The sequence below is a fragment of the Flavobacterium sp. B167r genome (genome assembly GCF_056824315.1).
Genome location: NZ_CP124859.1, coordinates 512,501 through 570,171 on the forward strand (window position 1 = coordinate 512,501; position 57,671 = coordinate 570,171).

Annotated in this window: 46 protein-coding genes, 2 tRNA genes and 2 rRNA genes (2 of these 50 running past the window's edge); 10 read left to right on the forward strand and 40 right to left on the reverse strand. The window is 33.9% G+C overall.

The window, feature by feature from the left end; all coding sequences use genetic code 11:
• The 6 genes from QLQ96_RS02500 to QLQ96_RS02525 form a co-directional block, all read right to left on the reverse strand.
• Positions 1-289: ribosomal RNA gene (locus QLQ96_RS02500) — 23S ribosomal RNA — on the reverse strand; it reaches 2,594 nt to the left of the window's first position.
• A 187-nt stretch (positions 290-476) separates the two neighbouring features.
• Positions 477-553, reverse strand: a tRNA-Ala gene (locus QLQ96_RS02505).
• A gap of 86 nt (positions 554-639) precedes the next feature.
• Positions 640-713, reverse strand: a tRNA-Ile gene (locus QLQ96_RS02510).
• Positions 714-836: 123 nt separating this feature from the next.
• Positions 837-2,350: ribosomal RNA gene (locus tag QLQ96_RS02515) — 16S ribosomal RNA — on the reverse strand.
• Together the 16S and 23S rRNA genes with 2 tRNA genes alongside form the textbook arrangement of a ribosomal RNA operon.
• Before the next feature lie 921 nt (positions 2,351-3,271).
• Positions 3,272-4,507, reverse strand: a complete 1,236-nt coding sequence (locus tag QLQ96_RS02520) for an ABC transporter permease (protein ID WP_482494402.1) — start codon at positions 4,505-4,507, stop codon at positions 3,272-3,274.
• 99 nt (positions 4,508-4,606) lie between these two features.
• The gene (locus tag QLQ96_RS02525) at positions 4,607-5,101 is read right to left on the reverse strand and encodes a YkgJ family cysteine cluster protein (protein ID WP_482494404.1); all 495 of its coding nucleotides are present in this window, start codon (positions 5,099-5,101) and stop codon (positions 4,607-4,609) included.
• 72 nt (positions 5,102-5,173) lie between these two features.
• Here QLQ96_RS02525 and QLQ96_RS02530 point away from each other — a divergent pair, with 72 nt between their 5' ends.
• Both QLQ96_RS02530 and QLQ96_RS02535 read left to right on the forward strand, forming a co-directional pair.
• Positions 5,174-5,881, forward strand: a complete 708-nt coding sequence (locus QLQ96_RS02530; protein WP_482494405.1) for a class I SAM-dependent methyltransferase — start codon at positions 5,174-5,176, stop codon at positions 5,879-5,881.
• A 19-nt stretch (positions 5,882-5,900) separates the two neighbouring features.
• Positions 5,901-6,446 carry a YfiT family bacillithiol transferase gene (locus tag QLQ96_RS02535; protein ID WP_482494406.1) on the forward strand — a complete coding sequence of 182 codons (546 nt, stop codon included), beginning with the start codon at positions 5,901-5,903 and terminating at the stop codon, positions 6,444-6,446.
• 76 nt (positions 6,447-6,522) lie between these two features.
• Here the strand turns inward: QLQ96_RS02535 and QLQ96_RS02540 are convergent, their stop codons facing one another.
• The 8 genes from QLQ96_RS02540 to QLQ96_RS02575 form a co-directional block, all read right to left on the reverse strand.
• On the reverse strand, positions 6,523-7,155 hold the full coding sequence (locus QLQ96_RS02540) for a 7-carboxy-7-deazaguanine synthase QueE (RefSeq protein WP_482494408.1): 633 nt from the start codon (positions 7,153-7,155) through the stop codon (positions 6,523-6,525).
• A gap of 100 nt (positions 7,156-7,255) precedes the next feature.
• Positions 7,256-8,923 carry a tetratricopeptide repeat protein gene (locus QLQ96_RS02545; RefSeq protein ID WP_482494410.1) on the reverse strand — a complete coding sequence of 556 codons (1,668 nt, stop codon included), beginning with the start codon at positions 8,921-8,923 and terminating at the stop codon, positions 7,256-7,258.
• Positions 8,924-8,939: 16 nt separating this feature from the next.
• Entirely contained in the window at positions 8,940-9,863 is a 924-nt protein-coding gene (locus tag QLQ96_RS02550; RefSeq protein ID WP_482494411.1) for a PstS family phosphate ABC transporter substrate-binding protein, read from the reverse strand.
• A gap of 2 nt (positions 9,864-9,865) precedes the next feature.
• Positions 9,866-10,096, reverse strand: a complete 231-nt coding sequence (locus QLQ96_RS02555; RefSeq protein ID WP_111286913.1) for a hypothetical protein — start codon at positions 10,094-10,096, stop codon at positions 9,866-9,868.
• On the reverse strand, positions 10,096-10,896 hold the full coding sequence (locus QLQ96_RS02560) for an energy transducer TonB (RefSeq protein ID WP_482494414.1): 801 nt from the start codon (positions 10,894-10,896) through the stop codon (positions 10,096-10,098). The genes QLQ96_RS02555 and QLQ96_RS02560 overlap by 1 nt, the downstream gene beginning before the upstream one ends.
• Positions 10,897-10,935: 39 nt before the next feature.
• Positions 10,936-11,496, reverse strand: a complete 561-nt coding sequence (locus tag QLQ96_RS02565; protein WP_482494416.1) for an ExbD/TolR family protein — start codon at positions 11,494-11,496, stop codon at positions 10,936-10,938.
• 19 nt (positions 11,497-11,515) lie between these two features.
• On the reverse strand, positions 11,516-12,127 hold the full coding sequence (locus QLQ96_RS02570) for a biopolymer transporter ExbD (protein ID WP_482494418.1): 612 nt from the start codon (positions 12,125-12,127) through the stop codon (positions 11,516-11,518).
• A gap of 42 nt (positions 12,128-12,169) precedes the next feature.
• On the reverse strand, positions 12,170-12,994 hold the full coding sequence (locus QLQ96_RS02575) for a MotA/TolQ/ExbB proton channel family protein (RefSeq protein ID WP_294785438.1): 825 nt from the start codon (positions 12,992-12,994) through the stop codon (positions 12,170-12,172).
• Between the two features lie 381 nt (positions 12,995-13,375).
• Between QLQ96_RS02575 and QLQ96_RS02580 the strand changes: the two genes are divergently transcribed.
• Positions 13,376-14,893, forward strand: a complete 1,518-nt coding sequence (locus QLQ96_RS02580) for a helicase HerA-like domain-containing protein (RefSeq protein ID WP_482494419.1) — start codon at positions 13,376-13,378, stop codon at positions 14,891-14,893.
• A gap of 148 nt (positions 14,894-15,041) precedes the next feature.
• Here QLQ96_RS02580 and QLQ96_RS02585 read toward each other — a convergent pair whose 3' ends face one another.
• Positions 15,042-16,385 carry an FAD-dependent oxidoreductase gene (locus QLQ96_RS02585; protein WP_482494421.1) on the reverse strand — a complete coding sequence of 448 codons (1,344 nt, stop codon included), beginning with the start codon at positions 16,383-16,385 and terminating at the stop codon, positions 15,042-15,044.
• Between the two features lie 214 nt (positions 16,386-16,599).
• Here QLQ96_RS02585 and QLQ96_RS02590 point away from each other — a divergent pair, with 214 nt between their 5' ends.
• A complete protein-coding gene (locus tag QLQ96_RS02590) occupies positions 16,600-17,193 on the forward strand; it encodes a GNAT family N-acetyltransferase (protein WP_482494423.1) in 594 nt (197 codons plus the stop codon).
• Between the two features lie 37 nt (positions 17,194-17,230).
• Here the strand turns inward: QLQ96_RS02590 and QLQ96_RS02595 are convergent, their stop codons facing one another.
• Complete coding sequence (locus tag QLQ96_RS02595) at positions 17,231-17,614, reverse strand: DUF1214 domain-containing protein (RefSeq protein ID WP_482496910.1); 384 nt, start codon at positions 17,612-17,614, stop codon at positions 17,231-17,233.
• Between the two features lie 10 nt (positions 17,615-17,624).
• Positions 17,625-18,680 (reverse strand): DUF1254 domain-containing protein, encoded by a 1,056-nt coding sequence (locus QLQ96_RS02600; RefSeq protein ID WP_482494425.1) that lies wholly within the window; start codon positions 18,678-18,680, stop codon positions 17,625-17,627.
• Positions 18,681-19,046: 366 nt separating this feature from the next.
• Between QLQ96_RS02600 and QLQ96_RS02605 the strand changes: the two genes are divergently transcribed.
• Together QLQ96_RS02605 and QLQ96_RS02610 are read left to right on the forward strand one after the other, a co-directional pair.
• The gene (locus QLQ96_RS02605; protein ID WP_482494426.1) at positions 19,047-20,495 is read left to right on the forward strand and encodes a serine hydrolase; all 1,449 of its coding nucleotides are present in this window, start codon (positions 19,047-19,049) and stop codon (positions 20,493-20,495) included.
• A gap of 160 nt (positions 20,496-20,655) precedes the next feature.
• Complete coding sequence (locus QLQ96_RS02610) at positions 20,656-21,099, forward strand: hypothetical protein (protein WP_482494428.1); 444 nt, start codon at positions 20,656-20,658, stop codon at positions 21,097-21,099.
• Between the two features lie 112 nt (positions 21,100-21,211).
• Here QLQ96_RS02610 and QLQ96_RS02615 read toward each other — a convergent pair whose 3' ends face one another.
• Positions 21,212-23,602, reverse strand: coding sequence for a penicillin acylase family protein (locus tag QLQ96_RS02615; RefSeq protein ID WP_482494430.1), 2,391 nt, complete (start codon positions 23,600-23,602; stop codon positions 21,212-21,214).
• Positions 23,603-23,710: 108 nt separating this feature from the next.
• On the opposite strand from QLQ96_RS02615, the gene QLQ96_RS02620 reads away from it, so the two are divergent.
• Complete coding sequence (locus QLQ96_RS02620; RefSeq protein ID WP_482494432.1) at positions 23,711-25,267, forward strand: hypothetical protein; 1,557 nt, start codon at positions 23,711-23,713, stop codon at positions 25,265-25,267.
• A 172-nt stretch (positions 25,268-25,439) separates the two neighbouring features.
• Positions 25,440-27,236 (forward strand): hypothetical protein, encoded by a 1,797-nt coding sequence (locus QLQ96_RS02625; RefSeq protein WP_482494434.1) that lies wholly within the window; start codon positions 25,440-25,442, stop codon positions 27,234-27,236.
• 54 nt (positions 27,237-27,290) lie between these two features.
• Here QLQ96_RS02625 and QLQ96_RS02630 read toward each other — a convergent pair whose 3' ends face one another.
• From QLQ96_RS02630 to QLQ96_RS02735, 22 genes are all read right to left on the reverse strand, one after another.
• Complete coding sequence (locus QLQ96_RS02630) at positions 27,291-27,734, reverse strand: YMGG-like glycine zipper-containing protein (protein WP_482494435.1); 444 nt, start codon at positions 27,732-27,734, stop codon at positions 27,291-27,293.
• Between the two features lie 293 nt (positions 27,735-28,027).
• Positions 28,028-29,302: a kynureninase gene (gene kynU / locus QLQ96_RS02635; protein WP_482494437.1), complete on the reverse strand. Its 1,275-nt coding sequence runs from the start codon at positions 29,300-29,302 to the stop codon at positions 28,028-28,030.
• A gap of 182 nt (positions 29,303-29,484) precedes the next feature.
• Positions 29,485-30,534, reverse strand: coding sequence for a tRNA preQ1(34) S-adenosylmethionine ribosyltransferase-isomerase QueA (gene queA, locus QLQ96_RS02640; RefSeq protein ID WP_482494438.1), 1,050 nt, complete (start codon positions 30,532-30,534; stop codon positions 29,485-29,487).
• A gap of 424 nt (positions 30,535-30,958) precedes the next feature.
• Positions 30,959-32,188: a 3-phosphoshikimate 1-carboxyvinyltransferase gene (locus QLQ96_RS02645; protein ID WP_482494440.1), complete on the reverse strand. Its 1,230-nt coding sequence runs from the start codon at positions 32,186-32,188 to the stop codon at positions 30,959-30,961.
• A 133-nt stretch (positions 32,189-32,321) separates the two neighbouring features.
• Entirely contained in the window at positions 32,322-32,648 is a 327-nt protein-coding gene (locus QLQ96_RS02650) for a nucleotide pyrophosphohydrolase (RefSeq protein ID WP_482494442.1), read from the reverse strand.
• Positions 32,649-32,651: 3 nt separating this feature from the next.
• Positions 32,652-34,640: a DUF3857 domain-containing protein gene (locus QLQ96_RS02655; protein WP_482494444.1), complete on the reverse strand. Its 1,989-nt coding sequence runs from the start codon at positions 34,638-34,640 to the stop codon at positions 32,652-32,654.
• A 2-nt stretch (positions 34,641-34,642) separates the two neighbouring features.
• Positions 34,643-36,658: a DUF3857 domain-containing protein gene (locus tag QLQ96_RS02660; protein WP_482494445.1), complete on the reverse strand. Its 2,016-nt coding sequence runs from the start codon at positions 36,656-36,658 to the stop codon at positions 34,643-34,645.
• 24 nt (positions 36,659-36,682) lie between these two features.
• The gene (locus tag QLQ96_RS02665) at positions 36,683-38,590 is read right to left on the reverse strand and encodes a DUF3857 domain-containing protein (RefSeq protein WP_482494447.1); all 1,908 of its coding nucleotides are present in this window, start codon (positions 38,588-38,590) and stop codon (positions 36,683-36,685) included.
• A 64-nt stretch (positions 38,591-38,654) separates the two neighbouring features.
• Positions 38,655-39,107, reverse strand: coding sequence for a D-aminoacyl-tRNA deacylase (gene dtd / locus QLQ96_RS02670; RefSeq protein WP_482494449.1), 453 nt, complete (start codon positions 39,105-39,107; stop codon positions 38,655-38,657).
• 96 nt (positions 39,108-39,203) lie between these two features.
• Complete coding sequence (gene rsgA / locus QLQ96_RS02675; RefSeq protein WP_482494450.1) at positions 39,204-40,181, reverse strand: ribosome small subunit-dependent GTPase A; 978 nt, start codon at positions 40,179-40,181, stop codon at positions 39,204-39,206.
• 138 nt (positions 40,182-40,319) lie between these two features.
• The gene (locus QLQ96_RS02680; RefSeq protein WP_482494452.1) at positions 40,320-43,514 is read right to left on the reverse strand and encodes a VIT domain-containing protein; all 3,195 of its coding nucleotides are present in this window, start codon (positions 43,512-43,514) and stop codon (positions 40,320-40,322) included.
• Between the two features lie 347 nt (positions 43,515-43,861).
• On the reverse strand, positions 43,862-44,944 hold the full coding sequence (locus tag QLQ96_RS02685) for a chorismate mutase (protein ID WP_482494454.1): 1,083 nt from the start codon (positions 44,942-44,944) through the stop codon (positions 43,862-43,864).
• Between the two features lie 13 nt (positions 44,945-44,957).
• Positions 44,958-45,818, reverse strand: a complete 861-nt coding sequence (locus tag QLQ96_RS02690) for a prephenate dehydrogenase (RefSeq protein WP_482494456.1) — start codon at positions 45,816-45,818, stop codon at positions 44,958-44,960.
• A 118-nt stretch (positions 45,819-45,936) separates the two neighbouring features.
• On the reverse strand, positions 45,937-47,082 hold the full coding sequence (locus QLQ96_RS02695; RefSeq protein ID WP_482494457.1) for a pyridoxal phosphate-dependent aminotransferase: 1,146 nt from the start codon (positions 47,080-47,082) through the stop codon (positions 45,937-45,939).
• 94 nt (positions 47,083-47,176) lie between these two features.
• Complete coding sequence (locus QLQ96_RS02700) at positions 47,177-48,004, reverse strand: prephenate dehydratase (RefSeq protein WP_482494459.1); 828 nt, start codon at positions 48,002-48,004, stop codon at positions 47,177-47,179.
• Between the two features lie 464 nt (positions 48,005-48,468).
• A complete protein-coding gene (locus QLQ96_RS02705; protein WP_482494461.1) occupies positions 48,469-49,632 on the reverse strand; it encodes a DUF1501 domain-containing protein in 1,164 nt (387 codons plus the stop codon).
• A gap of 12 nt (positions 49,633-49,644) precedes the next feature.
• A complete protein-coding gene (locus QLQ96_RS02710; RefSeq protein ID WP_482494462.1) occupies positions 49,645-51,042 on the reverse strand; it encodes a DUF1800 domain-containing protein in 1,398 nt (465 codons plus the stop codon).
• 251 nt (positions 51,043-51,293) lie between these two features.
• On the reverse strand, positions 51,294-51,494 hold the full coding sequence (locus QLQ96_RS02715) for a hypothetical protein (protein WP_482494464.1): 201 nt from the start codon (positions 51,492-51,494) through the stop codon (positions 51,294-51,296).
• A 68-nt stretch (positions 51,495-51,562) separates the two neighbouring features.
• The gene (locus QLQ96_RS02720) at positions 51,563-51,910 is read right to left on the reverse strand and encodes a hypothetical protein (protein WP_482494465.1); all 348 of its coding nucleotides are present in this window, start codon (positions 51,908-51,910) and stop codon (positions 51,563-51,565) included.
• A gap of 159 nt (positions 51,911-52,069) precedes the next feature.
• Positions 52,070-54,463 carry a ribonucleoside-diphosphate reductase subunit alpha gene (locus QLQ96_RS02725; RefSeq protein WP_482494467.1) on the reverse strand — a complete coding sequence of 798 codons (2,394 nt, stop codon included), beginning with the start codon at positions 54,461-54,463 and terminating at the stop codon, positions 52,070-52,072.
• 261 nt (positions 54,464-54,724) lie between these two features.
• A complete protein-coding gene (locus tag QLQ96_RS02730; RefSeq protein WP_482494468.1) occupies positions 54,725-55,702 on the reverse strand; it encodes a ribonucleotide-diphosphate reductase subunit beta in 978 nt (325 codons plus the stop codon).
• A gap of 336 nt (positions 55,703-56,038) precedes the next feature.
• Positions 56,039-56,608 (reverse strand): DUF3109 family protein, encoded by a 570-nt coding sequence (locus QLQ96_RS02735; RefSeq protein ID WP_482494470.1) that lies wholly within the window; start codon positions 56,606-56,608, stop codon positions 56,039-56,041.
• Positions 56,609-56,940: 332 nt separating this feature from the next.
• On the opposite strand from QLQ96_RS02735, the gene QLQ96_RS02740 reads away from it, so the two are divergent.
• Positions 56,941-57,519, forward strand: coding sequence for a MarC family protein (locus QLQ96_RS02740; protein ID WP_482494472.1), 579 nt, complete (start codon positions 56,941-56,943; stop codon positions 57,517-57,519).
• A 106-nt stretch (positions 57,520-57,625) separates the two neighbouring features.
• Positions 57,626-57,671, forward strand: partial view of a hypothetical protein gene (locus QLQ96_RS02745; RefSeq protein ID WP_482494474.1) — the 5' portion only. It continues 158 nt past the right edge of the window; the window shows 46 of its 204 coding nt (coding positions 1-46); its start codon is at positions 57,626-57,628; the stop codon falls past the right edge of the window.

Below are 57,671 nucleotides of genomic sequence, written 5' to 3' on the forward strand. Positions count from 1 at the left end.
ACAACCCCAGCACTGCCGTAACAGCACTGGTTTGGGCTAATCCGCGTTCGCTCGCCACTACTTACGGAATCACTTTTGTTTTCTTCTCCTCCGCCTACTTAGATGTTTCAGTTCAGCGGGTTTGCCCACCTATCGGTGTGCTATGTCTTCAACATAGCGGGTTGCCCCATTCAGGTATCTGCGGATCAGTCGGTGTGTGCCCGTCCCCGCAGCTTTTCGCAGCTTATCACGCCTTTCATCGCCTCTGAGAGCCTAGGCATTCCCCATGCGCCCTTATTTTGCTTATTGCACCAGTCTTGTAAATTAAAACAAGACCGTTTTTTTTTGTTTTTTGCAATAAATTGCAAAAAACGCTTTCTACTTTCTTATTATTTTCTTATCCCAATATGTCAATGAACTTTATTTCGCTTTAGGCTTTAAGCAATACGCTTTAAGCTTTCTCAGCTTACGGCATACAGCTTACAGCTTATAGCCCTTGGTGGAGAATAACGGAGTCGAACCGTTGACCTCCTGCGTGCAAGGCAGGCGCTCTAGCCAGCTGAGCTAATCCCCCATTTTTAAATGATGAGTTATGAATTATGAGTTATGAATGCTCATAAACGCTCAACTTCTAAAATTTCCTTTTTTTAAGTCAAATAGTAGTCCCGGGCAGACTCGAACTGCCGACCCCTACATTATCAGTGTAGTACTCTAACCAGCTGAGCTACGAGACTCTGTTTTTCTTAATTTTTCATTTTTTTTAAATTAACAGCAAGAGCAATACAATTTTAAAGATCCAAAAACCCTATCGGGCATCTTATTTCCCAAGCGTGCTTGCGCTAACACTCGGGCTCTAGAAAGGAGGTGTTCCAGCCGCACCTTCCGGTACGGCTACCTTGTTACGACTTAGCCCTAGTTACCAGTTTTACCCTAGGCAGCTCCTTGCGGTCACCGACTTCAGGCACCCCCAGCTTCCATGGCTTGACGGGCGGTGTGTACAAGGCCCGGGAACGTATTCACCGGATCATGGCTGATATCCGATTACTAGCGATTCCAGCTTCACGGAGTCGAGTTGCAGACTCCGATCCGAACTGTGACCGGCTTTGTAGATTCGCTCCTGGTCGCCCAGTGGCTGCTCTCTGTACCGGCCATTGTAGCACGTGTGTAGCCCAAGGCGTAAGGGCCGTGATGATTTGACGTCATCCCCACCTTCCTCACAGTTTGCACTGGCAGTCTTGTTAGAGTTCCCGACTTGACTCGCTGGCAACTAACAACAGGGGTTGCGCTCGTTATAGGACTTAACCTGACACCTCACGGCACGAGCTGACGACAACCATGCAGCACCTTGTAAATTGTCTTGCGAAAGGTCTGTTTCCAAACCGGTCAATCTACATTTAAGCCTTGGTAAGGTTCCTCGCGTATCATCGAATTAAACCACATGCTCCACCGCTTGTGCGGGCCCCCGTCAATTCCTTTGAGTTTCATTCTTGCGAACGTACTCCCCAGGTGGGATACTTATCACTTTCGCTTAGCCACTGAACTTGCGCCCAACAGCTAGTATCCATCGTTTACGGCGTGGACTACCAGGGTATCTAATCCTGTTCGCTACCCACGCTTTCGTCCATCAGCGTCAATCAATTGGTAGTAACCTGCCTTCGCAATTGGTATTCCATGTAATCTCTAAGCATTTCACCGCTACACTACATATTCTAGTTACTTCCCAATAATTCAAGTCCTGCAGTATCAATGGCCGTTCCACCGTTGAGCGATGGGCTTTCACCACTGACTTACAAGACCGCCTACGGACCCTTTAAACCCAATGATTCCGGATAACGCTTGGATCCTCCGTATTACCGCGGCTGCTGGCACGGAGTTAGCCGATCCTTATTCTCACAGTACCGTCAAGCTTGCTCACGAGCAAGTGTTTCTTCCTGTGCAAAAGCAGTTTACAATCCATAGGACCGTCATCCTGCACGCGGCATGGCTGGTTCAGGCTTGCGCCCATTGACCAATATTCCTCACTGCTGCCTCCCGTAGGAGTCTGGTCCGTGTCTCAGTACCAGTGTGGGGGATCTCCCTCTCAGGACCCCTACCCATCGTAGCCTTGGTAAGCCGTTACCTTACCAACTAGCTAATGGGACGCATGCTCATCTTTCACCGTTGTGACTTTAATTATAAAATGATGCCATCCTATAATGCTATGAGGTATTAATCCAAATTTCTCTGGGCTATCCCTCTGTGAAAGGCAGATTGCATACGCGTTACGCACCCGTGCGCCGGTCTCTACATCCGAAGACATATACCCCTCGACTTGCATGTGTTAAGCCTGCCGCTAGCGTTCATCCTGAGCCAGGATCAAACTCTTCATCGTATATTTTAATATTATATCTCGATGCCTTATTCAGGTTCTTTTAAAATCTTCCGATTCTACTGCTCTTATTTCTTTTGTTCCGATTTTCATCGGAACGGCTGTCAATTCAATATGTCTACGAACGTGTATTTCTGTCTTTTCGCCTGTATCTCAAAGCGGGTGCAAAACTAAAAATTCTTTTTGTTTCTCGCAAGAAAAATTTGAAAAAATTTTGAAGCTTTTTTTTCGCCTCCTTCTTCCATTTTCTATGCCAGTATCTCAATGAGCTTTACGCGTTTTGCGGGGTGCAAATGTAAAAAGCTTTTTCTTTTCCCGCAAGCTTTTCCGAATCTTTTTTCTGAAAATTTATTTCCTTTACGATTCTTCTTTCCTGCCTGAATTTCTAAGAGCGTTTTCGCTGTTGCGGGTGCAAAAGTAGAACCTTTTTCCGCTTTTCCAAGCTTTTCCGCCCCGTTTTTTTCATGTTTTTCCGATCTTTTTCCTAACTGTCTGGCAACGGATCGTTTACGCTTTCATGTTTTTTCTTATTTCGTAAGGTTTTTCTTTGTTACGATATGCTTTTGCTGTTTTTCGGGGGGTTCGTGTCTCCATTTTTATTGGATTTTTAGCCTTTGGTCCTGTTTTTGATGATTTCTTATGCCTTCGAAATCTTCTTTCCCCCGAAAATGCCCTTCCGAAGACAGCTCCCCTAGCCCCGATAGGAGCGGAAATCCTTTTTATGGCGGGGTTCGCCATGAAAAGATTGCAGCGCATAGCGGGAATAAGCTCCTAATTCAAAATTGCAATCCTTCAAATGCCGAATTCCAAAACTCGAAGGGCTTCGCTCGAGCGTACATTTTTATACTTATACATTATATATGTAAAAATAAACCCGACAGCTTTTGGAAAACTGTCGGGCTTGATTATGATTTTATTTTTTTCTTAGTCGAAGCGAATTGCTTTTACTGGGGATATTTTGGTTATTATATAAGATGGGATTAATAACACCAAGAAACAAACACTAACAGTGAGCAGGTTTAGCAGAAGTATATAAGCCCAATTGAGATAAACTGGCGCTTGATTGACATAATAGTTTTCAGGATTTAACTGAATTACGCCAAATTGTTGCTGGATTAACAGAATTGAAATTCCTATCAAATTCCCCCAAAATAATCCGCGCAGAATTAGGTAAAAGGCATTATATAAAAATATTTTACGAACTGACCAGTTATTTGCTCCCATAGATTTTAAAATTCCGATCATTTGGGTTCTTTCTAAGATGAGAACTAAAAGAGCCACTACCATATTGATTGTAGCAACTAAAATCATAACTCCTAAAATGATTATAATATTAAAATCGAATAACTTAAGCCAGTCAAAAATATAGCTGTATTTTTCTATAATAGTTTTTGTATCAAGATTAGACGATGTTTCTTCGTAAATTTTATTTCCAACTGATTTAATTTCGTTAAAATCCTTCACAAAAATCTCAAATGCGCCCACCTGATTTTCATCCCACTTATTAATTCTCTGGATATGTCGAATGTCACCAATTATATAAGTTGCATCAAAATCTTGAAATCCTGAATTGAAAATGGCAGCAATTTTAAATCGTCGACTGTTTGGAAGTTTACCTTGTTCCTCTTTTATAAAAAAAGTATTGAATTCATCTCCAACTTTCAAATTTAAACGATCCGCAAGGAATCTTGAAATAATAACATCTTCGTTTAGTGCTTTTTTAAAATCTGGCATTTTTCCTTCTACAATATATTCTTTTATATTGTTCCAATCATAATCTGCCCCTACTCCTTTGAATATAATTCCTTCAAAAGCATTTTCCGTTCTAATTATTCCAGCTTTGGTTGCCACTGCTTGAATATGACTTACTTCTGGAACAGATTTAAAATTAGGATAAAAATCTTGTTTTTTTGAAATTGGAACCGTCGTAACTTCTGAATTGTTATTGTCATAATTAGAGATTACAATTTGTCCGTTAAAAGCAGAAACTTTTTCACGAATTTTTTTCTGTAAGCCTATTCCGGTTGCTACAGAAACCATCATCATGATAATTCCGATTGCGATTGCCGAAATGGCAATTTTTATAATAGGCGCCGAAATACTGCTTTTATAATCTTTTGCAGTAATAAGTCTTTTGGCTATGAAATATTCTAAATTCAAATTTTGAGGCTTCTTTATGTTGTTTAATTATTCCTTTCTCAAAAATACATCTTAAAAAAGGAAATCCAGATATTCTTAGAAACAATTACCAGTTTTAATTTATAGTGGTAATTTCTTTTTCATTTCTTCTACGATATTAAATGCTGCTGGACAAATTTCGACATTTTTCAAAGTTAAGTTTGAAATCTGATAAAACTTGTTTCGATCGGTATGCGGAAATTCTCTACAGGCTTTTGGACGAACATCATAAATCATACAGTAGTTTTCATTATCCAAAAATGTGCAGGGAACGCTTTGCAAAACATAATCTTTTTCCTCATCAATTCGTAAATACTGATCAATGAATTGCTGTGGCTTCTGTCTGAAATGTTTTGAAATTCGCTCGATATCTGCCAAAGTAAATAACGGTCCCGTTGTTTTACAGCAATTAGCACACTTCAAGCAATCCGTCCTTTTAAATTCAGCATCGTGCAAATCTTGCATAATGTAATCTAAATTCTTTGGCGGTTTCTTTTTAAGCTTATCGAAATACTTTTTATTCTCGTTATGCTTATCTTTGGCTAACTTACTTAAGTTATTTAAAATCTGTTTCAAGTTTACTCTTTAAAATTTATTTGCAAAATTAAACAACTTTGAACTTGAAACCTTAAACTTTGAACTAAAACAATGAAAGATCTTTTTGGGAAAGCGATATTTGATTTTTACACCAAAAATTCACCTGAAGACATTATTACCGAAACTTCAATTTCTGAAGAAGACGAAATGAGTGTTGAATATCTTTTTCGAACTTATAATGAAATGCCAAAAATTGAGCAAAAAGCTTTGCAATTGGCGAAAGGAAAAATACTAGACGTAGGTTGCGGGGCTGGGAGTCATGCTTTATCTCTTCAAAACGAAAAAAATTTAGAGATAACAGCTATAGATATTTCAGAAAAAGCAATTGAAACTTGTCGCCTTCGCGGAATTAAAAATGCTAAAGTTGAAAATATTTTAGATTTTGATGGCGAAAAATTCGACACGATTTTACTTCTGATGAATGGAACAGGGATTTTTGGTCAGTTAAAAAACTGCAACACTTACTTATCTAAATTAAAATCGCTTTTAAATCCAGGCGGACAAATTTTAATTGACAGCTCTGATATCATTTATATGTTTGATGAAGATGAAGATGGTGGAAAATGGATTCCGTCTGAAAATGATTATTATGGCGAGCTCGTTTTCAACATTAGTTATAAAGGAGAAAAAGAAGAGCCTTTTGATTGGTTATATTTGGATTATAATACGCTTCAAAATGCTGCTATTGCGAATGGTTTAAATTGCGAATTGATTCTTGAGGGCGAACATTATGATTATTTAGCCAGACTTTCTATTTAAATCAAACCATAAAAAACTCATGAAAGAATTAGATTTAGAGAAATTAAAATATCCTATTGGAAAATTTATAGCTCCTGAGAATTATTCAACGGAATATCTTGCTGAGAAAATTGAAGAAATTGAAACTCTTCCAGAAAAATTAGCAAGAGAGACAATTCATTTAACGGATGAACAATTAGACACAGCTTATCGCCCAGAAGGCTGGACCATAAGACAAGTTATTCATCATTGCGCCGAAAGCCATATGAATTGCTACGTTCGTATTAAGTGGGCTTTGACGGAAAATAATCCAGTTATTAAAGCTTACGATGAAGTTCTTTGGTCTGAATTAAATGATAATTTAACCATGCCTATCCAACCAACTCTAGATTTATTGAAAGGTCTTCATTTTAGATTAGGATATATTATGAGAAATTTATCTGAATCTGATTTAGAAAAAACTTTTGTACATCCTGCAGATAATTCAGAAAATAAACTCAAAAAGATTATTGGAATGTATGCTTGGCATGGAAATCATCATTTAGCCCACATTACATCTTTAAAAAAAAATAAAAACTGGAAATAACAGAGTGTTTACTTTTTACACAAATTGTATACTTGTAATAAACAAAAAATCTCTTCAAATGAAGAGATTTTTTGCTTTATGGAATATTAAGATATTTATGAGTCTGCAATGAAACCCTCCATTTTGGATTATTCATAACATAATCAACAATAAGCGGAGTCATTTCTTCTTTTTTACTCCACTCTGGCTGAAGAAACAAAATTGCATTATCGTTTACTAATTCTGCTTGTTCTTCTGCAAAAATAAAATCGTGTTTATTATAAATAATCACTTTTAATTCATGAGCATTGTCATACACCGTTTTTGTTGGCAATTTATTCTTTTTTGGCGAAAGACAAATCCAATCCCAAGTTCCTGATAACGGAAAAGCTCCAGAAGTTTCAATATGCACTTTTAAATTCTTTTCTTTTAATCGCTTAGTTAAAAGTGTCATATCCCAAGATAAAGGCTCTCCACCAGTCACAACTACTGTATCAGCATATTTTGCAGCATTTTCAACAATTAAATCAACGCTTGTCGGCGGATGAAGTTCAGCATTCCAGCTTTCTTTCACATCACACCAGTGACATCCTACATCACATCCACCAATTCTAATAAAATAAGCAGCCCGTCCTGTATGAGAACCTTCTCCTTGAATGGTATAAAATTCTTCCATCAAAGGTAGCATTGCTCCTTTATTTACTTCTAATTGAATTTCTTTTGGTAACATTTTAATATTTTAAGAGTGCAAAGATAGTCAATAATATACGGAACAAAAAAACCGATAGTTTTTTGAACTATCGGTTTTCTATTATTTTATAAAATCTAGATTATTTTAAAGTTTTTATAGATTGTGTAGCGTATGAATTCGCAGGATCTAATACTAAAGTTTTATTGAAATATTCAATAGCTTTAGCTTTATCTGTGTTAGCATAAGCTGCAGCAATACCGTTGTAAGCTTCAACAAATTTCTTAGTTACAGCAGGCTTAGCAACTTCTTCTGGACCTTTTGCTGAAATTTTAGCAACGTATTCTTCGTAGTTTTTAATGATCAAATCATCTTTCTCTAACAATGAATTAATTCTTGCTTTGTATAAATACGCTTCATCATAACTAGGAGCAGTAGCTAAAATTTTATCAAAAGCAGCATCTGCTTTTCCTAAAGCAACAGCATCGCGGCTTTCTTTTGGCTTGCTAGCATTACCATAGTATAAAGAAATTCCATAATAAACACTGTCATCTAAGTAATTTTTAGACTCAGAATTACTTGCTCCAAGTTCAAAAATAGCAGCTGCTTGCGCATATTGTTTTTTTCCGAATAATTCTTTTCCAAAGTCTGCAAATTCTTCAACTACTAGGGGCTCTAATTCTACCGCTTTTTTAATGTCAGCTAAACCTGCATCAAAAGATGCTTGGCTTATTGTAGCGTCAGCTGCAGTTCCTTTTTTAATTTTAGCTAATCCTAAGTAGTAATAATCTCTACCAATAACTTTATTTCCTGGAGATTTAATAAAATCCTCGATAGATTTAATCGCTACATCAACATTTCCGTTTTCATAAGCAGCATATCCTAAATATCTGTAAATTCTAGGATTTACTTTATCTTGAGCAATCATTTTGTTTGCAACAGTTTCTAATTGTTTGTAATCTTTTACTAAGATTAAGAAATCTGCGTGACGCATTTTAGAATCAAGAGAGTAATCTGTCAAACTTAAATACTTCTCGTAGTTTGTAATTGCATTTTGCAAGTTAACTTTAGCAGTAGAAGGTTTATTTCTTGCCCATTTATAATATGTTTCAGCAAGCTCTCTGTAAACTGGTCCGTAATTAGCGTCTAAAGCTATAACTTCGTTAAAAGATCTAATTGCTTCATCATACGATTTTGCTCCTTTTAACAAAACACCCAATTGCATTTTTGCTCTCAACAAACTGTTATCAGCTGTAAAAGCATCACGATATGCTTTGTAAGCATCGTTTTGGTTGTTTGCTCCGTAGTAAGCGTCTCCAATTGCCAAAAGTGCTTGTGCATTTTGAGGATCTACTAATAAAGCTCTTTTCAAAATGTCTGTAGCGCTTTTATAATCTGGATTTTCAGAATTCATGTAAGCTCGTGCGATGTAAACGAACTCATTTACATCTTTTTTCTTCATGTCTTTAGTAGCTAGAGTAAAATTAGCTTGAGCTGCAGCAGTATTTTTTGCATCAAGATCTAATTGTCCTAGACCAATATAGCTTAAGTTTTTCTTATCTGAAGCTTGTAATCCATTATTGTAATAGATTTTTGCAGAATCAACAACAGATTGATTTAAATAAACATTTCCTAAAACAAAATTTGCTTCCCCATCAGAAGGTTTTGCTTTAATGATTGATTTAAGCATTGTTTTTGCTTTATCAAATTGTTCAGCATCGATTGCCTTTTTTGCTTGGTTGATATCTTGCGCTTTTACCGCGGTAGCCGAGGCAACTAATGCAAGACTTAAAATTTTAAATTTATTCATCTTTATTGTAATTAATTTATTCTTTATCTTTTATAATTTCACTTCTAATCTTCAGTTTACGCCCTGGAGTTTTGAATGGCAACAATCCAGATTTCAAAACTATTCTTTGACCGATATCGCCTGCAACGAATGAAGCAAACCCCATCCCTAGTCCTGAGTAACCTTGACAATTGATAATAAACAAATCACGTGCCAAAGGATATTTTCCTTCTCCTAGGTCATTTTGTGTCGGGCTATAGTATCCACCACCATTTAATCCTTGAACACTTAAGACATTTATTTTCTTGATTGTTTCTTGCATATCAGGAGTTGGCTGATATAGCCAGTTGACACCAATAATCCCAACCATTCCGTCATTTTCAGAGACAAATTTTATTACTTCATTATTTGTTTTAAAAGAGAAAACTCCAGATTTAGGAATTTCATTAACTTTTGCTAATTCTTTCATATAACGAACAGTACTTGAATTAGGATTATCAAAAACTAGCCCTTTAATTTTACCTCCTGATTTACCTTGCATAAAATCGATTACACTTTTCAACGCAATAAGTGTATCATTATTGCTTTTGTTTGAAATAAAAGCAATCGCGTCATGAGCAAATGGCGTTACTCTAGGATTAATTTTACTTTTATCGAAACGAGTTTTTTCTTCAGCAGTTAAATCTCGAGTTGTGATTACAACTTTAGCTTTTTGATTTAACAAATCATTAATCACTTCAGCTTCTGATTTTGGTTTAACTATAATTTTTGCATCATAGTAAGTGCCTTCAAAAACAGCAACCTGATCGTCTACGATTTGCTTTACCGTTTCGTCAACCGTAACATCTAGTGATCCTTTTAAAATGGTTTCTTTTTCAATTTCACTTTTGCTTTTTTGGTTACACATGGCAAACAAAAAGACAAAAACTATCAAACCTAAAGCCTTACTATATTTCAACATAATTATTCTTCTTTTGAATTAATTAATCTTAAAAATCTTATTCCCGAATATACAATTAGTAAACCACCAAAAGCATATCTGTATTTAGGTTCCATATTGAGCGGAAGTTTTTCCCAGAACATAATCATTAAACCGAGTACAAGATATATTAAAAAAAACAGTATTCCTAAAACAAGAAGAAATCGCTCTTTGAGCGATTTCTTCTGAATATTATTAAGCATATCTTTTAACATTATTCTGCAGATTGAATAGTAATAGGAAGAGAGTATAATACCCTAACTTTTTTACCATTTTGCTCGCCGGGAGTCCATTTTGGACATTTTTTAAGAACACGAATTGCTTCTGCTCCTGTACCATAACCGATATCTCTTAAAACTTTAATATCTGTTAATGACCCGTCTTTTTCAACTACAAACGTAACGTAAACTTTACCTTTTAAACCTTCTTCTTCTGGAGTTTTGTAGTTGTTTCCTACGAATTTGTAGAATTTCTCAATACCTCCTGGAAAATCTGGTTTTACTTCGATACCAGCTGTGTTATATACAGTGTTATCTTCTTGCACCACCTCTGCTACTGGTCCTTTACCAACTGGTTCATCAACAGTTAAAACTGCATCTGGATCTCCTTTGATAGTCTCAGCACCAACTTTTTTGTCTTTTAACTCAACAATTTTTGGTGGGTCTTCAGTTACTTCTTCCGCTTTTGCAACCACAGGTTTAACGAATTTAACCTGATCCACTTTTGGTGGCGGTGGCGGTGGCGGTGGCGTGTTAGGCTTAATTTCCTCTTTTTTAGGAGGTAATTTTACCGTAGCCATCTTAACCTCTTTAACTTCTTCTTCTTCTGTCGATTCTGGCAACAGATTCGCTATAAGAGGAGCAGCGATAGCAGCACTAAAGATAAGAGAACCAATAACAAGTGATTTCACACTTGTTTTTCTGTTTGATTTTCTCAGCTCGTATGCTCCATATATCTTATTACGCCCTTCGAATACGATATCAAGCCACTGATTTTTTATAATATCTAATTTCATACTTCTTGATTTTTAAGTTGATAAAATCTAAGATTGCTCTTATTTTTTATCTATCACTTTTGTTTCTTCAGGTGTAAACTCAGGAACAATTGCATAAGTTTCAACTCCAGTGATAGCCATTTCGTCCAAGATGTCAACCAAATTACGGTAATTTGATTTTTTCGTTGGTTTAATGATCACAATGATACCGTTTTTAGGTTTTCCTAAAGCAGTAGAATATGCTAAAACATTTTTCTTTTGTTTTAATAATTCTCTACGGATACCATCCTTACCATATGCAATATCTTTAGGCCCTACTTTTGGTGTTGCCAATAATCCCATATAATAAACCATTGTATTGTTTTCACCTAACATTACTGTCATAGTACGATTCTCATCTACCTTGGTATCCTCAGTTTTCTTATTAGGATCATCATCTTTATTAGGCAATGACAAATCCATCGATTGAGGTTTTGACAACGAAGTAGTCAACATAAAGAATGTGATCAATAAGAATGCCAAATCCACCATCGCCGTTAAATCGACTTTTGAGTTTTGCTTTTTACTTCTTACTTTACCACCTTTTCCGCCACCACCGTCGCCGGTATTTAATTCAGCCATTTTAGTGTATTTTTTTTAATTAAAAGTCTTTCCCTCTCGTACCTGTAACTAAGTTAAAGGAATTGATTTTCTGATCTTGTAGGATATCCATAATCTTTCTGATTTTTGGATATTCTTCCTTAGCATCTCCTTTTATTGCAATTTGCAATTCTTTGTCATCAAGGTCAATTGTAGCTCTTCTAGAAATTAGAAGCCATTCTTTTAATTGATTATCTAAAGAATCCAAAGGTATACCAGGTTGGTTTGCTTTGGTTCTATCTGCCGCTTTCATATCAATGATTTGCTTTAGACCTGTAATTGGCACACCAAAGTCATCCATCAATGCAAATTTGGTTTTATCTTCTTCTGAAAATTCAATACCATATTTTGCACCCATACCTTCAAGAGTTCTTTTACGAAGCTCTCTTCCTTTGATGTCAAAAAATACTTTCCCTTTTCCTACTGTAATAATAGCCAAATCAGTATCTGGCAATTTAGTTATAGCAACAGAAGCAGGCATATCTACAGGCAATGCCTCAGGCACTTTAGCAGTAGCGGTCAAAATAAAGAACGTCAGCAAAAGGAACGCTACATCGCACATCGCAGTCATGTCTGTCGATGTCGACTTTTTTTTCATTTTTATTTTAGCCATTATCTTTTATTTTATTTTTTTGATATAAATATCAAAAATTAATTATTGTCTTAAACTTCCTCTGAATTTTCTGTAAGTATTCACGATTGTAGTACCAGCCTCATCGATAGAGTAAGTTAAATCGTCAATTTTAGCAGTAAAGAAGTTGTAAGAAACAATTGCTAAGATAGAAGTAGAGATACCTGTAGCAGTGTTGATAAGTGCTTCAGAAATACCTGTTGCAAGAGCAGCTTGGTCAGGAGTACCAGCAGAAGCTAACGCACCAAACGCTTTAATCATACCAGATACAGTTCCTAATAATCCTCCTAATGTACCTAAAGATACTAAAGTAGAGATAATAGTCATGTTTTTCTCTAACATTGGCATTTCTAATGAAGTTGCCTCTTCAATTTCTTTGTGGATTACTTCAGAAGCTTCTTCACTGTTGAATCCTTCTTTTTTAACGTCTTGGTATTTTACCAAAGCAGATTTAATTGCGTTTGCAACTGAACCTTGTTGTTTGTCGCAAGAAGCGATAGCAGCTTCGATGTTTCCTTCTTTAATACTTCCTTGTACATTTTTCATAAATGCATCTAAGTTAGATTTTCCAGCAGCTTTACCGATAACGATAAATCTTTCAATAGAAAAAACAACAACCATTAAAAACATACCTAATAATACAGGTACAATGAATCCTCCTTTATAAACTTGTCCTAATGTATTGATTGGATGTCCAGTTTCTGGATTACCTCCTTCGAAGTTCGCAGAGTCCCCCATGATTACTTTCCAAATAAACACCCCTACTAAGATACACGCAACAATAATGATTCCAGTGATCATTCCTCCCCCATTTGAAGTGCTTTCTTTTTTAACTTTAACGTTTGCCATTTTTTTTAATTTTAATAGTTTTAAATAATTTTTATTTTTTAGTTATATTTAACTTGTAGAGGAGCAAATTTATACGTTTAGTTTAAATAAAAAAACTTTTTTTAATTTAATTGACCGAAATTTAACTTCAAATTAAAAAATATCTCATTAAATTGCCTACGTCATTTTTTAGATAAGACAAAAAAAGGGATGATAATTAGAAAAATTACAACGTTTTAGTAAATATTCAAAGATTCTTTTGATATCTTCTTAAAAAGCTGCGAATTTTTTTTTTATTAAATTTTCAATCAAAAAAAGCTTTTTCTTACTAAAAAAAACCATATAAAAAGCATCCAAAAACAAGGCAATACTCATATAACAATCTAAATTACAAATAAAAACATGAATAAAAAAGAGAATTTTATTGCAGATATAAATTCAGGGTATTCTTCGAAGGGAGACAGCATTATACTTGGAGGTGCAATGCTTGACGGTGAGCAACTTGCAGAGGCTCATGTCAAAATTCCGCTGAAAACTTTAAATCGCCACGGTTTAATTGCTGGTGCAACTGGAACCGGAAAAACCAAAACAATTCAAGTTTTTTCAGAGCAACTTTCGAATGCCGGAATTCCTGTTTTAATGATGGACATAAAAGGAGATTTTAGTGGTATAGCCAAAGAAGGTAAAGAGGAAGGTTTTATTACAGAACGTCATGCTAAAATAAATATACCTTATAATGTAGCTGCATTTCCTGTTGAATTGATGTCTTTATCTAAACAGAATGGAGTTCGCCTGCGTGCTACAGTTTCTGAGTTTGGACCTGTTTTATTTTCTCGAATTTTAGATTTGAATGATACCCAAGCTGGAGTTGTAGCGGTTATCTTCAAGTATTGTGATGATAATCAAATGCCTTTATTGGATTTGAAAGACATTAAAAAAATAATCAATTATATTACTGAAGAAGGCAAAGAGGAAATTGCAGCCCATTATGGCAAAATCTCGACTGCCACAACAGGAACAATTCTTAGAAAAATTATAGAATTGGAACAACAAGGCGGTGATTTGTTTTTTGGCGAATTATCTTTTGAAACTGATGATTTAATGCGAATTGATGAAAATGGGAAAGGTTACGTTAATATCATCCGCTTGACGGATATTCAAGATAAACCTAAATTATTCTCGACTTTCATGTTAAGCCTTTTGGCTGAAATTTATCAGAAAATGCCAGAAAAAGGAGATGCTGGCCAACCAGAATTGGTAATCTTTATTGACGAAGCCCATTTAATTTTTAATGAAGCCAGCAAAGCACTTCTAGAACAAATCGAAACTATTGTAAAATTAATTCGTTCTAAAGGCGTCGGGCTTTATTTTGTAACCCAAAACCCAATGGATGTGCCAAGTGGCGTTTTGGCTCAGTTGGGATTAAAGATTCAGCATGCGTTGAGAGCTTTTACAGCAAATGATCGTCAGGCAATTAAAAAGACAGCCGACAACTATCCTACTTCTCCTTATTATAAGACTGATGAATTGTTGACTAGTTTAGGAATTGGAGAAGCTTTGGTTACTGCTCTTAACGAAAAAGGTATTCCAACTCCGCTTGTTGCCACAATGATGCGTGCGCCAATGAGCCGAATGGATGTTTTGTCTGCTGAAGAAATTAATGAGATTAACGGTAAATCGAAACTAGTTAAGAAATACGCTGAAGAAATTGACCGCGAAAGTGCTTTCGAAATTTTAAATAAAAAATTGGCAGAAGCTGCAGAAGTTGCTGCTCAGCAAGAGGAAAAAGCTCCTGCAAAATCATCAAAAACAGAACCAAGTACTACAGAGGTTGTTACAAAATCTGTTTTGAAAGTCGTGACAAGCGCTACCTTTATAAGAGGTGTTTTTGGAGTTTTATCAAAATTCTTAAAAAAATAAACTACTATTTTAAACCATATAAGTCATATAAGTTCATTTTATTTGACTTTGTAAACATAAATAAACCCGACAGGTTTTAAAAACATGTCGGGTCTTCTATTTAAGAAAAGTTATATTTACTTATATAACTTATATTGTTTTAAAAAAATTAAGCCTGTTCCAACAAAGCCAAAATTTTCTTTTCTACTTCTGGACCATTCCAAATATTTTCGATATTTTCCATTTGAAGGATTTTTTCCATAATTCCATTTTGATAATCTCCAATTGCTAATGCTTCTGAATATGGGCGATCACTAAAAGTAACTCGGCTGTAAAGCGGAATCCATTTGTCTGGATATTTATCTGAAAAAGCTTTTTCTATTTTCTTTTGCAACAAGAATTTTTCATCTGCCGTTTTAGTACTCATTTCTAAGAAATTTCGATATGAAAGCTCTGCAATTGCATCTGCATTTGGTTTTCTAGAAATCTGATATTCTGCAAATATCTTTTTCCAATCGTCTTGGTACTTTTCAATCATTTCGCTCAAAACGGTGATATCTTCAAAACCTGCATTCATTCCTTGTCCGTAAAACGGAACTATCGCATGGCAAGCATCTCCTATCAAAGCAATTTTGTTTTCATATGTCCAAGGAAAGCACTTCATTGTAACCAATGTACTTGTCGGATTTTTAAAGAAATCATTTGCCAATTCTGGAATCACTTCAATAGAATCTGGAAAGTTTTTCTCAAAGAAATCTTCGACCATTTTACGATCTGTTAAAGATTCAAAAGAATTTTGTCCTTCAAAAGGCATAAATAAAGTACAGGTAAAACTTCCATCAAGATTAGGAAGCGCAATTAACATATACTCGCCTCTTGGCCAAATATGAAATGAGTTTTTATCTAATTTATGTGTTCCATCTGGATTTGCTGGAATATTCAATTCTTTATATCCCATATTCAAAAATTCCTGAGAATAATTAAACATGCTTTGACGCTGCATTCTGTGGCGGATTCTAGAAAAAGCTCCGTCGGCACCAAAAACCATATCAAATTTTCTTTCTTCCCACTCGCCTCTTTCGCTTTCTCCAATATGCAGAGTGGCATCATTCAAAGTAACATCCCAGATTTTTTGCTCAAAATGAAATTCCGCTCCCGCTTCTTCGGCCAGATCGATCATTTTTCTGTTTAATTTTCCTCTTGAAATAGAATATATCGATTCGCCTTCTTGACCGTAATTTTGGAAATTTAACTTATCGACCAAATGAATGGCGCGTTTATCCATCGGAATTGCAATTTCTCGAACCGAATCGCCAACTCCCACTGCATCTAAAGCTTTCCATCCACGGTTGGACATCGCTAAATTAATAGAACGGCCAGAGAAGTTTATTTTTCGGATATCGGGACTACGATCATAGACATGAACGGTGTGTCCAGCTTTTTTAAGATAAATTGCTAGAAGCGACCCTACAAGTCCAGAACCAACAACAGCAATTTTTAATGAAGTTTGCATCGAGGAAAATCTAATATTGGGTCGTAAAAATAACTAATAAATGTACATGAGCCTTAAAATAAATGAACAAATTGCTTGTAAATAGTGATTCACAAGATTATTCGGATTTTCATTAATTTAAAATTATAACAAATTGTTATTTTATTTAATTTATTTACAGAAATTAAACATTTACTTTCGCTCTAGGTTTATTTCATTAGAAAAAATAAAATTCATGAACAGCGAAATTTTACAATCAGACATTATTTTAGAAAACGAAAAAGTGCTTTTAATTCCGTTTGAAAGCAAAAGAAATGTAGAACTCAAGGAAATCATTTTTGATGATGAAATTTGGCAATATATGGGTATGTATGTCCGAAACGATCAAGACTTTGAAAAATATATAGAAAGTACATTAAAACAAAAAGCTGACGGAATTTGTTATCCGTTTCTAATTATCGACAAAGCAACAAATAAGGTTGCCGGAAGCACTCGTTACGGATATTTAAATCACGCTAGCCAAAAATGCGAAATTGGATGGACTTGGTACGGAAAAGCATTTCAGGGAACGGGATTAAATCAAGCTTGCAAATTTGAACTGCTTAATTTTGGTTTTGAACAAATTCAATTTAAAAGAATACAATTTAGTGCTGATCTTGAAAATATAAGATCCCAGAAAGCAATTGCAAAATTAGGTGCTGTGAAAGAAGGTCTTTTTAGAAATAATTATGTCGATTCTGAAGGAAAAAGCAAGGATGATGTTTATTTCAGCATTATATCAGAAGAATGGGAAAAAACTAAGCGAGAAAATTTCACTCCATTCATTTAAAAAACAACCCAGTTTTTAAGCTGGGTTATTTTCTGAATTAATTTACCTTTTCTACATCATTTAATTTCCAAGACTGATCGTATAACGTTTTTGTTGGACCGTAAAATCTGGCCAATAATTCGAAATCACCTTTTGGATCTGTTGGAATCCAATTGCTTTCTCCTTCTGGCGGTGGTTTAGGTCCGAAATATAAGGTTACCGTTCCGTCTGTATTCTTTTTAAGTCCAGGCGTTTGAGAAGAACGCCCCGCCCATTTTGTATCTCTAATAAAAGTATGAGTCTCTCTATTGTATACGGTAATTGACCAGTATTGTTTTACAGGAACATTTGCAGGAATAGTTACTTTATAAGAAGAATTTCCTTTTAAAAAACTGCCTTCTTTGTCTTTTAAAGTGAGAAGATAATATTGTGATTCTCCAATATGTTTCGCACTAAAAAAAAGCCATCATATAACAAACTCCCCTATTATCGATTGGATAAATTCCTGGAGTTAGATAAGATTTCATCACACTCATTTTATATTCGTCGCTTGCAGGAAAAAACCAATTGGTTCCTCCGTAAAATGGTTTTGTATTTTCGTAAAGAGACACTAACCATTCTTTTGCATCTTTTGCTGCGTGATTAAAAATTTCTTTAGTTCTTGCATCTGGAGCAAATGATTTTCCGCGCTCGATTCCTATTGTTTTTAAAGCATCTATGATTGCTCTATCTCTTTCTAAAAACGGTTCTTGCTGCACAATTTCGTTAAGCACTTCATAAAAACTTTCATCATATTTAATAGACGAATCATAAATTGCTTTTGAAGCATCTACAAATGTTGTTTTTGGCGAATTTGAAGCTTCAGCAAACGGATAAAGTTTAACTCTTTTTGCATAATCCACCGCTGCTTTTACATCTGTTGGACTGCCGCTTTTTAGTACCGAACGTAAAAGTGCATAACCGCGATACGTATCAGACTGCATAACAAAATATCCAGACGGAATTTTGCTTTTATCATAACCTGGAGGCAAAATAATATATTTTCCACCTTTTCCTTTGTCTAAACCTCCTGGGCCGACATCTTCAATTGCGGCTTGCCAATAGTTCATTACACTTCCGTTAAAACTACCACTATCTGCAGGAGGTATTTCCAAAACTATTGGTCCTTTTTCTGTATTAAAGAAAGGCATCAAATAAATTACATCTGGATTTGGTGTAAGCGTCTGATTTTTCCAGTTCAATAATTCTGGCCATATCAAAACTTGGTTGTACGAACCATTGATTTTTTCCATCTCTTTGTACATGAGCTGAAAATTAACAGCTGGAATTCCCCAAATTGCGGCTTCTACAGCTCTGTTGTACTGCATCTTTTCTTTAATATTCTCAGGATGAAATTCGGTTTTCTGGGAAGAATCACTATTTGGAGCTGTATTATTTATTGTCGTTTCCTTCTTACAAGCTGTTGCAATAAGAAATAATGAAAATAGACAAGGAATGATTTTTTTCATAATATTTGATTTAAACTGGAATTAGACATAAAATACCAATCAAATTTAACCTTACAAAACAGAATATTAGCTACTTACTAACTTTAAGATGTTTCAAGTTATAATTTGAAACATCTTTTTTTCTACTTTTTTGTCTAAAGCACCTTTTCACTGGAATTCATTAGTTTGAAAATAAAATAAAAAAAAGTGTCTTCCAGCTGAAACCAAATCGTAAATCAATCGTCTAAGATTTTAGAGCATTAATTTATTTCATTAAAAAAAATCGTAATTTCGATTTAACTTTCTGAATATCTTTTTGTTACCAAAGTTTCAATCATCAATCAAAACCGAATCATTTCATTAATCTCAAACCATAATCAATCCATTATGAAAAAATCAATCAAACTTATTGCGCTCTCTGTCGCTTTGCAACTTTCGACATTTAGCACTTTTGCTCAAGATAAAGCACAGCAAATCGAACAGCTTTTAAATAAATATACCGAGTACGGACAATTTAATGGTTCTGCTTTGGTAGCCGAAAACGGAAAAGTAATTTTCAAAAAAGGTTTTGGTTCTGCTAATATGGAGTGGAATATTCCGAATCAGCCAGATACTAAATTCAGATTGGGTTCTATCAGTAAACAGTTTACGGCACTTTTAATTGTAAAACTGGCTGAAGAAGGAAAAATAAAATTGGATGTTCCTATTACCACTTATCTTCCTGATTATCCAAAAGAAAATGGTAGCAAAATCACAATTCATCATTTACTGACTCATACTTCTGGAATTCCTAATTATACTAGCGCGCCAAACTTTCTTAGAGACAAAGCGAAAAGCCCTTATACGCCAGAAGCCTTTATAAAAACATTTTGGAGCCTGCCACTTGAATTTACTCCTGGCGAAAAATTTAATTACAGCAATTCGGGTTATTTCTTGTTAGGTTACATTATAGAAAAAATTACAGGAAAAACGTATGAGCAAAATTTACAGGAAACTATTTTCACGCCTTTAAAAATGGTGAATTCTGGTTACGATCACAGCGATTTAATTATAAAAAACAGAGCTGCTGGATATGAAAAAGAAGGAAAGAAAATTGTCAATGCTGCTTATATCGACATGAGTATTCCGTACGCGGCGGGATCTTTGTATTCTACGGTAGAAGATTTGTATTTGTGGGATCAGGCGCTTTATACCAATAAATTGCTTTCTGCAAAAAGTATGGAATCGTTGTACAAACCTTACATCAAAGCTTGGAATGGTTTTTACGGATACGGATGGTCAAAATATGAAGTTGAAAACGGAAGCGACAAATTAACTATTATTGAACACGGCGGAGGCATCAACGGCTTTAATACAATCATTTCTCGCATTCCTACGGATAAAAATCTTGTTGTTTTATTGAATAATACTGGCGGAACTGTTTTGAGCGAAATGAACACTGCCATTCGCAATATTTTATACAGTAAGCCATTTAATCTGCCGAAGAAATCATTGGCTTTGGATTTATTAGATGTTTACACCGAAAAAGGCGCTGTTGCAGGAACTGATACTTTTAAAAAGTTGAAAAATGATCCAACGTATGCGATTAAAGAAGGCGATATGAACCGAGTTGGATATCAATTACTGCAAACAGGAAAAAAGAAAGAGGCTATTGAAGTTTTCAAAATTAATGTAGAGGCTTTTCCAAAATCTGGAAATGTTTATGATAGTTTAGGTGAAGCTTATTTGGCAGACGGCGACAAAAAACTGGCGATTGCCAATTATAAAAAATCTGTTGAATTAGATCCGACAAACGAAAGCGGTAAAAAAGTTTTAGACGAACTTTTAAAGAAATAAAGCGAGATATTTTTTAAAATAAAAACTCAAAAACAACTCCGATAAAGTAGATCAACAGTCTATTTTATCGGAGTTTTTTGTTACAACTTAGAACATTCAAAATTTGATGATTTATTTTTTTTAATATTATTTTAGCCTCCCCAAAAACAACTGAATTCCCATGAAAAATCTAAAAAACTACAGTTTTCTTTCTGTGCTGCTATGCCTTTTTATTTCTTCTAAAGCTGCATCGCAAAACAATCAGCCATTGATGCCAACACAACAAAACAAAATTATAATAGATAAAATTGTCGAAGCGACTAATTATAAAAACTATATAATTGATTTTTGTTTAGTGAAAATAAATGAAGCTTCTGCAAAAGAAGGCTGGAACGATCAAAAAGCTATGGAAATTACAGAAAGCATCAATTACAAAAATTTCAGGGATGCGATTTATAATATCTTCGCAAGACACAATGAAGTGGAATTAGAAACGATTTTAAAAGCTTACGAAAAAGATACTGCCTATCAATCTCAAAATTTTATGACAGCTAATAGAGTTCTTTCTAATAATCTGAACATTTTTGCTGATGATATTGTGAAAGGGAAATATCTTTTGAAATAAGGTTCAGAGGTAGAAAGTAAAGGTTCAAAGGTTTTCTAAACAGAAATCTTTGAACCTTTTTTTATGTTTTTCAAGTCAACTTAAAACCTGAAACTTGAAACTTGAAACAAAATTATTTCTTCGGTTTCAAAACTAGTTTTGTTGATGTTTTTATGATTTCTTCTTTGTTTAATTTCATTTTTCTGAACTTTCCTGCGTTGTACATTTCGGCTTGATCGCTGTAATGTTTGCTAAATGGATTTCCAGATTGTCCTGTTGGCAGAATACTCCAGCTGTTTTCTACGTCTGAAAAATCTACAATTCTTCTTGTTGAAGGTCCGCCTTTTACATAGTATTTCCCTTCGTCATTAAATCCGAAGAATAAATTATTGATTACTTCATTTGAACCTGGAGAATTGAAAGGACCAACATTAAATAATCCGCGGAGAGCAGCGACTTTTCCTAATGGATGTTCGTGTTCTACGGTATGCACTTTTCCCCAATTCCAATCTGAAATATTTTCTCCTAATTGGTTCTGTAAAGCAATAACAGCATCACGAAATGATTTTGAAACAATTTCTGTTCTCGTTTCTTTTACATTTTTGGTTTTGATATTATCCCACCAAACCGAATTTTCATTTTTTATCTGATTGGCAATAACTTGTTTTCCAAGCGAAATTCCCAAGAATAAATTAAAATTATCTTTCCCCATTTCGTCTTCAAATGTATTTTTTAGATACAAATAAATCCATTTGTTGTAAATCGTTGGCGCAACATCGTCAATATTCGTTGTGCCGCTCCAAGATTTTAAAACTTTCAAAACTTCTTTTTCGTTATTCGAAAGCGGTTTATTATCTAAAACTGCAATTAGTTTTTTAGTCGTTTCAACTGCAACATCAGAAGTATTATCATAAATCATTTTGTTGATAGCTTCTTTGTCCCAATCTGATTTGGCATCCAAAATTCCCGAAATTCTTTTAGCTCGATCTTCTGGCAAATAATATCCCGGATATAAATAACCATTGTCAATCGCTTCTGGCTGATTATTGGCAGAATAAACATATCCCCATTCTGGATTTTCAGCTGACGGATTTTTTTCGAAATCTAAAAACTTTGTAATATCATCTTTTCCGCTAGAACCGTCTAAAATCAAATGCGTATTTACGCCTTCATTATGTCGGTACAATTTTCCACTCGCCCACCATCCAACATTTCCTTTGGCATCTCCATACATTACGTTTAATCCAGGAGCTGCAATTAAAGAAACTGCCTTTTTAAATTCGGTTGTGTTTTTAGCATGCGAAAGTCCATAAGCAGCATCTAAAATCAAAATTGGTTCTCTGGTATATGTCCAAGACATTGCAATTGGCGTTTTCTTATCTAAACGATCTATAAAATCATTCATAATTGGTCCGTGACGAGTAGTTTTAACCGTCAAAACAACATCAGAGGAATCTTTTACTTTTATCGTTTTTTTTCTGATTTCATATTTGCTGAAACCTGTTGGCGTTTGATATTGAGAAACGTCATCAGCTTTGTTTTTTTCTTGGTAAAAATCGATATCATCATTTTCAAACATTGTCAAGCCATAAGCATATTCTCTGTTGTGCGCCAAAAGCGGAAACGGAGTTCCAGCCAGATAACAGCCATACAATTCATGTTTTGGCGTTACCAAATGTGCTTCGTACCAAGTTGCAGGCTGCGAGAATCCGATATGCGGATCATTCGCAAAAATAACTTTTCCTGTTTTCGATTTGTGCGGACCAACAACCCAGCTGTTACTTCCAACAAAAGGCGGAATCGGAGATTGATCCAACATTGCCGAAATAGATTTTGAAATTTCGGTGTATTCTTCTGTCTTCTCTTTAGAAATTTTAATTCTGGTGTTATTGAATTCTCCTTCAATACCCAAATCTTTCAAATAAGCATCGCCGTATTTATTTTTTATATCTGTTAATAAAGGATCTGTTTTCTGAGCCATCGCAAAACTAAAAGACATATATCCGAAAATATTATAAACGTCTTTTATGGTAAATTTTTGCTTTTTTACACCAACCAAAGTAAATTCTATTGGCGTAACTCCTTCTTCCAAATATTGATTAATTCCGTCCAAATAAGCTTGAGTCAGTTTATAACTTTCGCTGTTTTTATCCAATTTTGCAATGGCTTTCGCCGAAGCTTCTTCGATTCCGATTCCTGCAAAAAACTTGTCGTTTTTAAGCGCAACGCCTCCGAAAATTTCAGATAAACGTCCTGGTGCAATTCGGCGTAATAATTCCATTTGCCACAATCTTTCTTGCGCATGAACATATCCAAGCGCAGTCATAGCATCTTTTTCAGAATCTGCATAAATATGGGGAACTCCAAAATCGTCAAAATAAACCGTAGTTGCTGCATCGAGATTTTTTAATTCTAATGAACCTTCATATTTCGGTTTCAAATGAAAAATGTAAGCACACAAACCAATCGCAAGAATCACAATAAGAACCAATAATGTCAGCAGAATTTTTTTAATTATTCTCATATTCTAAAAAAGGATAAAATTCAAAATGATATAACTTTTCTCTAAAATTTTATAAAAGAAAACTTTCTTTAAAAGTCTAAATTTATGTATTTAAAATTAATACTATAAATGTCAATCTATAAAAAAATAGCGATTGTAGTAATTTCTCTGCTTGCGATTGTAATAGTTGCTAATATTGGCTTGAATTACTGGATCAAGAAACAGCTTCCGATTATTATTCACGAAAAGAATAAAACAGCTTACAATATCAATTATGAAAAAATTGAAGTCTCTCTTTTTTCTAGAAATATTCATGCGCAAACTTTATTGGTGAGTCCGAAAAATGAGCCGAAAGACAGCAAAAACGGACTTTTTTCTAAAATCGAATCTATTACTATAAAACATTTCAATATTTGGGATTTGGCTTTTCGCGATATCATTCAGGCGGAAAGTATCATTATCAATAAACCGCGAATCATTTTATACAAGAAAGGCGAAAAATTAATCAATAACAGCAAAAGCATTGAAAAGGAAATTATTGATCCTTTTCGAAAAATTATTGCAGTTTCGAATATTTACCTCAACGAAGGATCGGTTGATGTTGTTTCTTTAGACACCGAAAAACCTATTTTCAGCGTAAAAAAAATTCTTTTAAAACTGGAAGGCATTTTAATTACCGATGCTACTTTAAAAGAAAAAATTCCGATTCGATATGAAAAGTATGCTTTGGTTTGCGACAGCTTATTTTACAGACCAAATGGATTCTATCATATCAATATTGGAAAAATAAGCACCGAAAAGAATTTCCTAAAAATTAATAATTTTTCTAATATCTCTCAATTTAACCGACGAGAATTTACAAAACGTCTTGAAACAGAAAAAGACATTTACAATTTAAAATTCGATTCGGCTCAAGTTGCAAAAATGGATTGGGGTTTTAAAAACAATCAATTTTATTTCAAAGCAAATTCGCTTGTGATCAATCATTTTGATGCCAATATTTACCGCGGAAAAATGGTAAAAGACGATTTAAAGAAAAAATACCTTTACAATCATTTACTGCGAAATATAAAATTCCCACTTCAAATTGATACACTTCAAGTTTTGAAATCTAAACTAGTTTACGAAGAAGAACTTGATTTTGCAAAAGGCCCTGGAGCTTTAACTTTCGATAAATTCAATCTGCAGGCAACTAATTTGCGAAGCGGTTTTGGCTTGAAAAAAACAGCTGATGTAAAAATCAAAGTCAAATGTATTTTTATGAAAAACTCTCCTCTTGATGTCAATTGGAATTTTAATGTTTTGGACAAAAGTGACGGATTTCACATTCAAGGTGTGATTTCTAATTTTGACCTTGCAGCAATGACAAGATTTACAAAACCTTACATCGGCACTTCTTTTACGGGAACTTTCAACAAATACCGTTTTAACTTTTACGGAAATGATAATGGCTCAAAAGGAAATGCTTCTTTGGATTATGATGATCTAAAAGTGAAAATGTACAAAAAGAAAAATCCTGAAAAAGAAGCCAAACTAAAAACGGCTGTTGTTAATTTATTGGTCAAAAATGATTCAAAAGACAAAGCCAAAACTGCAGAAATTGAAGTTGAACGACTTCAGGACAGATCATTCTACAATCTTTTGTGGAGAAGTATTGCAGAGTCTTTGAAGAAGATTTTGATTTAGTTTTTTTTTGCCACGAATTACACAAATTTTCACGAATTATTAATTTTAGTTAAGCCGAATAAAATTCGTGTAATTCGTGTAATTCGTGGCAACCAATCTATAAACCTGACATTTATCAGGTTTTAGGAGAAAATATTTTTTTTCATTTGCTTCTATTTTAATCCGAATACAAATGACAAAAAAAAATCTGCATACTTTTCATATTCCGGTAATGGGATTGGCTTATACCATAGACAGTCCGATTAGAGTCGCGCAGTATGGAATTTCATCGGTTGTGGCTCTCGCAGACGATGATTTAATTGAAAAGATGCGTAATTTTTACAGCACAAAATTCAACATTCCTTACGAAGAAATTACTCAAAAATTTCATGATTACCGTGCTGAAAGAATTACCTCTTATTTAAATTTAGTCGATAAAATTGTAAAAGAAAAATTCGAAAATTTCAAAACTGAATTGGCAGAAAGCAAAACTGCTTTGGAAAATTTCATGTCGATGCTGCCAAATACTTCTGACATTAAAAAAGGATTTCAGAATTTATTGGATGATGGAATTTCCTTTAAAGAAAATATTCAGAATTATATCGAATCCCATCTTTATCCTGGAGAAATCGATGTCAATATCATGACGAAATTAGATAAAGATAATTTCATCAAAAATGAACAGCTTCCAATCGAATTTAATGATGCTCATGCCGCGTTAAGAGGTTTTGCCAAAAGCAATTTGGAATCTTCTGTTGTACTTTCTGCGGGAATGAATCCGAGATTATTTGGCTATTTCGAAAACTTCAAAGACTTTTTTCCCAATGAAAATAATGAGCTAAAAAAGAAAATTATCTTGAAAGTAAGCGATTTTAGATCGGCGATGATTCAAGGAAATTTCTTGGCGAAAAAAGGCCTTTGGGTTTCTGAATACCGAATTGAATCGGGATTAAACTGCGGCGGACATGCCTTTGCAACCGACGGATTGCTTTTGGGCACCATTTTAGAAGAATTCAAGCAGAAAAAAGAGCAATTGATACAATCTGCCCACGAATTAATGATTAAGGCTTTACAGCTAAAAAATCAGCATTTGCCAGAAAATCCTTTAGAATTAAAAATTACCGTTCAAGGCGGAGTTGGAACAGCGGCAGAACATGAGTTTTTATTAGACGAATATAATGTTGATTCTGTTGGCTGGGGATCTCCGTTTTTATTAGTTCCTGAAGCTACTTCTGTAGACCAAGAAACTCGTAATTTATTGATGAAAGCCAAAGAAGATGATTTTTACTTGAGTAATATTTCGCCTTTGGGGGTTCCGTTTAATACTTTGAAAGGAACAACAAATGAATTCTTAAAGCAAAAACGAATTCATGAAAACAAAGCAGGAAGTTCTTGTCCGAAGAAATTTTTAGCGTTGAGCAAAGAATATGATCCTCACGGAATTTGTACGGCTTCAAAAAAATATCAGGATATTAAACTGGAGGAGTTAGAAGCAAAAAAAGATTCTGTATCTGCTGACGAATTTGAAAAAAGCAAAATCAAGATTACTGAGAAATCGTGTTTGTGTGTTGGTTTAGCCAATGCTTCTTATTTAGAAAATGATATTAAAATAAAAGGTCAAGCACAAGGCGTTGTAATTTGCCCTGGACCAAACTTAGCTTATTTTGATCAAGAAGTTTCTTTAAAAGATATGATCCAACATATCTATCAAGGAAAATCAGTTATTAGAACTGAACGCCCAAACTTATTTATAAAAGAGCTTAAAATGTATGTTACGTATTTTAGAAATGAAATTCAATCTATTTCTGGAGAACTTACAACGGCTCAGCTAAAAAAATGGAATTCTTTTAAATCTAATCTGTTAGATGGAATTGAGTATTATAAAAATTTATTTGAATCGACGACAGTCTTTAAAGACGACTTAAATCAACTCGATTCTTGTAAATCAGAATTAGTTGGTATAAAAATTCCCGTTTCAGAATTGGTTTAAAATTGAAAACCCCAAATTATTTCTAATTTGGGGTTTATTTTATCTATAAATAAATTATTCTTTCTTCTTGTTTTTGCTATCAATAACAGCTCCAGTTCCAGTTCCGAGTGCAGCTCCGGCTAATCCGCCAATAATGGCACCTTCGCCTTTTTTCTTACTAACAATTGCTCCAGTTGCAGCACCTACTCCTGCACCAATAACAGCACCTTTAGCGGTTGCACTCCAACCTTTTTTCTTGGTTGTGGTGGTAGTGGTTGTCGCAGTATTTCCATTTGCAGCTTGCTGATGCACTACCACAACTTTCTCTTTCTGAGCTTCTATTTTTTCCTCATTCATTTTTGCCATTTCAGTCTTCATCGAATCGATAACACGCTGTTTGTTAATCTCAACTTTCATTGAATCAATGCTGGCTTGTTTGGCTTTATTTATATCTTCTTTATTTTGTTGTTGACAAGAAGTTAAAAATATCATGGTCAATAAAATATATAAGCCTTTCATGATCTTGTAATTTTAAAATTATACATTACAAAATAAGCAATATCTGCTATAATGGTTGTTACAGAATTTTTTTGAAAGGTTACAAAATTAAGCTGAAGAATATTCTTTCATGCAAATTTCTGAGATTATCTCTTCCTATAAAAATCTCGCTAAGTCGCTAAAACACAAAATTTAATAAAAAACAACCATATAAGTAATATAAGATATTTTAAGTTTTTCCTTAATTGAACTTATATTACTTATATGGTTTAAAAAAACTTTGCGTCTTCGCGTCTTTGCGAGAGATAATTTTTTTATTTCCCTAAAATCCCTTTTTTCAGGATTTGCCCGAAGTCATACATATCTTCATAAGAGCAATACAATGGAACAGGTGCCAGACGAATTACATTTGGTTCGCGCCAATCTGTTATTACTCCGTTTTTCATTAAATAATCAAATAACGCTCTTCCTTCTCCGTGCAAGAAAACTGATAATTGAGAAGCTCTTTCTGCAGGATTTGAAGGTGTAATGATTTCAAAAGTACTATCTACTTCTTTATCAATTTCGTGAAGAACAAATTCTAAATAAGAAGTAATATGATCACGTTTTGCGATTAAAGCATCCATTCCTACCTCAGCGAACATTTCTACTGAAGCCAAATAAGGCGCTAAAGACAAAACAGGAAGATTACTAATCTGCCAACCGCCAGCTCCCTGAACTGGATCGAAAGTTGGTTCCATTTTAAAACGGCGTTCTTTGTTGTGTCCCCACCAACCTGCAAATCTTGGCAAATCTGAATTATGATGTTTTTCGTGAACAAAACAGCCCGAAGCATTTCCTGGTCCTGAATTCATATATTTATAACTGCACCAAGCAGCAAAATCTACATTCCAGTCGTGAAGCTCTAATTTGATATTTCCAGCAGCGTGCGCTAAATCCCAACCTACTTTTGCTCCTGCTTTTTGTCCTGCTGCAGTGATTGTTTTAATATCAAAAACTTGTCCGGTATAATAATTTACGCCACCAATTAAAACCAAAGCTAGTTCATCTCCAACTTCTTCAATTTTAGCTAAAACATCTTCTAAGCGAATATTATGTTCTCCTTCTCTACGTTTAATTTCTACAATTGCATCTTCTGGTTTATAACCGTGAAAATTCACTTGACTTTGAAACATGTATTGATCTGATGGGAAAGCTTTTTCTTCGCAAATAATTTTGTAACGTTTTCCTTTTGGCTGATAAAAAGACACCATTAACAAATGAAGATTTACCGTCAAAGTATTCATCACCGTAACTTCTGACGGAAGCGCTCCCACAATTTTACTTAATGGCTCCGCAAATCTTTCTTGATAGTCCCACCAAGGTTTTTCGGCATAGAAATGACCTTCAACAGCCAATTCAGCCCAATCGTTCATTACTTCATCAATATAAGCTTTGGTACGTTTTGGCTGTAAGCCTAAAGAATTCCCTGTAAAATATATAACTCGTTTATCGTTTACTTTCGGAAAAATAAATTGTTCTTGATAATGGTTTAATGCGTCTTTCGAATCTAGCTCTCGTGCAAATTCTCGTGTATTTTGAAAAGTCATTGTTTTTTGTTTTGCTTGCTAAAATAACAAAAATTGTTTGTTTTGTTTCAAGTTTAAGGTTTCAAGTTTCACGTTCTGCTGGTAACTTGAAACTTGGCACATGAAACCTGAAACCATTTAAAAAACAGAAACCCGACAGCTTCAGAAAACTGTCGGGTTCATATATTTAAAATTAATTCCAATTATAGAATTAACATTGCGTCTCCGTAAGAATAGAATTTGTATCCTTCTTTGATCGCTTCGTCGTATGCTTTTTTCATTAAATCGTGTCCACAGAAAGCAGAAATCATCATTAATAATGTCGATTTTGGTGTATGGAAATTCGTAATCATACAGTTTGCAATACTAAAATCGTGAGGAGGGAAAATAAATTTATTTGTCCATCCCTCATAAGGATTCAAAGTATTAGCAGAAGAAACAGAACTTTCAATTGCACGCATAGAAGTTGTTCCAACCGCACAGATACGTTTTTTCTTTGCTTTCGCATCGTTTACGATATCACAAGCTTCTTGATTAATAATCAACTCTTCTGAGTCCATTTTATGTTTAGACAAATCTTCAACCTCAACTGGATTGAAAGTTCCTAAACCTACGTGTAAAGTTACCTCTGCAAAATTTACTCCTTTGATTTCTAATTTTTTCAAAAGGTGTTTTGAGAAGTGCAAACCAGCCGTTGGCGCCGCTACAGCTCCTTCTTCTTTTGCGTAGATTGTTTGGTATCTTTCAGCATCTTCAGCAGTAACTTCTCTGTTGATGTATTTAGGAATTGGAGTTTCTCCAAGTTCTGTCAATTTGTTTCTGAATTCTTCGTAAGATCCGTCGTATAAGAAACGTAAAGTTCTTCCACGAGAAGTTGTATTGTCGATTACCTCAGCAACTAACGAATCGTCATCACCAAAATAAAGTTTGTTACCAATACGGATTTTTCTAGCTGGATCAACTAAAACATCCCAAAGTCTTTGCTCAGAATTTAATTCTCTTAATAAGAAAACCTCAATTCTTGCTCCCGTTTTTTCTTTGTTTCCGTACAAACGCGCAGGGAAAACTTTTGTATTATTTAGAATTAAAACGTCTCCGTCATCAAAATAGTTGATTACGTCTTTAAACATTTTATGTTCGATAGTATTTTTTTTACGGTCAATTACCATTAAACGAGATTCATCTCTATTTTCTGCTGGAAATTCAGCCAAAAGTTCTTTCGGTAAATTGAAATTGAAGTGTGATAATTTCATATTTGAATTGTTGATTTTAGAGTGTAGCTTTTAGATTTGTTTATCTAAAATTTTAAATCGGATGCAAATATACGATTGTGAGATAGGCGTTGTCAAGTGTTTTGACGTTTATTTTCAAAAGTCCTTGATTTACTGCTGTTTCAGATTGACTTAAAAAGCTATTCTTTAAGTCAATTTTAACTTTTTTAAACCATATTAATAAATTTTTCAACCATATAAGTTCTATAAGTTCATTTAAGCTGATCTATAATTTGGCTAAAGCCGAAAAAAACAGCCCTAAAGGTCTCCAGTTAAAACTGAAGGCAATTGAAATTAAAAATTTACATATAAAAAAACCTCTGGTTTAAACCAGAGGCTATATTTTATAAGCTAATGCGTTGAGCTTTTAATTAAATAAACTTATATAACTTATATGGTTCAAAAATTAAAGTTCAGAGATTTGAAAATTCAAAGCTTTTAAATCATTCCAGAAATCTGGGTACGATTTAGAAACTACTTCAGCATCATCAATGATAATTGGCACTTTGATTGCTAACGGAGCAAACGCCATTGCCATACGGTGATCGTTGTATGTTGCAATATGTACGTCGTGAGTAATATCGCCAGAACGCGATAAAGTCAAACTGTCGTTAGTCACAGAAATATTTGCGCCTAATTTTGTAAGCTCAATTCTTAAAGCTTCAAGTCTGTCTGTTTCTTTAATTTTCAACGTATGAAGACCTGTCAAATGACATCCAATTCCTAAACCTAGGCAAGTTACTACAATTGTTTGCGCAATATCTGGTGTATTGTTCAATTCAAAATTTACATCTTCATAATTGAATCCTGAAACTTTCTCCAAAGTCATTTTATTGTTTTGGAAAGTTGTTTTCACACCAATTTTTTCATAAATTGAAACTAATTCAGAATCTCCTTGAAGACTATTTTCTTTGTAACTGCTCAAAGTAATTTTTGCAGCATCTGACAAAGCTACAAGACTAAAGAAATAAGAAGCCGAACTCCAATCAGATTCTACGACCATTTCTTTAGATTCAACTGCTTCTTTAGGGAATACTTTGATTATATTTCCTTCAAAACTAGTTTTAATATCTAAATCATTAAGCAGAGCCAAAGTCATTTTGATGTATGGAATTGAAGTAATTTCTCCTTCTAAAGTCAGTTCTAAACCATTATCTAATTTTGAAGCCACTAATAAAAGTGCCGAGATATACTGGCTGCTCACATTGGCTGCCAAAGTTACTTTTGAAGCTGTAACTTTTTTTCCTTTGATTCGAATTGGCGGATAACCTTCTTCTTTTTCATACGAAATCTCAACTCCCAATTGTCTTAAGGTATCAACTAAAATTTTAATTGGTCTTTCTTGCATTCTGCTAGAACCTGTCAAAACCACTTCTCTTCCTTCGTTAACCGAAAAATAAGCGGTTAAGAAACGCATTGCAGTTCCTGCGTGGTGAATGTCTACAATTTCGTCATTTCCAGCCAGCGCTTTTTGCATCACTTCGCTATCATCTGAGTTTGAAGTATTGGCTAAAGTAATATTTGGGAATAACGCTTTTAGCAACAATAAGCGATTTGTCTCGCTTTTTGATCCTGTAATATTTAGTTGCGAATCATCAATGGTGAATGGTGAATTCGTGCTTAATTTTAAATTCATTTTTTTAATTGTAAGTTGTGAATGATGAATGATGAATGACTAGAAACATATTCAGCCCTGCAATTTACCACTCCCCATTCATAATTCAAAATTCAAAACTCATAATTCAAAACTTATGAGTGATATTTCACAATTATTTCAATTTATCATTGTTTTTGTGACGATCTTTATCTCTAACCGATTTTAGATCCATTTTTTTATCGAAAGATGCCTGCAAATCGATTCCTGTCTGATTCGCTAAACACAATACCACAAAAACAACATCTGCCAATTCTTCTCCTAAATCCTTGTTTTTATCGCTTTCTTTTTCAGATTGTTCTCCATAACGTCGCGCAATAATTCTGGCAACTTCACCAACTTCTTCTGTCAATTGAGCCATATTCGTTAATTCATTAAAATAACGAACGCCATGTTCTTTTATCCAAGTATCAACTTCTAGTTGTGCATTCTTTAAATCCATCTTCTATATCTTTTTAAGAATTATTTTTTCGTTTTGGTTTACGATCATCTTCTGAAAAAACTCTTTTATCATTCCGTAATCCTCTGCTGCAAAAATACTACTGTTGATTTCTTTTTGGCCAACAATTTGAATTTTGTTTTCTGAAACCGAAAAATTTAAAATAAAGGACATCAGCTTGTCTTCTGAAGTTATTTTGAATGGCTTAGGAATCGATTCTATTGTGTAACCCTGAGGAATTTCGACACTTAGATTAAACTTTTCTAAATTTTTATATCCAAAATAAACAGGCATTTGTCTTTTTTCCTGATTGAAAGGATTTTTAGTTTGGGTAAAAAATAAAAGCGGATTCATAAAAATTTTACCATCAATAATATCAGATCGATTGCTTGAAGAAAAAGAAAAAGTTTCTATAACCGATTGATCTAGGTTTGACTTCTGATTTTCTATTTTATAATTTGAAATCTCCAAACCTCCCAATCTATTTTCAAATTTTTCAAGATAAGCATCTTCCGTTTTAGTATTATTTTCTTCTCTAAAACTGTACGCATCATAATCTGTTCGCTGCACTCGAGCCTGACCATTCATTTTTCCGTCAGAATTTAATTTGACAATCAGACTGTAAATTTCTTTAGACTGCTGTGTCGGATCTAGTTGAATTTCTTCAGAACTACCGTCTTTCTTAATTAATCTTCCGTTCCAATTTAAAACATTCAATGGCAAAATATTTGGCGCCGTAAGTTTATGACTTGCATCCAAAAGGATTCTTTTGCCATCAATATCGGCTACTGCTATCACATAATTGAATCCTGTTCTTGTTGGATAAACTGGAAGTCCGTTTTGTATTGTACTCACCAAAACAGGATTGGCTTCGATACCTGCCGCGCGAAGCATATTGATCAGAATAAAATTGATTTCTGCCACATTTCCTGTTTGATCTTTATAGGCTTTTTCGACTCCTTTTTCTGTGTAACAACTATTAACTTCATTCCAATTCATTCGATTTTTAACATATGTAAAAATCAGATTCAATCTTTCCTTTCTATCTTCCACATTAGACAATAGTTTATTTAGATCATCTGTAAACAAACTGCCTTGATTTAATTGTTTCCCGAAACTATCATCTTTAAAAATAGTCTTTGCAACACCTTCCCAAGTTAAACTATAATCTTTTACAGGCTTATCTGGAAGACGTACTCTTTCTAGTTCTTGCTGAATACTGCCTCGATAATTTTCTAGATTACTAATGTAAGGTTCCTCTTTTAATGCTGGAACATCTTTTCCTTGATAAAAGCTTTCAATCTGTTTATAACTAAATGAACTTGTTTGGCTGAAGGAATTATCAAAGCTCTGACTAGTGCCTATAAATTTAGATTCTGTTTCTAGCGGAATTCCTCCAATTAAAATAGGTTTATAAATATAAAACTCTGGAATCTGTGTTTTGTAATAAAAATAGTCAACAGGAATATTGAACTGAATATCAAAATCAGGAAACTTTATCAGATTTTCAGACCTTAAAACGTATTTGTATTCAATAATAGAACCCACTTTTACATTTGGCAAAGTGATCGTTTTTTCTTTCCAGTATTTATTAATTTTGTTTTTAAACTCGCCCTGATTATTCAATTTCGTTTTTACGATATTTCCGTTTTCTAAATTGTAGGTCACTGCATCTGAAAATTCTAAACGGTCTTCATTTAAATTATCATAACCGATATAAAAACGCACTTTCTGATTGGCCCAGCTTAAACCTTCTTTTTTGTAAATTTTGATTTTTACCTCGCAGATATGGTTGGCGTAAAATCCAACATCTTTGTTATAACCAAAATAAGTCCTTCCTTTTTTAAACAAGATAGCAGCGGGTGCGCTGCTATCTTTAGGATGAATTTTCTCGTTTAATTCTGCAATCGTTACTTTGCCCAAATCATAATTTTGAGCTTGAATAGTTATCGTACATCCAAAAAAGGAAATACAAATAAAAAGGAATCTTAACATAATTAAATACGTTTTAAAACAATTTTTTCGGTTTCTTTTGCAATCATTGTTTTGTAATACTCTTTCAGCATTTCATATTTTTCAGCAGAAACGATCGCTTCATTGATTTGATGCAGAATAGCCAGCTGCAATGTATTTTCATTAACCGCAATATTAAACTTAAATATCCCTAAATTATCTTCCATTGTAACAGCAGCAGGTGTAGGCAATGTTTCAACTGCAAAACCATCTGGAATTTTAATCGTAATATTATACTTATCAGCAAAAGGGTAGCTAAAATCTACTGGATATTCTCGCACTTCTTGCTTAAAAGGATTTTTATCATTGGTAAAAAACAACATCGGACTTACATAGATTTTATCTCCAATAATCTCACATAAATTATTTCCAGTAAATGAATACGTTTCAACTATAGGAAGCAAAATATCTTGTTCGTTCGTTTTTGAATATTCGCTAATTTCTATTTTATTATTTATGTTTTCTAGCTTTTCTAAATATTCTTCTTCCTTAAGATTGCTAATATTACCCCTTGTTATCATGCCGTTGTAATCTGCACATTGTCTTCTTGTTTTTCCTGTCACTTTTCCATCTGCTTCAATATTGTAAGTCATAAAAACATTATCCGAGGATGTTTTCTCTGGCATCAGATTAATTTCTTCAGATGTTCCATCTTTTCGGATTAATCTTCCTGACCAATTTAAAACTCGAAGAGGCAATATATTTGGCGTCGAAAATTTATCAGATGCATCTAATAAAATATATCCATTTGGAGTTTCTACAGCGGCAATTACATAATTAAATGCCGTCCTGTTTGGAAACAAAGCGATTCCGTTTGCACGTGTGCTTACCAAAACTGGATTTGCCGTTAAACCTGAATAACGAAGCATTGCGGTAAGCATTAAATTAATGTCTGCAATATTTCCTGTTTTTTCTTTATAGGCTTTCTTAACTCCATTATCACAGCTATATCCGAAATAATTATTCCATTTCACATTTGCTTTTACATGATTAAAAATTGTCCAAATCTTCTCTTCTGGTGTTTTAGTTTCAGCAAGCAGTTTTTTCAGATCTTCTTCAAAATATCCCGTTTTATTTAATTCAGGACCAAAATCATCATAATCGTAGATTGTTTTCACTACCGAATTCCAATCTGTAGAAAGCTGTTTGATAGGTTTATCTGGAAATCTTGTCATAGACAATTCATGAGAGACCGATGACATATAGTTTTCTATATTATTTACATAGGCCTCATCTTTCATAGCCGGAAAATTCTCTCCAACATAGGTTGTTTGCGTTTCTGAATAATCGATTTTATCTTGATGAAATTCTGTTTGTATCGCCCCTTTATTACCTCCTGACCTTTCTTTCGAATTAATAAAAATTGCTTTATTACTCTTGTCAGAAATTACCCTAGGAAAAACATAGCCTTTTTGAGCTGGAGTAAAAACAAAATATTCAGGAATATAGGTTTTAAATTCAGAGTAGTTCACAGGAATACTAGTCTGAAAATTCCAATCTCGAATTAATGGATCTGGACTTCTAACGCTGTATTTAAATTCTACAACAGAACCTTCCTTAACATTCGGCATTGTGATTTTTTTCTGGCTACGAAATTTATTGATTGCTGCATCAAACATTCCGTCGCTTTTTAGTTTTGTAGCTTCAATTTTTCCACCTACCAGATTGTAAGTTACCGCATCACTCACAGATACTTTCTCTTTAAAATCAGTATAATAATAATACCAAATTTCATGATTTGCCCAGTTGTACCCCTCTTTCTTGTATATTTTAATGCGGGTTTCAACATCCATGTAAGTTACAAAACCATCAACTGGATCGTACTCGATTCTTGCTTTTCCTCTTTTGTACAAAATTGCTGCTGCCGCCGAAGAATCTTTCGGATGCACTTTTTGTTCAAGCTCTGCAACAGTAACTTTTCCTAGTTTAAATTCTTGTGATATTATTTTGGGAGAAAATAATAAAATCACAAACAGACTAAATAATTTAATGGTTTTCATTGGTAATTTTTGGGTTAGTTTGGTTTAGTTCTTTGTTAATATTATTTTGGCATTATCATTTCTGGAAACTTGTTCCATAAACAAACGATACTCATCATACTCTTTATTTGAATATTTTCCTTTGCTAACGAACATTGATCTTTTATAAGTCAATTTGTTATTGTCCTTTTTAATTATTTCAGTTTTATATTCTCCAAATTTTCCTTTTAATTCATACTTTGAAGGCAAAAATTCGATACTGAACCCTTCTGGAAGATTGATTTCAATTTCATCTGTATCTAAAAAACCACGCTGAATTTGAAATGGATTTTTACGGTTTCGAATTCGTTTTACATTTCCGGAATTCTGATTAAAAGCATCAACCACAAAAATCATTTTATTACCCGAAAGTGCTCCATAATTTACCGCGCTTAACTGAACGTCTTCGGTAAAACGGATATTCTCTTTATCATTAATAAAAACAATTTTGCCTAATTTCAAATTATTAATATTGTCCCAGTAATCTTTATAATGTTCTTCTTTCTCATTTGGTTGCATCGTTTCTACTCGAGATTTAAAATCATATATACTTCCTTGAGATGCTATTTTTAGAACTCCTGAAAAATTTCCAGCTTGATCAATTGTATACACTCCTTTACCTTCTTGAGTATTTCCGTTATCATCGTAGATTTTAGTACGAACAATTTTTCCTCCATCAGGTTTTACAACCAAAACATCGCGATCGTCTGTAAAAGTTCCTTGATAACCAAACGGGCCATTTTGACTCGTACATTCCAGCCAGATGTAATTATCCTGATTAGGAATTGCCAAAATCATATGGTTTCCTTGCATTGAAACAAAATCGGATTGAATATCTTCTTTATAGCGGTCACCATATAAAATAGTATTATAGGACGGAACATCTACAACCTGCAAAAGCGCTTTTGTATAATTTGTTAAAGCTTTGCAATCTCCATATCCCAAGCGATCAACATCGTTGGCCAGCATAGGTTTCCAGCCGCCAATACCGATGGCAATATTCACATATCGAGATTTTTTCTGCACATAATCGTAAATAATTTTGGCTTTTTTGATAGGATCTTTTTCACTCCCAACCAAAGCTTTTATTTTTGTTTTTGTCTCTTCGGGTAAAATGGTTGTTCCATTTAAAATTTTATCGCCATACCATTTACCAAATGATTCCCAAGTAGTAGCATTTCCGTCAACTCCTTCCAAGTGAAAGTTTTCTAATCCCATCATGACTTTAGGAAAAAGATCTGAAAGAGAAGGACTAAGATCTTCTTTTTTTTGAGCCGCGATATTAGTCGCTACATAACTTAAATTCGTATCGGAATCGACAGTTTTTTTAATATTGAAATTATCAAATCGGAACTCTTTCTTTTTAAAACCTAGTTCTTTTGGAAAAGTAACATTCAGAATACATCTTTCTACGCTCAAGTTATACCCCCCAATAAAATACCATTTCGGTATAAACGCAGTATTCGAAGTTTCAATTTCGCTTGTAAAAGCAATTGTAAAAGGATAAGAAATCGGAGTGTAATCTAAATAAACGACGCGGCTATCTGAGAAAAGAGTGCTGCCGCCAACGGCGCTCTGATCTTTAAAATCTTTTCTTTTGATTTTTTTGATTTCATTTCCCACTGCATCATAAACTATTGCTTCAATATTTTTTATTGAAGTTGTTTTATCATAATTACAATAAGCATCGATATCATTTAACCCTTTTTCGTTTAATACAGAAACAACTCTTTGAGTTTTGACATTCATACTTCTTTGCGAAGTAATTACAATATCCATCTGGTCTAAACGAAGAACAGCATTAGCATTTTGTTTTAAACTATCAGGAATGAAAATTATAGGATAATTGCTCTTTTGAGCGAATGAAGTAAGGTTTGTTAAAAGTAAAAAAAATGCAAAAAAGAGTTTTTTCATTAGTAAGTATTTTCGCCAAATATATATTATTTTCAGAAATCCTTAACAAATGTTTAATAATATTTTACTCCCTATTTTTGCTATCCATTACTATTGTAACTGGACCGTCATTTAAGAGACTGACTTTCATATCGGCACCAAAAATTCCGGTTTGCACTTTCTTTCCAAACTCTTTTTCTATTGCTTGAATAAAGTTCTCATAAGTCGGAACTGCAAAGTCTGGTTTTGAAGCTTTTATATAAGAAGGACGGTTTCCTTTTTTTGTGGATGCATGAAGCGTAAACTGACTCACGACAATAATATCGCCGTCAATATCTTGAACCGAACAGTTCATGACATCATTTTCGTCTCCAAAAATTCTCATTTTAATGATTTTTCCAGCAAGCCAATCGATGTCTTCCTGAGTGTCAGCATCTTCAATTCCAACTAAAACCAATAAACCTTTTTTTATATCTGCTACAATATTAGAATCGACAGTTACAGATGCTTGAGAAACTCTTTGGATTACTACTTTCATTTATTTTTAAGTCATAAAATTTAAAGTACTAAAGTCGAAAGTCCTAGGTTTTGTAGAAGCTTTAAGATATTCGACTTTAGGACTTTAAACTAATTTTTATTTTCTAGTTTCATCGCTAGCTGCACGATCTTCTCCATACGAATCAGTACGATAATGTTCTTCGTCGCCTTCGAGGATTTTTAAATAACTATTGTAACGCGACCAAGCGATTTCATCTTTTTCTAAAGCTGCTTTTATGGCGCAATGAGGTTCTTCTTTATGAAGACAATTATTAAACTTACATTGATCTTTTAATTTGAAGAATTCCGGAAAGTAGCCACTTATTTCTGAAGGTTCCATATCTACGATTCCGAAACCTTTGATTCCTGGCGTGTCGATAATTCTTGCATCAAAAGACAAATCATACATTTCTGCAAAAGTTGTGGTATGCTGACCTTGTTTGCTTTGTTCTGAAATAACAGTAGTTTTTAAATGAAGACTTGGCTCCATCGCATTGACCAAAGTTGACTTTCCAACTCCGGAATGTCCTGAAAACATGCTCACTTTGCCAATCATCATTTCTTTCAGCTTGTCAACGCCTTTATTTTCTGTAGATGAAATTCGGAGACATTTATACCCGATTTCCTGATAAATATGTTGTAGATAAAGCTGATCGTCTAAAGTCTGATCATTTAAAGTATCAATTTTATTAAAAATCAAGACGGCTTCAATTCCGTATGCTTCGGCAGTTACCAAAAAACGGTCGATGAAACTTGTAGTTGTTGGCGGATTATCAATCGTAACCAGTAAAAAAACCTGATCGATATTCGACGCAATGATGTGAATTTGTTTCGATAAGTTAACCGATTTACGAACGATATAGTTTTTTCTTTCGTGAATCGTATGAATCGTTCCCGTTAAAGCATCTGAAGTTTCCTCCAAATCATAATCAACAATATCGCCCACAGCAATAGGATTGGTACTTTTAATACCTTTCATTCTAAATTTCCCTTTCATACGGCATTCGATAAAATCGCCTTTTTCAGATTTTACGGTATACCAGCTTCCTGTAGATTTATAAACGGTTCCTGTCATTCAAATTTTAGATTTCTAATTTTAGATTTCTGATTGCTCTTCAAACTAAAAAATTTTAAAGGCAAAATTACGTTTTTAGAATTGAACAACGCAACTTCGCCTTTTAAATTTGAAATCTCTAATCTCAATTTATGAATCTTACCAAATAATTTCGACTAAAACTTCATTTTCTTTTACTTTTCCTAACTGAATTGTTTTTAAAGTTCTGGATACTTTTCCTGCTTTACTAGTATAAATTTCTACCATAATTGTTGCTGGACCATTTTCAGTTAATTCACTTTCGCCAAAATAATTAGTTTTGATTTGATATTTGCCTTTTACCGCATTTCTAATCAAATATTGTTCTGGACCGTAACCTTCGGTAAAATCTTTTGAAAATCTTCCTCCAATTTCAGTTTCTGTATGACTATAATAACATTCTTCTCCAGTTGGTTCGATTACGTGCAAATCTAAATCGACATCCATTTGGTTCCAATTCATGATAATTCTGATATCGACAGGCATTTTAGCAATGTATTTTTTATCTAGTTTCCCCGTTTTTAATCCAGAATGTTCAGCCATCAAGCGATTAATATCCATCAAAATAATATCCTCAACACCTTCATATTGTCCGCTCATTTCACCATAGTAATTTACCTCAAGCGATTTTATCAATTCATCAAAAGCTTCTTGATACTTTCCAGCATCTTCAAGCGTCAATGCATAATCTCTTAAACTCTGCGGTTCGTGTGCTCTCCATTTTGCGACTTGTCTTCCTGTAAAAACGGCATCCTCATAATCTTTCCATTGACGTAAAGTGTAAGTAAGCGTTTTATAAAGCTGATGATTTTCTAAACCTAAATCGGCAATATTGCTAATAACTTGTAATGCTTTTTTCACATCGCCTTGATTGTAGAAAAAATGTGCCACATCAAAATAAAAACTCGGATTTCTTTCTTGCGATTTTCTTAACTCAAAATACAAATCATATTGTTTTTCTTTTGCAGCTTTAGCTAATGCTTTTAAATACAATCGGTCCGGATTCCAGATTTTTGTTTCGCCCTTTCCAGAATCAATTGTATCTGTAACCGAATAATTTTGGGACAATTCTCTCTGAGGTTGAGAATTAACTACCATTCCTGCAACTTCTCCCTTTAATGACTGTGACAAATTATCTCCATCTCTTGAAACATCTACACTAGTCAATACTTGTGAATAAGAAGTTATAACTTCCTTCTTTTTTAACGGTCCGTAACCTACAAGAACAAGCTCTTTCAACTCAGATTCATTTTTTGGAGCTTCTTCCACAACTTCTTCTGCTTTTGCCACAACAGGCGCAACAAATTTAACCTGATCGACTTGTGGAGGAGGTGATGCCTCATTTGCTACTGGCCCTGCTGCAACACGCTCATCTACTGTCAACACTGCGTCTGGATCTCCTTTTATAGTTTCAGCCCCTTCCCTTCTGTCCATATTTCTACCTCTACTTCTAGCATTTGGAGGCGGAGGTGGAGGCGGAACTTGCCTATTGTACTTGTATTTAGATGCGATTTTCTGCCCTTTATACTTAACGTCTTTTTTCCACCAAGAATTTATACTATCGAAATAACTATCAATATTTTCCCAATTATTTTTCTGTTGAGCCAAAGTATTATCTTGCTCTTCTTCTTTGATTTGGTCAAATTCGGCGCGTAATTCTACTGGTGGCAAAATATCGTACATAATATAATCACGAACATTTTCTAGCACAATCAATGAAGTGTTTTTCGTCACGATTCCGAATTTCTTTCCTAAAAGCTCAATTTCGTCTGCATTTTGAACATATTGCAATTCCAGATTAGCAATCTTTTTCTGCGCCCAAAGTTTCTCAACATTGATATCGGTTGTATTTTGGGTTGTCACATCTAAAGTTATTTTTCGTTCCAAAACAGTTTCATTTCCATAACCAAAAAGCAACGTAATTTCATTTTTTAGATTCAAAGAAATTCCTGAAAAACTGAAATTTCCAGAAACTGAGCTTCCCTCCATCGGAAATAAATCGGTTACAGTCAGATTTTCTTTTATACCCAAAAATTTCAAACTTGTGCCCGTCAATTTACCTAAAGCCGTTTCTATATTTGTTTGGTTTAAATTGATGAAACTTCCTGCTGTTTTTGTTGCTGAAAAATTCAGAAATGCAAAATCAGCAGAAACTGAAGATGTGATGGCATAAATTGTTTTTTTTGTTTTAGGAAGAAAATTTTCGCTCAAAGAAGATAATCCATCAGAAAAAAATAAATATTCATCTTGATTTTCAAAACTGATTTGTGAAAAACGAGTTCCGCCATCGTATTTTGTTTTTTCTAAAACTGTTTTTAATTCTACCCAATTTCCGTTTGAAATCACAAACTCACTTTGTTTTTCGAAAGTATAATTCAGGAAATATAAAGTCACTTTTGTATTTTTTATTTTCTGAAAATAAGCATCCAACAAGTCTAGTTCTTTTTTCAAATCACGCGTTTGACAGCTCAAAGAATTATCCCAAATCAAACCAATTGAATTTGGAGTTTTCTTTACTGTTTGATCGCCTTCAATAAAAGTATTTCCGTAGAAATAATATTGACCGCCAGCATCCTGCATGACTACACTCGGAATATTTTGCTGAATTGGAATTTTAAAAAGTAATTTTTCTGAAGGCTGATAATTTTCTTTCTTTTGAGAAGCTTCAAAAGATTGATTCCATTTTGAGAAAACAATTTCTTTTTCAGATTCTCCGCTCACAACTGGTTTTGCAGCAGCGCCTAAAACCGAAACATTAATTTCGAATTTATCCAACTTTTTAGGATAACGACTCAAAAGCTGATACGCCAAATTATCTTTATCTAAAGCCGAAAGTTCTTCTTCGTAACCAATAACAACGATTCGTTCCCCATTCGGCATTAACGGATAAATTCTAGTTTTAAAATTATTTCCATCAACTTTCTCCAATAATCCTGGATCGACACGACGATGTTCTATTGCTTCAAAAACCTGTTTTCCTTTATTTTTATTTACTGGAACAGCTTCTCTCAATTTTCCATTAATATCAATTGCATATCTTGAAACCGAAACATTTTCAGGCAACGGAAAAATAAGCTCTGCTTCCATTTGACGGTTTCCTGAATTAAAAAAATGCATCTCAGCCGTAGTATAAGCAATATTGCCTACGATTTTCACATTAACTTTCAACTGACTCATTCGTACTTTCTCAGCTTCATCTCCTTTAACTGTCAATTCTGGACTTTGCGCAAAAGTTTTGGCTCCGAAAAAGACCAAAAGAAATAATAATTTAAAACGAACTTGAAAATTTACTGACATAAATATTTTTGATTTCATGACTCGAAAGTTAAGATTATATATATAAAGAGAACAAAAAAATCAAAAAGGTTGGGAGTATTTAAAAAAGTTTTTAAACCATATAAGTATATAAGAAAATATAATCATAAAGAGCAACATAGCCCAAGGTTTCAACCTTGGGAGACAAAGATTGGAATATACATCGCGTTCCCAAGGTTGAAACCTTGGGCTATATTTAAAAAAAACAAAAATCCCCAACACCTTTTTCAAAGCGTTGAGGATTTTCAAAAAAACAATCTATTTTCAATTAATGATATAAGAAAACTTTAATTACAGCTTACGCAAACTTAAATTATCTTATATCACTTATAGGATTTTAAAGAAAATTATGCGTTGAAAATTTTCTCCTGGTGACCAATACTTTCTTGGTGAATTGCTTTGAACATTCTCAAAACAAACTCTTCAGTAAGACCTTTTTTCTCACCTTCTAAAATCATTTTTCCTAAAATTTCATTCCAACGGTTGTTTTGAAGAATCGCAACGTTTGCGTCTTTTTTCACTTGACCAATTTCGTCAGCAACTTTCATACGTTTTCCTAACAAATCTAATAAGTTAGCATCTAAAACGTCGATGTTAGCTCTTAATTTTGTCATTTTTGAACTGTACTCATCTGTAGTATCATCCGTTTTTCTGATAGTCAAATCTTTGATGATTTGTTTCAAAACATCTGGAGTAACTTGTTGAGCAGCATCAGACCAAGCATTGTCCGGATCGATGTGCGTTTCGATAATCATACCATCGTAATTCAAATCTAAAGCCTCTTGAGTTACTTCGAAAATCATTTTACGATCTCCAGTAATGTGAGATGGGTCGATAATTAATGGTAAATCAGGGAATTTATTTTGTAATTCGATAGCAATTTGCCATTCTGGAATGTTTCTGTATTTTGTTTTTTCGTAAGTAGAGAAACCTCTGTGGATCACACCTAATTTCTCAATACCTGCCATGTGTAAACGCTCAACACCACCTAACCATAAAGCTAAATCTGGGTTTACTGGGTTTTTCACCAAAACAATTTTATCAGTTCCTTTCAAAGTATCAGCAATTTCCTGAACTGCGAAAGGGTTTGCAGTTGTACGTGCACCAACCCATAATACGTCGATATCGTGTTCTAAAGCTAGTTTACAGTGAGCTGCAGTTGCAACTTCAGTTCCCATTAATAAACCAGTTTCAGCTTTAGCTTTTTGCAACCATTTTAATCCGATTTCACCAACACCTTCAAATCCTCCCGGACGAGTTCTTGGTTTCCATATTCCAGCTCTGAATACACTTACTTTAGAATCTTTCAATTCGTGAGCGATTTTCAAAACCTGATCTTCAGTTTCTGCACTACAAGGTCCAGCTATCACAAGTGGGTGATTTAAATTGAAATCTTCTAACCACTTTCTCATTTCTTTCTTATTTTCCATCTTAATTCTAATTTTACTTTTTAGTTGTTGTTAATCCGTTTAGTATTTCTTTTATTTTATTTGTGCTTTCCATTTCTTCAAAAATGGCGTTGTAATCTTCTTCTTTCAGCAAATCCCTAAACCGACTCAGGTTTGAAATATATGCTTCCAATGTTTCCAGAACGTGTTCTTTATTTTGTTTAAAAATCGGTGTCCACATTGCTGGCGAACTTTTTGCCAGACGAACCGTACTTTCAAATCCACTTCCCGCCATGTCAAAAATATCCTGTTCGTCTTTTTCTTTATTCATTACCGTTTTCCCAAGCATAAACGAACTGATGTGCGATAAATGCGAAACGTAGGCAATGTGTTTATCGTGTGAAATCGGATCCATATATCGAATCCTCATTCCGATTTCACTAAAAAGCTGCAACGCTTTTTCCTGCAATTTAAAAGTGGTTTTTTCCACTTCACAAATGATGTTTGTCTTTCCTTTAAACAAACCTTTTATCGCCGCCGATGGTCCCGAAAACTCCGTTCCCGCAATCGGATGTGTAGCAATAAAATTTCTTCTTTTCGGATGATTTGCTACTGCATCGCAAATTGGCTTTTTTGTCGAACCTACTTCAAAAACAATTGTTTTTTCTCCAACTGCATCCAAAACTTTAGGCAAAACTGTCAGCGCCACATCCACAGGAACCGAAACAATTACAAAATCTGCTTTTTGCAAATCTTCAAAGCTTCCCGCTTCGTCAATAACGCCAAGATCAATTGCTTCCTGCAAATGTTTTTCGTTATTATCAATTCCGAAGATAGTTGCGTTCGGATGTTTTTCTTTGATGTCCAGCACCATCGAACCGCCTATTAACCCTATTCCTATCACGTATACTTTCATATTCTTTTTAATTTTTGAAGTCGTTCCTGCAAGGTTTTCAAAACCTTGTAGGTTTCTAATTTCAGACTATCGAATTCATACCTACAAGGTTTTGAAAACCTCGCAGGAACTCTCATCTCTAAAATCTATCAATCGCTTCCTGTACTTTTTCTTCTTTCACACACAATGAGAATCTGATATAACCTTCGCCGTTGCTTCCAAAAATGGTTCCCGGTGTAATGAAAATATGTTTCTCATATAATATTTCGTCAATGAACTTCTCTGCTGATTCTATTCCTTCCGGAAGTTTCGCCCAAACAAAAAGTCCAACTCCTTCTTTATAAACTTTACAATTTAACTTTTCAGCTAATTTTTCCGTTAATTCTCTGCGGCGTTTATAAATTTTATTTTGATCATCAAACCAAGATTTATCACATTTTAAAGCTGCAATTGCTCCTTTCTGAATTCCGTAGAACATTCCGCTATCCATGTTGCTTTTTACTTTTAGAACTGCATCAATAATTTCAGGATTTCCTAAAACCATTCCGACTCTCCAGCCTGCCATGTTGAATGTTTTACTTAAAGAGTTTAATTCTAAAGCCACATCTTTCGCGCCTTCAACTTGCAATAAACTCATCGGATTATCATTCAAAACAAAACTATACGGATTATCATTGATCAATAATATGTTGTGTTTTTTAGCAAAAGCAACCAATTTTTCAAATAATGCTAAACTTCCTCTCGCTCCTGTCGGCATGTGCGGATAACCCAGCCACATTAATTTTACTTTCGAAAGATCTAATTTTTCTAAAGCTTCAAAATCTGGTTCCCATTGATTTTCTTCTTTCAAATCATAATAAACCGGAACTGCTTCTACCAAATTGGTTACCGAAGTATAAGTTGGATAACCTGGATTCGGGATTAAAACGTGATCGCCTGGGTTTAAAAATGCAAGCGAAATATGCATAATTCCTTCTTTTGAACCCATCAATGGTAAAATCTCATTATTTGGATTCACTTCAACACCAAACTGATTTTGATAAAAATCGGCCATCGCTTGTCTCATTTCTGGCAACCCCTGATAGCTTTGATAGCCATGCCCATTCTCATCCTGAATTGCTGCGGCAACCGCTTCAATTACTGCTTTCGACGGACTCAAATCAGGGCTTCCAATTCCCATATTGATGATCGATTTTCCTTCAGACATCAGCTGTCTCACTTCTCTTAATTTTGATGAAAAGTAGTATTCTTCAACTGTGTCTAATCGTTTTGCTGTTGTAATCATTTTTTTTATTGCTTTTAATTTTTGCTTTAGGCTTTAGGCCGTAAGCTTTAAGCTTTCTAACTTATAATTTATAACTCTTAACTTATAACTCCATTTAAGGTTTCGTATTTTTATATTCTCCCAACACTTTAAAATATTCAGCCATTATATTTAATAACGCTTTGGCTTTTGCAAAATCTTCGTATTTCTCAAATGTTACGTCAACGAAGAATGAATATTTCCAAGGTGTTTCAATTTTTGGAAGCGACTGGATTTTTGTCAAATTCAGTTTGCAGTCACTCATGACATTTAAAACCGCTGCTAAGCTTCCTCTTTTATGATCTAATTCAAATTTGACAGAAGCTCTGTTGATTTCGCTTTCTGGCAGAAATGAATTCTGTTTTTTGATGATTACGAAACGAGTCATATTATTTTTGATCGTTTGAATCGACGACGCAATAATTTCAAGATCGTACATTTCTGAAGCCGTTACACTTGCAATTGCAGCAATTCCAGTTAATTGTTTTTCCTGAATTCTTCTGGCAGTTTCGGCTGTATCTTTATCCTCAACCAATTTGATATTTGGATATTGTTTCAAGAAATCCATACACTGCAAAAGTGCCATCGGGTGTGAATGAACTTCTCTAATATCTTCAATTTCCTGACCTTTTAAAGCCATTAAATTTTGCTGAATATTCAAATAATGCTCTCCAATAATGTGCAAATTATTCTTGTCAATCAAAGCATAATTCGGGATAATCGGGCCTGCAATCGAATTTTCAATCGCCATTACAGCCTGATCAGATTTTCCGGCAATAAGGCTGTCGATCAATTCTTCAAAAGACAAGCATTCATCAATATCCACATTTTCAGAGAAATACTCTTTCACAACCTGATGATGAAATGATCCTTTAATACCTTGTATTGCAATTTTCGTTGTCATATAGTCAAAAAAAAATCCTGATTTGCATCAGGATTGTATATTAGTTTTATTTGTCTTAAATTTTATCTCAAATAACCATAGCACAATCCTCACTTCTACTAAAGAAGAAATAAAAAGAGTTGCTAAAATAAAAACGGTTAGATGCCATTTTGTTTGTGTTATTATTTAAATTCTCTGCGAATGTATAAATTATTTTCACCCCTCCAAAAAAAATATTGCATTTTATGAAACAAAAAAGGATTTCTTAACAAATTTATGATGTTTTGTATGATAATATAAAAATAATGGCTTAAAATGAGAATATTGAATTGAGGTTCTAAGATTCTGAGATGTTAAAGAGGTAAGGTTTTTTTGGCCACGAATTCACGAATTAATGCGAATCGCTGTGGTTATTTAATTCAAATTACACAAATTAACCGCATAGATTTTCAAAAAAAATTCGTGAATTCGTCGCTATCTCACCCTCAAAACAATCCAGAAACTGGTCTATTCATAATCCCGATTTTTGAATAATCGAAATCCATTTTTTGCTTTAATAATGAGGCGTAGACACTTCTGAAATCTATTTCGTATTTTAAATCGCTATTATCTAAGTCGGCTAAATTTGGATTTTTCCCTAAAATAGTTCCTTTATTATTTCCTCCAATTATAAACATTGGCGCGGCAGTTCCATGATCCGTTCCATTTCCGTTGTCTTTTACTCGTCGCCCAAATTCTGAGAAAACTACTACTGTAACGTTCTGAAGTAATTGTGCTTGTTTTAAATCGCTGTAAAAACTATAAAGCGCATCGTTTAAATCGGTTAGTTTTCTTTCGTGAATTGCAAGCTGATTATCGTGCGTGTCAAATCCGCCAAGAGAAGTATAGTAGACTTTCGAATTTAAATTTCCTTTTATCAATCTTGCGATCCATTCTAGGTTTCTTGATAATTCTGTTTTCGGATACGTAATTTCATTTTTCGATTTGGCTAATGCTTTCTGGATTTCATCTGAACCTTCTGTTACCGAATTGGCTATTTTTCGAACAAAATCTAAATGCGGATTCTGAGATAACGTTACATTCTCCTCTTTTGCCTTTACTTTAAATCGGTTCGGATCTTTCACTGTAATAAAATTCGGCTCCACTCCTTTTAAAGCCAAGTTATCAATCGAATCCAAATTAATTCCAGCCGTTGCTTGATGTCCGTTGCATTGCAAATCTAAATAACGCCCAAGCCAACCTTCATTAATATATTTATTAGAATCGGTTGCCGTCTGCCAAATTTCCTGACTTCTAAAATGCGAACGTATAGGTTCTGGATAACCGACATTCTGAATTACAGTCAAATCTCCATTTTGCTGCATTTGGGCGAAATCTTTCAACGAAGGATGAAATGCCATTCCTTTATTTTTGGAAATCACAGCATCTTTATTCAGAGCAATTTTGGTTCTAAAATCATAATACAAAGGATCATCGTACGGAATAAAAGTATTCAGACCGTCGTTTCCACCATTCAATTGAACAAAAACAATACATTGTTCTCCGACCACCAAATTATTCTGAGAACCAAAAGCGTGTAAAAAATCAGGCAGTACAAGCATCCCGCCCGTAAAAGTTCCTGTCAATGTTAGAAAATCTCTTCTGTTCATAATCCTTATTTTCTAAATTAATTGATATTCAGGCAGTTTTGTGATGTAATTAAATACGCGGACAACTGCAAAATTGGCATGCGGTGATGTTGGGTCAAAATCATATTTCAAAAGATTTTCCATATCTTTTTGAGCCGAGTCGCTTACCGCGAATAATAATCGGTTCGACAGTTGAGAAATGATGGTTTTATTATTTCCGTTGGAATCAAAAACAACTTTTACATCAACTTTCTCATATTCTAATTTTTCTTTTTCCACTCCATTTATCATCGTTTTCAAAACCTTTCGATTGAGGCTTTTTCCACTACATAATAAATCTGCGGTATTATTTCTCTGTAGATAAATCTGCGACGTCAGCCAAGAATTTCCACCGTCCCAACCTTTCACATTTACCTGATCGTACAAATCCATTCCTTCCTGTTTTAGGAAAGCCATAATTGCAGCATCGTCAACATTATCGATTTGCAATTCATCATAAAGCTGCAAAATATAAACCAGCGGATTTTTAATTTTATTTCCTGAATTCTCTTTCGAAAATTCCTCGGTAAAAATTTTTGTCAGCAAAGGCTGGATTTCGAATTTTTCTTTTCTAAGATAATCTCCATAATAAGTCACCAAATTTTCTGGCGGATTATCGTATATAAACCATTTCAGAATTTTTCGGGTAATTAAATACGGAATGTTTTTCTGTTCGAAAATAATATCAACCAAATCATCGGCTTTCCAGTTTCCGGTTTTTCCAAAATAGGTTTTATCGCTATTGTCTTCTAAATTTTTTCGATAAACTGCGCCGTTATCGTCAATGTTTAAACCCGCTAATGCTTTTGCGCCATTTTTAATATCGTTTTCAGTGTAATTTCCAATTCCGATTGTAAATAATTCTAATAATTCACGACTCAGGTTTTCGTTGACTTTTCCTTTTTTATTGTCGCCGTTATCGAGATATCGCACCATTGCATTAGATTTCAGAATCTGTTTGGTCAATTCTTTAAAATTACCAAAAGCATTTTCACGCAAAATCATATTGTGCTGATAAACCCAGTAGTTGATTTTTACTTTTTTCGAAGTCGATACGAAGTGATTATGCCAAAAACAAACCATATTTTCACGTAAAGGAAATTCGTCCGTACGCATTTTAGTAATCCACCATTTTTTTAATGCTGCGTTTGCCAGATTTTGTTTTTTCTGAAGTTCTTTTTTGGTTTCGGGATCTGAGGTTTTTATTTGCTCCCTAATTTGCTTTAATTCTAAAGTTGTTTTAGGCTGATCCTGCAGAAAGTCTGGAAGCTCTTTCTCAAATTTGGAGTTATAGGAATGCTTTAGAAATGTTTCTAATCCTAACTTTTCAATTTGATTGGCTTGTTTTCCTGAAAAACCTAATCGTAATGACAAAAGATTGCTTTTTTTCATAATTCAGAAATTATTACAATAAGACTTGATTCTAGTCTAAAGGTTTAATTTAAAAGAGATTAAATCGCTAAAATTCTGAGGTGCTAAGTTTTTAAAAGGTCTTTGGTATTAATTAGAACGAGGATTTTTTGAGGTTATTGCCATTAGACAATCATAATCAAACATAGCCCAAGGTTTCAACCTTGGGAGCGCAATATTTTTCCTCTCCTTATGTACCCAAGGTTGAAACCTTGGGCTATGTTTAAAAATCTTTAAAATAAAAATTCATCTAGAAATTGTTTGCTTTCATCAATATACAAGAAATAATTCCCAACTTTTATTTGATTATTTTGAAGTTCTAATTTGATTTCGACACATGGCGTTTGAATGAAATCATGATCAATTAAAATTGAAATAGATTTTGAAGCGATTTCATCAAAGCTAATATCTAACTCATTAAAATCTATATTCAACAAATAGTCATTTGCTAATTTATAATAATCCTTTTTGTTTTTATGAATTGAACTTAAATCCTTTTACATCAATTTTTTACTTTTCTCCAATAATATCTAGATCTGTCAATATCATCAAATATAAAAATTATTCTTTTATCACTGATTTTGAAAAATTTAATTGGAATACTATTATTATCATAAAGTAATAAAGTATCACCAGACATTTTCCATTTCCCATTTTCATCAACAGAGCTTCTTAAAACATTTTTTCTCGCCATTTTTTTTGAATTATACTTTTGAAGCAAGCGCCTATAACTATTATCATCTCGTAAATATAACACACCTACTTCATAAGAATAACCAACTGCAGGATACGAATCGTAAGTAATTCCATAAACAACATCTTTCTTCTGAGCATAGATGACGAAATTCAAAAAAAATAAAATAAAAGTTAAAAGCTTATTCATAAAATCTAAATAAATATACGAATAGCAAATAAACAAAAAAAAGCAGCTATCAAATGACAACTGCTTTCTATATAATTAAGAATAAATCTTGTTTTTTTATTCTATTTTCTTTCTTCTAAAAAGAGATTAAGATCCACACATTTCGCAATCCTCTGGATCGGCTGCTTGTGCTTTTAATAACATTGCTTTGTAATCTTCAACGCTGATTGCTTCACTTTCTTGAACTAAAGAAGGTGCTGTTTCTTCTTTTTTATCGTTGTTTAATGTGAATTTAATCGCATCTACAGCGGCTTTTGTTCTTAAGTAATACATTCCAGTTTTTAAACCAGACTGCCAAGCGTAAAAATGCATTGACGTTAGTTTAGAATAGTTTGCATCTTGCATGAACAAGTTCAACGATTGAGATTGATCAATAAAGTAACCTCTTTGGCGAGACATATCAATAATATCTTTCATCGACATTTCCCAAACTGTTTTGTAAAGATCTTTTAAGTCTTGCGGAATAATATCAATGTTTTGAACAGATCCGTTATGACGCATTATTTCTTGTTTCAATGACTCGTTCCATAAACCTAATTTTACTAAATCTTCCAGTAAATGTTTGTTTACCACGATGAACTCTCCAGATAATACACGACGTGTATAAATATTTGAAGTATAAGGTTCGAAAGCTTCGTTGTTTCCTAAAATTTGAGAAGTTGAAGCTGTTGGCATTGGCGCAACTAATAATGAGTTACGAACTCCGTGCTCCATAACTTCTTTTCTCAAAGAAGCCCAGTCCCAACGGCCAGATAATTCCTCATCTTTCATTCCCCACATGTTGTATTGGAATTCTCCTTGTGACATTGGCGAACCAGCAAAAGTTGAGTATGGCCCTTCTTCTTTCGCCATTTCCATAGAAGCGGTTACAGCAGCGAAGTATAAAGTTTCGAAAATCTCTTGGTTTAATTTTTTAGCTTCATCACTTGTAAATGGCATACGCAACATGATAAAAGCATCTGCTAAACCTTGTACTCCCAATCCTACCGGACGGTGACGGAAGTTAGAATTTTCAGCTTCTTTTACCGGATAATAATTTCTGTCAATTACTTTGTTCAAGTTACGAGTTACACGTTTTGTAACGTTGTAAAGCGCTTGGTGATCAAATTGTCCGTTTTCAACAAACATTGGCAATGAAAGAGAAGCCAAGTTACAAACTGCGATTTCATCTTTAGATGTAAACTCCATAATCTCTGTACACAAGTTTGAAGAACGAATTGTTCCTAAATTCTTGTGATTCGATTTACGGTTTGCCGCATCTTTGTACAACATATATGGTGTTCCAGTCTCGATTTGAGATTCTAGGATTTTCTCCCATAACTCACGAGCACGGATTGTTTTTCTTCCTTTTCCTTGAAATTCGTAATCTGTATAAAGTTTTTCGAATTCTTCTCCGTAAACGTCATATAATCCTGGACACTCGTTTGGACACATTAAAGTCCAAGTTGTATCTTCCTGAACACGTTTCATGAACAAATCTGAAGTCCACATTGCGAAGAATAAATCTCTTGCACGCATTTCTTCTTTTCCTGTATTTTTCTTCAAATCCAAGAAATCAAAAATATCAGCATGCCAAGTTTCGATGTAAATCGCAAAACTTCCTTTACGTTTTCCACCACCTTGATCTACATAACGTGCTGTATCGTTGAAAACTCTCAACATCGGAACAATTCCGTTTGAAGTTCCGTTTGTACCACGAATGTAAGATCCTGTTGCACGGACGTTATGAATCGAAAGACCAATTCCTCCCGCTGATTGCGAGATTTTGGCCGTTTGTTTTAAAGTATCGTAAATTCCATCAATACTATCATCTTGCATTGCCAAAAGGAAACAAGAAGACATTTGAGGTTTTGGAGTTCCCGCGTTGAACAACGTTGGCGTTGCGTGCGTGAAGAACTTTTTAGACATTAAATCGTAAGTTTCAATAACCGATTTTAAATCGTCTAAGTGAATACCAACAGAAACACGCATCAACATGTGCTGCGGACGCTCAACAATTTTTCCGTTTATTTTAAGAAGATAAGAACGCTCTAAAGTTTTGAAACCAAAGTAATCGTAATTAAAATCTCTTGTATAAATAATGTGAGAATCTAAAAAGGCTGCATTTTCCTGAATCACTTTGTACACGTCATCAGCAACTAATGGTGCGTCTTGATTATTTCTAGGATTCACATAATTATACATATCTTTCATCGTTTCAGAGAAAGATTTTTTAGTATTTGAATGTAGGTTAGAAATTGCTACACGAGCTGCCAATTGAGCATAATCTGGATGCGCAATAGTCATAGAAGCTGCCGTTTCTGCTGCAAGATTATCCAATTCAGAAGTCGAAACCCCGTCATACAATCCTTCGATAACTCTCATCGCTACCTTCACTGGATCTACAAGCTCATTCAAGCCGTAACACAATTTTTTGATTCTTTCTGTAATCTTATCAAACATTACGGGCTCTCTGTGGCCATCTCTTTTTACTACATACATAAGCTTACCTTTTATAGTTATTGAAAAAATGAAAGTAACTAGAGAACGAATCTAGCACCTAAACATTGCGTGTTTTTAAATTATTTTTTGAGAATTACCGAATTCTCAATAGTCACTCGTTTCAAATCCGAAAATCGAATTTAAATACGTTAAAAATTGCTATTGAATCTGCGATTTGGGAAAGAGATTCAACCGTAAAATAATGTGTTAATCTTTTTTAATATCTCTGGAAGTGCAGATACTAAAATTTATTCTCGTTGTCTAGAAATCTGCATCAAATGAAATTTTCTGAGCATCACTATCCGTGTTCATTACACCAGATTTTTGATACTCGGCAACACGTTTTTCAAAGAAATTAGTTTTTCCTTGAAGAGAAATCATGTCCATGAAATCAAACGGATTCGCTGATCCATACACACGCTCACAACCTAATTCTACTAATAATCTATCTGCAACAAATTCTAAATATTGCGTCATTAAAGCAGCATTCATACCAATTAAACTTACCGGAAGAGATTCTGTAACAAATTCTCTTTCGATATTTAAAGCATCAACGATAATTTCTTTAATTCTTTCTTTTGGCACTTTATTTACCAAATGATGATTATGCAAATGAACTGCAAAATCACAATGTACACCTTCGTCACGAGAAATCAACTCATTAGAAAAAGTCAATCCTGGCATTAAACCACGTTTTTTCAACCAATAAATTGAACAGAAAGCACCTGAGAAAAAGATTCCTTCAACTGCAGCAAAAGCAATTAATCTTTCAGCAAACGAATCTGACTCGATCCATTTTAAAGCCCATTCTGCTTTTTTACCAATTGCAGGGAAAACTTCCAAAGCATTGAATAATTCTGCTTTTTCCGCTTCGTCTTTCACGTAAGTGTCAATTAATAAAGAATACGTTTCGCTATGAATGTTTTCCATCATAATTTGGAAACCATAGAAAAATTTAGCTTCAGCATATTGCACTTCATTTACAAAGTTTTCAGCAAGATTTTCGTTTACGATTCCATCAGAAGCCGCAAAGAATGCTAAAATATGTTTAATGAAATATCTTTCGTCGTCATTCAACTTATTATTCCAGTCTGTCAAATCTTGATGTAAATCGATTTCTTCTGCAGTCCAAAAACTAGCTTCCATCTTTTTATACCACTCCCAAATATCATGATGTTTAATCGGAAAAATAACGAAGCGATTTTTATTTTCTTGTAATATTGGTTCGATTTGTGACATGACAGATTCTGTTAATTTTTTTATTGTTTTTTTGCTCTTAAACAAGCAATACAAAGATTGTTAATAAACGTCAAAAATCAAACTCAAACTTATTCACAATCGGACCTAGTTTTTAACAACGGCCAAATTTGAAAATAAATTCAGACAAATAATTAATTTGCTGCTAATGAGTTATTTAAAATCGTTTTTCATCTGTAAGAGCCTGTAAAATATAGACTTTTTCGAATAAAAAGCAAGAAATTTTAAATAGTTTTGAAAAGTTTTTTTAGAGTCAAAATTTTATTTTTTTGAGTCAAAAGATGTGGTCAAAAAGACTATAATTTTTGATGCCGTTTTTTATGAATTTTTGTGTTCTTGGGCTACTTTTTCGAGTTCCAAATACCAATCTTCGCCAAAGCGTCTGATTAGCGCTTCTTTTACAAATTTATAAACTGGAACTTCCAATTCTTTACCTAACGAACAAGCATCATCGCAAATATCCCATTTGTCATAATTAACCGCAGCGAATTCTGTGAAGTCTTTTACGCGAATTGGATATAAATGACAAGAAACAGGTTTTTTCCAATCTACTATACCTTGGTTATAAGCTTGCTCGATTCCGCAAAGTGCCGTTTTTCCATCAAAAATCACATAAGCACAATCTTTATTGTCAATTAGCGGAGTTTCTAAATCTCCATCAGTTCCTTTCACCCAAGTTCCTTGCGCTTCAATAGCGGCAATTCCTTCTTTTCGCAAAAAGGGCTTTACTTTTGGATAAATTTCTTCTAATATTTTGGTTTCAGCCTCATTCAAAGGCGCCCCCGCATCTCCATCAACACAACAAGCCCCTTTACAGGCAGACAAGTTGCACACAAATTCTTTCTCCAGAATATCTTCTGAAATAATAGTTTTACCTAACTGAAACATGATATTATTTTTAAAGCGCAAAGATAGTCAAAGATTATAGATATTTTTTGGTAAAATTTAACCGCAAAGCACGCAAAGATTCGCAAAAGTCTATTTTACAAGATTTCGATAATCATTCAACCTTGCGAACGTTGCGAAATAACTTTGCGTGCTTTGCGGTAAAATCTTTTATACCTTTTACTAAATGCAAAAGAAAATCACAATTGTTACAAATATCACTTTTTTAACCATTAAAACATGTTTTTATAACAAAAATACAGTGTAACGAAAAAACACCTAACTTTATTAACTACTTTTGCAGCAGTTTTTTAAACCCTAAAAATTAAAGCGATATGCTAGACATCGATTTTAAAGAAATCATTACCGTTAGTATGGTACTTTTTGCCGTAATTGATATTGTTGGTTCAATTCCGATTATTGTAAATTTAAGAGCTAAGGTGGGACACATCGAATCTGAGAAGGCTTCCCTTGTTGCCGGAGCTATTATGATTGTTTTTCTTTTTGTTGGAGAAGGTTTACTGAACTTAATTGGTATTGATGTGCACTCGTTTGCCGTTGCCGGATCTTTCGTTTTATTCTTTCTAGCGCTTGAAATGATTTTAGGAATCAGAATTTATCGCGATGAAGAACCAGGATCTGCATCTATTGTCCCGCTTGCTTTTCCTTTAATTGCTGGAGCTGGAACAATGACGACTTTATTATCGCTTCGATCTCAATTTCATACCATTAATATTATCATTGCAATTGTACTAAATATCATCGTAGTTTATATCGTTTTAAAGTCTTCTAAAAAAATCGAAAGTCTGTTAGGAGAAAACGGACTTGGAGTGGTCCGCAAGACATTTGGAGTGATACTTTTAGCAATTGCTGTTAAATTATTCGCTGCTAATGTTAAAGGTTTGTTTGTCTAAAATTTATTTTTATACTTTTACCCCGTAAAATTTCTAGAATACAACTTTGAGGCAATTTCCCCATTAAAGTTCTACTTTATTATTTTAGGCAAAACAAAACAACCTTATGAAAATTTTCACTTCAGTCTTAGTGCTTTTGGCATTAGCTTTAA

Bases quoted from the DNA above. Each gene is read 5' to 3' on its own strand.
- QLQ96_RS02685 (WP_482494454.1), bottom strand. From the start codon at position 44,944: ATGGAAAATAAGAAAGAAATGAGAAAGTGGTTAGAAGATTTCAATTTA.
- QLQ96_RS02700 (WP_482494459.1), bottom strand. From the start codon at position 48,004: ATGACAACGAAAATTGCAATACAAGGTATTAAAGGATCATTTCATCAT.
- QLQ96_RS02610 (WP_482494428.1), top strand. From the start codon at position 20,656: ATGAAAAATCTAAAAAACTACAGTTTTCTTTCTGTGCTGCTATGCCTT.
- QLQ96_RS02570 (WP_482494418.1), bottom strand. From the start codon at position 12,127: ATGGCTAAAATAAAAATGAAAAAAAAGTCGACATCGACAGACATGACT.
- QLQ96_RS02605 (WP_482494426.1), top strand. From the start codon at position 19,047: ATGAAAAAATCAATCAAACTTATTGCGCTCTCTGTCGCTTTGCAACTT.
- QLQ96_RS02660 (WP_482494445.1), bottom strand. From the start codon at position 36,658: ATGAAAACCATTAAATTATTTAGTCTGTTTGTGATTTTATTATTTTCT.
- rsgA (WP_482494450.1), bottom strand. From the start codon at position 40,181: ATGACAGGAACCGTTTATAAATCTACAGGAAGCTGGTATACCGTAAAA.
- kynU (WP_482494437.1), bottom strand. From the start codon at position 29,302: ATGACTTTTCAAAATACACGAGAATTTGCACGAGAGCTAGATTCGAAA.
- QLQ96_RS02575 (WP_294785438.1), bottom strand. From the start codon at position 12,994: ATGGCAAACGTTAAAGTTAAAAAAGAAAGCACTTCAAATGGGGGAGGA.
- QLQ96_RS02560 (WP_482494414.1), bottom strand. From the start codon at position 10,896: ATGAAATTAGATATTATAAAAAATCAGTGGCTTGATATCGTATTCGAA.
- QLQ96_RS02650 (WP_482494442.1), bottom strand. From the start codon at position 32,648: ATGGATTTAAAGAATGCACAACTAGAAGTTGATACTTGGATAAAAGAA.
- QLQ96_RS02580 (WP_482494419.1), top strand. From the start codon at position 13,376: ATGAATAAAAAAGAGAATTTTATTGCAGATATAAATTCAGGGTATTCT.
- QLQ96_RS02565 (WP_482494416.1), bottom strand. From the start codon at position 11,496: ATGGCTGAATTAAATACCGGCGACGGTGGTGGCGGAAAAGGTGGTAAA.
- QLQ96_RS02645 (WP_482494440.1), bottom strand. From the start codon at position 32,188: ATGAATTTAAAATTAAGCACGAATTCACCATTCACCATTGATGATTCG.
- QLQ96_RS02655 (WP_482494444.1), bottom strand. From the start codon at position 34,640: ATGTTAAGATTCCTTTTTATTTGTATTTCCTTTTTTGGATGTACGATA.
- QLQ96_RS02535 (WP_482494406.1), top strand. From the start codon at position 5,901: ATGAAAGAATTAGATTTAGAGAAATTAAAATATCCTATTGGAAAATTT.
- QLQ96_RS02665 (WP_482494447.1), bottom strand. From the start codon at position 38,590: ATGAAAAAACTCTTTTTTGCATTTTTTTTACTTTTAACAAACCTTACT.
- QLQ96_RS02735 (WP_482494470.1), bottom strand. From the start codon at position 56,608: ATGTTTCAGTTAGGTAAAACTATTATTTCAGAAGATATTCTGGAGAAA.
- QLQ96_RS02695 (WP_482494457.1), bottom strand. From the start codon at position 47,082: ATGATTACAACAGCAAAACGATTAGACACAGTTGAAGAATACTACTTT.
- QLQ96_RS02725 (WP_482494467.1), bottom strand. From the start codon at position 54,463: ATGTATGTAGTAAAAAGAGATGGCCACAGAGAGCCCGTAATGTTTGAT.
- QLQ96_RS02540 (WP_482494408.1), bottom strand. From the start codon at position 7,155: ATGTTACCAAAAGAAATTCAATTAGAAGTAAATAAAGGAGCAATGCTA.
- QLQ96_RS02630 (WP_482494435.1), bottom strand. From the start codon at position 27,734: ATGAAAGGCTTATATATTTTATTGACCATGATATTTTTAACTTCTTGT.
- QLQ96_RS02730 (WP_482494468.1), bottom strand. From the start codon at position 55,702: ATGTCACAAATCGAACCAATATTACAAGAAAATAAAAATCGCTTCGTT.
- QLQ96_RS02590 (WP_482494423.1), top strand. From the start codon at position 16,600: ATGAACAGCGAAATTTTACAATCAGACATTATTTTAGAAAACGAAAAA.
- QLQ96_RS02550 (WP_482494411.1), bottom strand. From the start codon at position 9,863: ATGTTGAAATATAGTAAGGCTTTAGGTTTGATAGTTTTTGTCTTTTTG.
- QLQ96_RS02620 (WP_482494432.1), top strand. From the start codon at position 23,711: ATGTCAATCTATAAAAAAATAGCGATTGTAGTAATTTCTCTGCTTGCG.
- QLQ96_RS02600 (WP_482494425.1), bottom strand. From the start codon at position 18,680: ATGAAAAAAATCATTCCTTGTCTATTTTCATTATTTCTTATTGCAACA.
- QLQ96_RS02585 (WP_482494421.1), bottom strand. From the start codon at position 16,385: ATGCAAACTTCATTAAAAATTGCTGTTGTTGGTTCTGGACTTGTAGGG.
- queA (WP_482494438.1), bottom strand. From the start codon at position 30,534: ATGAAATTATCACACTTCAATTTCAATTTACCGAAAGAACTTTTGGCT.
- QLQ96_RS02680 (WP_482494452.1), bottom strand. From the start codon at position 43,514: ATGAAATCAAAAATATTTATGTCAGTAAATTTTCAAGTTCGTTTTAAA.
- QLQ96_RS02690 (WP_482494456.1), bottom strand. From the start codon at position 45,818: ATGAAAGTATACGTGATAGGAATAGGGTTAATAGGCGGTTCGATGGTG.
- QLQ96_RS02705 (WP_482494461.1), bottom strand. From the start codon at position 49,632: ATGAACAGAAGAGATTTTCTAACATTGACAGGAACTTTTACGGGCGGG.
- QLQ96_RS02740 (WP_482494472.1), top strand. From the start codon at position 56,941: ATGCTAGACATCGATTTTAAAGAAATCATTACCGTTAGTATGGTACTT.
- dtd (WP_482494449.1), bottom strand. From the start codon at position 39,107: ATGAAAGTAGTAATCCAAAGAGTTTCTCAAGCATCTGTAACTGTCGAT.
- QLQ96_RS02555 (WP_111286913.1), bottom strand. From the start codon at position 10,096: ATGTTAAAAGATATGCTTAATAATATTCAGAAGAAATCGCTCAAAGAG.
- QLQ96_RS02545 (WP_482494410.1), bottom strand. From the start codon at position 8,923: ATGAATAAATTTAAAATTTTAAGTCTTGCATTAGTTGCCTCGGCTACC.
- QLQ96_RS02710 (WP_482494462.1), bottom strand. From the start codon at position 51,042: ATGAAAAAAAGCAATCTTTTGTCATTACGATTAGGTTTTTCAGGAAAA.
- QLQ96_RS02625 (WP_482494434.1), top strand. From the start codon at position 25,440: ATGACAAAAAAAAATCTGCATACTTTTCATATTCCGGTAATGGGATTG.
- QLQ96_RS02615 (WP_482494430.1), bottom strand. From the start codon at position 23,602: ATGAGAATAATTAAAAAAATTCTGCTGACATTATTGGTTCTTATTGTG.
- QLQ96_RS02530 (WP_482494405.1), top strand. From the start codon at position 5,174: ATGAAAGATCTTTTTGGGAAAGCGATATTTGATTTTTACACCAAAAAT.